This window comes from Rhizobium pisi, from assembly GCF_003938655.1.
GTDB lineage: Bacteria > Pseudomonadota > Alphaproteobacteria > Rhizobiales > Rhizobiaceae > Rhizobium > Rhizobium pisi.
Genome location: NZ_RJJT01000020.1, coordinates 57,672 through 113,605 on the forward strand (window position 1 = coordinate 57,672; position 55,934 = coordinate 113,605).

Here is a 55,934-nt window from a genome sequence, read left to right on the forward strand (position 1 = left end):
TCCGGCGATGATCCCGATTGCAGCCCCATTTCCATCAGCCGCGGAACAGCTTCCAGCGTGTCGGCTTGAAAGCGACCCGGTTGCGGTCCAGCCTGTCCGCCTCGCTCGGCGGCAGTTCGATTTCGATATGCGGGCGGTCGTTGCCGATATCGAGTTCGATATGTCGGGTACCGGCCACACGGCGGCTGGAAACCGACTGGCCGGCGATGCAGTTTTCAGCTGATTCGCAGAGTCGCACGTCGTGGGGGCGGAAGTAGAGCTGGGCCGTGCCGTCCGGTTCGCCATCGGCATTGAGACCGAGCGAGCGGCCGTCGAAACGGATGTCGCCATCTGATATCTCGACCTGCAGGCAGTTCGACTGGCCGATGAAGCCGAAGACGAAGGGAGAATTCGGATTGTCGTAGACCTCGTCGGGCGTTCCGATCTGTTCGATCGCGCCCTGACTCATGACGACGACGCGGTCGGCAAGCTCCAGAGCCTCATCCTGGTCGTGGGTCACGAAGACGGTGGTGTGGCCGGTACGGTCGTGGATTTCGCGCAGCCATTTGCGCAGGTCCTTGCGCACCTGGGCATCGAGCGCGCCGAAGGGCTCGTCGAGCAGCAGCACGTTCGGTTCGACGGCCATGGCGCGGGCGAGCGCCACGCGCTGGCGCTGGCCGCCGGAAAGCTGCGCCGGGTAGCGTTTTTCGAGACCGGAAAGCTGAACGAGGTCGAGCAGTTCCAGGGCCCGCCTACGGATATCGGCCTTCGGTGGGCGCCGCGCGCCGTTTCTGACCTTCAGGCCGAACGAGACGTTTTCGAGCACCGTCATGTAACGGAAGAGGGCATAATGCTGGAAGACGAAGCCGATATTGCGCTGCTGCACTGATCTCTTCGAGGCATCCTCTTCGCCGAAGAAGATCTTCCCCTCGGTCGGACTTTCGAGGCCGGCGATGAGGCGCAGCAATGTCGTCTTGCCGGAACCCGACGGGCCGAGCAGTGCGATCAATTCGCCGGAGCGGATGTCGAGCGAGACATCGTGCAGCGCCGGAAAACGATCGAATTCCTTGCGGATGTTTTGAACGCGTACTTCCATTCCAAATCCTTCAGTGCCGCCGGCTGGCGGCGATCTCCGCGCTATAGCGCATTTCCAGCAGCGTCTTCAAAACAAGAGTCACGAGCGCGAGCAAGGCCAAAAGCGTGGCGACGGCAAATGCGCCGGTGAAATTATACTCGTTGTAGAGAATCTCCACCTGCAGCGGCATCGTGTTCGTCTGGCCGCGAATATGGCCTGACACCACCGAGACCGCGCCGAACTCGCCCATGGCTCGGGCGTTGCAGAGCAGCACGCCGTAGAGCAGGCCCCATTTGATGTTCGGCAGCGTCACGTACCAGAAGGTCTGCCAACCAGAAGCGCCGAGCGAAAGAGCTGCCTCTTCGTCTGCGGTTCCCTGTTCCTGCATCAGAGGGATCAGCTCGCGGGCGACGAAGGGAAAGGTGACGAACATGGTGGCGAGCACCAATCCCGGCACGGCGAACAGGATCTTGATGTCGTGAGCATTGAACCACTGGCCGAGCGATGCATTGGCGCCGAACAGCAGCACGAAGACCAGGCCCGATATGACGGGCGAAACCGAGAAGGGAAGGTCGATCAGTGTCGTCAGAAACGCCTTGCCCTTGAACTCGAACTTGGCGATCGCCCAGGCGGCGGCGACCCCGAATACGAGATTAAGGGGAACGCTGATGCCGGCGACGATCAGCGTCAGGCGGATCGCCGAGAAGGTCTCGGCATCCGCGAGTGCCTCTAGGAAGGGGCCGGCGCCCTTGCGGAAGGCTTCAACGAAGACGGCGGCGAGCGGCAGAAGCAGGATCAGCAGCAGGAAGACGAGCGAAAGGGCGATCAGGGTGAAGCGCGCGATCCTGTGTTCGGTGGTCACCGAACGCAGCTTCGCGGGTTGAACGGTCGCATCAAGCGCCATAGCCGTACCTCCGCCTGCTCCAGCTCTGAATGAGGTTGATGACGAGCAGCAAGGCGAACGAGATCACCAGCATGATCGCCGCGATGCCGGTTGCCGCCGCGTAATTATATTCTTCGAGTTTGATGATGATCAGCAGCGGTGCGATTTCCGATTTGAACGGCAGGTTGCCGGCGATGAAGATGACCGAGCCGTATTCGCCGACGCCGCGGGCAAAGGCAAGCGCGAAGCCGGTGAGGACGGCAGGCGCAAGTCCCGGCAGCAGCACGCGGAAAATCGTCTGGAGGCGGTTGGCGCCGAGCGTTGCAGCGGCCTCCTCCACTTCCTTGTCGATCTCCTCCATGACAGGCTGCACGGTGCGCACCACGAAGGGCAGGCCGACGAAGATCAGCGCCACGACGATGCCGGCTGGCGTAAAGGCGACCTTGATGCCGAGCGGTGTCAGGAACTGACCGACCCAGCCGTTCGGCGCGTAGAGCGCCGCCAATGCGATACCGGCAACGGCGGTCGGCAGCGCGAAGGGCAGATCGACCATGGCGTCGATGATACGCTTGCCGGGGAAACGGTAACGCACCAGGACCCAGGCGAGGATGATGCCGAAGACGGCGTTGACGATTGCTGCGATGAAGGCGCTGCCGAAGCTGATGCGCAGCGCGTTCAATACGCGCTGATCGAACGCGATCGACCAGAATTTCTCCCAGCCGAGGGCGCTCGAACGGACGGCAAGGCCCGAGAGCGGGATAAGGATCAGAAGGGTGAGCCAGGTCAAGGTAAGGCCGAGCGCCATTCCGAAACCCGGAATGACGCTCGGCCGTTTGAACCGCCACCGCGTGGGGCTATGTGCTTTCATGAAGTCTATTATTGGGCCGGCTTGTAGATTTGGTCAAATACGCCGCCGTCGCCGAAGAATTTCGGCTGTGCCGTCTTCCAGCCGCCGAAGTCGTCGATGGTTGCGAGCGTCAGCTTCGGGAAGCGGGCGACATCGGCCGGATCGGCGGCTTCCGGCTTGATCGGCCGGTAGAAGTGCTTGGCGGCGATCTTCTGGCCTTCGTCCGAATAGAGGTAGTTGAGGTAGGCTTCGGCGACCTTGCGCGTGCCCTTCTTGTCGACATTGCCGTCGACGATGGCGACCGGCGGGTCGGCGCGGATGGAGAAGGAGGGCGTCACGATCTCGAACTGGTCGGGACCGAGTTCTTCGAGCGAAAGATAGGCTTCGTTTTCCCAGGCGAGCAGAACGTCGCCGAGGCCTCGCTGGACGAAGGTGGTCGTTGCGCCGCGGGCGCCAGTGTCGAGAACCGGAACGTGCTGCAGCAGTTTCGTGACGTATTCCTGTGCCCTGGCGTCGTCGCCGCCATTCGCCTGCTTGGCCCATGCCCAGGCGGCGAGGAAGTTCCAGCGGGCGCCGCCCGACGTCTTCGGGTTCGGCGTGATGACCTGCACGTCGTCCTTGACCAGGTCGCCCCAATCCTTGATGCCCTTGGGGTTGCCCTTGCGCACGAGGAAGACGATCGTCGAGGTATAGGGCGTCGAATTGTTCGGGAACTTCGTCTTCCAGTCGGCCGGGATCTTGCCGGTCGCCTTGGCGATGGCGTCGATATCGCCTTCGAGGGCCAGCGTGACGACGTCGGCGTCGAGACCGTCGATGACGGAGCGAGCCTGGGCGCCGGAACCGCCATGCGAAGCCTTGATCGTCACGGCTTCGCCATTGTCCTTCTGCCACTTGGCAGCAAAGGCAGCATTGAAATCCTTGTACAATTCGCGGGTCGGATCGTAGGAAACGTTAAGCAGCGTCTGATCCGCGAATGCCGGAGCAATGCTTCCGATCGCGAAGCTGCCTGCCATGACCGCCGCCGCAAGGAGCCGGGTGAGCCGTTGTGTCTGCATGGGGAACCTCCTGTTTTTCTGCCGTAACTCTATCAAGTCAGTCGTATAATGAAACGAAGGTTCTTCCTGTTCCCTTGGTGCCGTTAGAATGTCATTCCATTTGGTGGCCCATTTTGAAATGGACGTGCCGAAGTTGGCCGCGGCCAATCGCCGGGCCGTCGCCATCCTGCCGCAGAGCCGTGTTTTTTCTGCCACAGTTTCTCCACAAGCGGCGTTGCGGATGCTGATTTTTGCCAAGATTTTGCCGCGATGACACTTGCGGATTCCTATATCGCGTCGGTGCGGCCGAATTCGCCGACCGCTACGTGGGGGCATCCTTGAAATGCGCCTCACATTCCAAACCTGTTAAGGGCCATTCAAAATGAATATCAGAACTATCCTTTTTGCTTCCGTTGCCGCCCTTGCCGCGGCATCCGGAGCCCGCGCAGCCGACGCCATCGTGGCGGCGGAACCCGAGCCCGTGGAATATGTTCGCGTTTGCGACGCCTACGGCACGGGGTATTTCTATATTCCGGGGACGGAAACATGCCTTTCGATCGGCGGTTATATCCGTACCGAAGTGCGCTTCGGTGACAATATCGCCGGCGATTCCGACGTCAATTTCTGGACTCGCGGCCAGGTGACCTTCCAGGCCAAGAACGACACCGAGTACGGCACGCTCACCGGCGTCATCACCCTGCGTTACAACGTCGACAATGCATCCGATCAGGAAGCTCTTCTGGACGAAGGCTATATCGACATCGCTGGTTTCCGCGTCGGTAAGCTGTACAGCTGGTGGGACGACGACATGAGCGGCGAGACCGATACGCTCGCCAGCAACGAAACGACCCATAACTCGATCCGTTATCAGTACGAGTCCGGCGCCTTCGCGGCCGGCATTTCGGTCGATGAATTGGAAGACGACTACGCCACCAAGCCGGGCGAAGGCCCGAACAATTTCGGTGTCGCGGGTCAGGTCTCCTACAAGGCCGGCGCCATCAGCGCTTACCTGCTTGCGGGCTATGACACCGACACCAGCGAAGTCGCGGTCCGCGGCATCGTCTATGCCGATATCGGCCCCGGTACGCTCGGCATCGCCGGCGTATGGGCAAGCGGCGCCAACTACTACTACGAAGAGTCCGAATGGACGATCGCAGCAGAATACGCCTTGAAGATCAACGACAAGTGGAAGATCACTCCCGGCTTCCAGTACTTCGAAAATATTGCTCTCGAGGCTGACGGCAATGGCTTCACCGGCGGTAGCGCCTATACCACGGGTGTAACGATCGACTACCAGATCGTCGAAGACCTGCGTACGAAGCTCAGCGTGCAATATCACGACGAGGACGAAGGCGACGACGAAGTGTTCGGCTTCCTGCGCTTCCAGCGCGATTTCTAAGATAGTCTCATTGCAGACGAACGGGCGCGGCCTTCAGGCCGCGCCCTTTTTTTATGCTGTCACACCCGGGAATCGGCAATGAAGTCGGAATAGAATTCGTCGACCGTTCTTGCCTTGCGCATGGCGGAAAGCACGCCGTCCGATTGCAGTCTGCGTGCGATGGCGGCGAGCACGTTCAGATATTCGCCGCGATTGTTTTCCCCGAAGAGCAGCACGACGGCGATGTCGGTCGGGATATCGTCGATCGCCTCGAAATCCAGCGGCTGGGCGAAGCGGACGAGAAGTCCGCGCGGGCTGGTCATGCCATCGATCGCCGCATGTGGAACGGCGATGCCGTTCCCGATCCCCGTGGAGCCGAGCTTCTCCCGCGCTTCGAGCGCCTTCAGGATGGTCTGGCCGTCGACGGAAAAAGCCTTGGCCGCCTTGTCGGCTATGGTCTGCAGCGCGCGCCATTTGGTCGGCGCCGACACGCCGATGAAGGTGTGTTCCGGCCGGATGATGTTGGGAAGGTTCATGTGATTCTCAATGCTGTTCGGCTCGATACTGTTCGGGCAGCGGAAGGGGCGGAAAGTCAATCCGGTTCCCTGAGCCGGTAGCCGACGCCGGTCTCGGTGGTAATATAGTGAGGCTGGTCCGGAATCTGTTCGACCTTTTGCCGCAGCTGCCGCACATAGACGCGCAGATACTGCACATCGGCCGCCGGCCCCCAAATCTGCTTCAAAAGAAATTGGTGCGTCAGCACCTTGCCGGCATGCTGGGCGAGCACGCGCAGGATGTCGTATTCCTTCGGCGACAGCTTGATCTCCCTGCCGTCGACCTTGACGATGCGCTTGACGAGATCGATCGACAGTCCGCCGGTCTGGAAGATCGCCTTTTCGCCCTGCTGCTGCAGGCGGTGGCGCAAGGCCACGCGGATGCGGGCGCCGAGCTCGTTGATGCCGAAGGGCTTGGTGATGTAGTCGTCGGCGCCGCTTTCGAGCGCCTTGACGATGCCGGCCTCGTCGGTGCGGCTGGAGAGGATGACGACAGGCATGGAGAGCCCTTCGTCGCGCCACTCCTGTAAGAGATCGTGGCCTGGTGTGTCGGGCAGGCCGAGGTCGAGCACGATGAGGTCGGGCATGTCGTCGGCGACCGACTGACGGGCGGCCGCGGCGTTTGCCGCTTCCTGCACCTCGTAGCCCTGCGCGGTCAGACCGACGCGGAGCAGCTTGCGGATGGGAGGCTCGTCGTCGACGACGAGCAGTTTGACGGCTGAACCGGTCATCTCAATTCATCCAGTTTCGGAATGTCGTTGGGTTTCGGCAGACGGATGGTGAAGACGGCGCCGGGGCGGCCCGTCCGGTTGCCGGCGACGATCGTGCCGCCCATCGCCTCGATGAAGCCGCGGCAGATGGAAAGGCCAAGCCCGGTGCCGGCGCGCACCTGATCCCCCTTGCGCACGCGGTAGAAGGTATCGAAGACGCGGGTGATGTCGGCCGGCGGAATGCCCGGTCCTCCGTCGGAGACCTGGACGACGACATTTTCGGCATCGGCCCAGCCCTCGATGTGGATCACCGATCCCTCGGGGGCATATTTGGCGGCATTGTCGAGCAGGTTGAAAATCACTTGCTCGAACAGGACAGGGTCGACACGCACCATCGGCAAGTCGGCGGGAACGCTCATCTCGGTCTTGTGTCGCTCGAGGATCTTTGCGGCGCGGCGCAGCGCGGTGCCGATGATATCGCCGGCAAAATGTAGCGCATAGTTCGGTTCCATCGCTCCGGATTCGATCTTCGTCATGTCGAGCAGGTTGGCGATGAAGCGGTTGAGGCGTTCCGATTCGTCGACGACGGTGGAGAGCAGGTCGCTTCGATCCTCCTCCGACATGGAGGCGAAATAGTCGCGCAGCGTGCCGGCGGCGCCGAGGATGGCGGCAAGCGGCGTCTTCAGGTCGTGCGAGATCGAGGTGAGCAGGGCAGAGCGCAGCCGGTCGGCTTCTGCCGCAAGCCGTGCCCGGTCGACATCGGCGACAAGCTGGACGCGTTCGATGGCGAGTGCCGCCTGGTCGGCCAGCGCATCGAGCAGGCGCTGTTGCTCCGGCGTCAACAGCGGCCCGTCGCGGCGGTCGCTGTCGAGGCCAATGACGCCGACGGCGGCGCGCCCCGTCCGGAGCGGCACGTAGAGGCGCTTGGCGCCGGGCAGGGTGTCGGCGCCGCGACCGGCAGCGTGATTGTGCTCCCAGGCCCAGCGGGCGGCGGCGATATCGGCATCGTCGAGCGTATCGTCAGGGGGATAACCGGCCTTGACGGCGATGGTACCTTCCTCGGGCAGCAGCAGCACGACGCGGACCTTCAGCATCGAGGCGAGCTGAAAGGCGGTTGCCCAGAGCACGTCGTCGAGCGTGCCGGTGCCGGCGAGCTTTTTCGAGAAGAGGTAAAGGTCTTCCGTGGTCCGCGCCCGCTGGCGGGCTGCGGCGGCCTGGCGCTGTACGGTCGCGGTCAGGTTGCTGGCGATGATCGCGACGCCCAGGAAGAAGAAGAACGCGAGCACGCTCTCCGGATCGCTGATCGTCAGCGTGTAGCGCGGCGGCAGGAAGAAGAAATTGAAGGACAGCGCGCTGAGGATGCAGCTGTAGAGCGCCGGCCGCAGCCCGTGGATGACGGCGGAGGTCAGCACCGCCATCAGGAAGACGAGGGCAAGGTTGCGCACGTCGAGCACCTGGTCGAGCACGATGCTGACGCCGAGCGCGATGGCGACATAGGCGGTTGCCAGCAGATAGGCCCAGAGATCCAGCGGTGGCGCCGTGGCGGCGGCTTTGACGCCGCGCGCCGTGGTGCCGTCCTTCTCGTTGCCCGAAATGACATGGACGCTGATTTCGCCGGTCTTGCGGATCAGCTCGTCGGTGATCGAACGGTTCCACCAGTCGCGCCATGTCGGCTTCTTCGGCGCGCCGATGACGATATGTGTGACGTTGTTGGCTGTGGCATGGCGAACGAGTTCCTCGGCCACCTCGCGGCCGGGAATGGTGATCGCCTCGCCACCCAGCTGCTCGGCAAGACGCAACGTGGCGGCAACGGTATCGCGCTCCGTTTCCGACAGATTGATCGAGCGGTTGGTCTCGATGTAGACGGCGGCCCAGGGCGCGCGCAGCCGCGAGGCCACGCGTGAGGCATAGCGCACCAGCGAGGCCGAGCGCGGGTGATGATCGACCGAAACGAGGACGCGCTCGCCGGCCGCCCAGGGGCCCGAGATGGCATGGGCCTGCATATGGGTGAGCAACTGATCGTCGACGCGCTGGGCGGTCTTGCGCAGCGCCAATTCCCTGAGTGCCGTCAGATTGCCTGGCGTGAAATAGTTGGTCAGCGCCCGCTCTGCGGTCCGCGCCATATAGACTTTACCGTCATGCAACCGCTTGATCAGATCATCCGGCGTCAGATCGATGATCTCGACGTCGTCGGCAAGGTCGATGATCGAGTCCGGCACAGTCTCGCGCACGCGGATGCGTGTGATCTGCGAGACGACGTCGTTCAGGCTCTCGACATGCTGGATGTTCAGCGTCGTGTAGACGTCGATGCCGCGGCCGAGCAATTCCTTGACATCGAGATAGCGCTTCGGATGGCGGCTGCCCTCGGCATTGGTATGGGCGAGTTCGTCGACCAGCACGAGATCGGGCCTGCGAGCGAGGATGCCGTCGAGATCCATTTCCTCGAGCTGCCGGCCCTTGTACTCGATCTTGACGCGGGGGATGATCTCGAAGCCGGCCAGCAGCGCCTCGGTCTCCTTGCGGCCGTGGGTCTCGACGACGCCGATGACGACATCGAGACCGTCGGCGATCTTGGCACGGCCGGAGATCAGCATCTCGTAGGTCTTGCCGACGCCGGGTGCAGCACCCAGAAAGATCTTCAGACGGCCGCGCGTTTCGGCCCGGGCTTTTTCGAGAAGCGCATCGGGCGAGGGCCTGCCGGCCTGGTCGCGATTGTCGTCTGCCATGCGAGTGATCTTTCTGCAATGGAGGACGGGTGCGCCCGGCCCGCCAACCTTACTCAGTCATAGAAGCATCAAGGCTCTGGTTCAACGCCAGAACATTGACGGTGGGTTCGCCGAGAATGCCGAGCTCCCGGGCCTGAACTGCACCGTCGACCAGTGCCTTGACCTTGGCTTCAGCAACGCCCCGCGCCTTGGCGACACGCGCCACCTGGAAATAGGCCGCATCGGGCGAAATATGAGGATCGAGGCCACTGCCCGAAGCGGTGACGAGGTCGGCGGGTACGTCGGCTGTCGGATTCGTTGCCTTCGCGGCCTCATAGTCGCCCTTGACGCGGTCGATCAGCTTCTGGCTGGTCGGGCCGAGGTTCGAGCCGCTGGAGGCGGCCGCATTGTAGCCGTCGCCGGCCGCCGAAGGACGGCCGTGGAAATACTTGTCGCTGGTGAAGGCCTGGCCGATCAGCGTCGAGCCGATCACCTGGCCGTTTTTCTCAACTAGGCTGCCGTTTGCCTGGGTTGGGAAGAGCGCCTGGGCGGCACCCGTCATGGCGAGCGGGTAGAGAAGGCCTGTTATGGCGGTGGTGGCGACGATCATGACGACTGCCGGGCGAAATTCTCTAAACATTGTTCTTACTCCTTGGAGTGTCTCAGGCGAGACCGAGGGCCGCGACGGCCATGTCGATTGCCTTGATGCCGATGAAGGGGACGATGATGCCGCCGAGACCGTAGATCAGCAGGTTGCGCGACAGAAGTGCGCCGGCGCCGATCGGACGATAGCGGACACCCTTCAGCGACAGCGGGATCAGCGCAATGATGATCAACGCGTTGAAGATGATCGCCGAGAGGATGGCGCTTTGCGGCGTCGAAAGCCCCATGACGTTGAGCACGCTGAGCTGCGGGTAGAAGGTCAGGAACATCGCCGGGATGATGGCGAAGTACTTGGCGATGTCGTTGGCGATCGAAAAGGTCGTCAGCGCGCCGCGTGTCATCAAGAGCTGCTTGCCGATCTCGACGATCTCGATGAGCTTCGTTGGGTCTGAGTCGAGGTCGACCATGTTGCCGGCCTCGCGGGCGGCGACCGTCCCGGTGTTCATGGCGACGCCGACATCGGCCTGGGCAAGCGCGGGCGCGTCGTTGGTGCCGTCGCCGCACATGGCGACGAGCTTGCCCTTGGATTGTTCCTCACGCATCAGCGCCAGCTTCATCTCAGGCGTTGCCTGAGCGAGGAAGTCATCGACGCCGGCTTCGGCGGCGATGGCGGCTGCCGTCAGCGGGTTGTCGCCTGTGATCATCACGGTGCGGATGCCCATGCGGCGCAGCTCGGTGAAGCGCTCGCGGATGCCGCCCTTGACGATGTCCTTCAGCTGGATGATGCCGAGCAGCTTGCCGTCGCGGGCAACGGCGAGCGGCGTGCCGCCCGATTTGGCGACCTCGTCTGATATCGACTGCAGTTCGCGCACGACCTCACCGCCGTTCTTGGAGGGCGCATCGCCGTTGACATAGGTCAGCACCGCATCGACCGCACCCTTGCGGATCGAGGCGCCTTCGAGATCGACGCCGCTCATGCGGCTTTGAGCGGTGAAGGGCACGAAGGTGGCCTTGAGGCTTGCCATGTCGCGGCCGCGGATCGCGTATTTCTCCTTGGCGAGCACGACGATGGAGCGGCCTTCCGGCGTTTCGTCGGCAAGCGAGGCGAGCTGGGCGGCATCGGCGAGATCCTGTTCGGAAACGCCGCGAACCGGGCGGAAGGTCGTCGCCTGGCGATTGCCAAGCGTGATCGTGCCCGTCTTGTCGAGGAGCAGCGTGTCGACGTCGCCGGCGGCTTCGACCGCGCGGCCGGACATGGCGAGCACGTTGAAGCGGACGAGGCGGTCCATGCCGGCGATACCGATTGCCGACAGCAGCGCGCCGATCGTCGTCGGGATCAGGGTGACGAAAAGGGCGACGAGGACGATGATCGGGATCGAGCCGCCGGCATAGATGGCAAAGCTCGGGATCGTCGCGGTGGCGAGCACGAAGATCAGCGTCATGCCGGCGAGCAGGATGTTGAGCGCGATCTCGTTCGGCGTCTTCTGGCGTTCCGCGCCCTCGACGAGTGCGATCATACGGTCGAGGAAAGTCGAGCCGGCGGCTGCGGTGATGCGGACGCGGATCCAGTCGGACAGCACCTGGGTGCCGCCTGTTACCGCCGAGCGGTCGCCGCCGGATTCGCGGATGACCGGGGCGGATTCGCCGGTGATCGCCGCTTCGTTGACGGAGGCCACGCCTTCGATCACTTCGCCGTCCGACGGGATGATGTCGCCGGCTTCGACGAGCACGAGGTCGCCGACCTTGAGGCTGGTGCCCGGCACCATGCGGTAGTCGCTGCCATTGCCGGCGGTGAGCAGCTTTGCCTGGGTTTCGGTGCGCGCCTTGCGCAGCGAATCCGCCTGCGCCTTGCCGCGGCCTTCGGCGACCGCTTCGGCGAAATTCGCAAAGAGCACGGTGAACCAGAGCCAGATATTGATCTGGAACGAGAAGCCGAGATTGCCGTTGCCTGCGATGAGGTCGCGCAGGAAGAGGACGGTGGTGAGCACCGAAACCGTGGCCACGACGAACATGACAGGGTTTCTGGCGAGCGCGCGTGGGTCGAGCTTCTTGAAAGCGGCGCCCACGGCCGGAATGAGGATGCGACTATCCATGATACTCGCGGATTTTGCCTGGCTCATAAGAGACTCCAGCTTTGAAACGAGGATGGCGAACCGGAAGCCGGTCAGCCCTGTAAGATTTTGACGATGGCGGCGATGACGAGGAGGCCTGCCATCATCACCAGGATGATGTCGGAGGCTTGGGGTCTCGGGCCATTCCCACGTCCCGGCGCACCGGGACGTGGATGAGAAGCTTGGCGAAGCCTGTGGCGGAGGATCATGGCATCACCTCAGAAGGTCTGGCCTGCGATCATGACCAGATGCTCGACGACGGGACCGAGGGCCAGCGCCGGGAAGAAGGTCAGGCCGCCGACGATCAGGATCGTGCCGACAAGCAGGCCGACGAAGAGCGGGCCGTCCGTCGGGAAGGTGCCTGCCGAGGCCGGAACCGATTTCTTGGCGATCAGCGAACCGGCGATGGCAAGCGCCGGGATGATGACCAGGAAGCGGCCCATCAGCATGCCGAGGCCGAGGCTGATGTTGTACCAGGGCGTATTGCCTGTGAGCCCACCGAAAGCCGAGCCGTTGTTGGCCGCAGCCGACGTATAGGCATAGAGGATTTCGGAGAAGCCGTGCGGGCCTGAAGTGCCGACGGAGGCGACGGCGCTTGGCAGCACCGAGGCGATTGCGGTGAAGACAAGCATGGCGAGCGGCAGGCAGAGGATGGCGAGAACGGCCATCTTCATTTCCTTCGCTTCGATCTTCTTGCCGAGATATTCCGGCGTGCGGCCGACCATCAGACCAGCGACGAAGACGGCGACGATGATGAAAAGCAGGATGCCGTAGAAGCCCGCGCCGACGCCGCCGACAATGACTTCGCCGAGTTGCATGTTAATCAGCGGAACGAGGCCACCGAGCGCGGTGAAGCTGCCATGCATGGCGTTGACCGCGCCGCAGGAGGCCGCAGTGGTGATAACCGCAAAGAGCGAGGACAGGGCGACGCCGAAGCGGACTTCCTTGCCTTCCATGTTGCCGCCGCCAAGACCGAAGGCATGCATCAGCGGGTTGCCGGCGGCTTCCGCGCAATAGGTGATGCCGACGCCTGCGACGAACAGGATGCCCATCGTGGCGAGGATCGCCCAGCCCTGGCGCTGGTTGCCGACCATGCGGCCGAAGACGTTGGTGAGAGCCGCGCCGATCGCGAAGATCGACACCATCTGGATGAGGTTGGAGATGGCGTCGGGGTTTTCGAACGGATGGGCGGAGTTGGCGTTGAAGAAGCCGCCGCCATTGGTGCCGAGCATCTTGATGGCAAGCTGCGAGGCGACGGGGCCGACGGCGATCGTCTGCTGCGCGCCTTCGAGCGTCGTCGCATTGACGTAGGGGCCGAGCGTCTGCGGCACGCCGAGATAGACGAAAACAAGCGTCAGCACGATGCAGATCGGCAGCAGCACATAGAAGGTCGCCCTAGTCATATCGACCCAGAAATTGCCGACGGCCTTGCCCGAAGCGCGCGAGAAGGCGCGGATGAACGCAAGCGCTATGGCAATGCCCGTGGCCGCCGAGACGAAATTCTGGACGGTGAAGCCGGCCATCTGCGTCAGATACGACATGGTGCTTTCGCCGCCGTAATTCTGCCAGTTGGTGTTGCTGACGAAGCTGACGGCGGTGTTGAAGGAAAGCTCCGGCGGGACGGCAGCCATGCCGGCCGGATTATAGGGAAGCCCGGCCTGAAGACGCTGCAACAGGTAAAGCACGATGACGCCGAGCAGGCTGAAGAGCAGCATGGCGAAGGCATAGGAGGTCCAGTGCTGTTCTTCGCGTTCGCTGGTGCCGGCAATGCGGTAAAGCCCCCGTTCGATCGGAACGAGGACCGGTGACAGGAAAGTGCGCTCGCCGTTGAAGACACGCGTCATGTAACCGCCGAGCGGTTTGACGAGCACGAGGATGATCCCGCAGTAAAGCAGGATCTGAAGCCATCCGTTGAGGGTCATGGAGGTAAACTTTCAATACCCGGCTGCTTCTCGGCCGCGCATCGCGACCTCAGAAGCGCCAGTTTTCTTCAAAAGCGTTCTGGGCGAAGGAGAGCGTAGGTGAGGTAGACGGTGAGAAATACGGTCACCGCACCGCTCAAGACATAATCGAGGGTCATTGCGGTTCTCCGGTTAGAGACTGTCGCAGGCTCTGGTGTAGGCAAAGCAGAGCACGAAGAATATGATCGTCGTGCCAAGTAAAATGATATCCATCATGATCGTGACTCCTGTCGTTCTGTTTGGAGTCAGACAAGACAAAGGGCCGGCATCTCGATGGAGGCCGCCTTTCATGCTTTCTGGCGTGGAGATGATCGCTTTGATCTCTCGGGCATCAATATGGAGCCGGAGGGCATAAAGGATCGAGACGGGCAGGCGGCCATCAATATAAAAATCTTATAAATGCTTTTACGGGCCGAAGCGGCGGTTGCGGCGCTAAGGATCGACCCGGAACTGATACTGGCCTTCGGCGCTGCGGCCATCCATCGAGAGGACGCGCCAGTCGACGGTATAGAGGCCCGGCGCCATCGACGGGTCGAGCGGGATCTTGAATATGGATCCTTCTGGGCCTGAGAGAAACGGCTTGCCTGTCGGAAGCGGTGTGCCCTGGGCATCCAGCAGGATGGCCGTCGAGCGGGCAAGATCGACAGGGCCGGTGAAAGTGAGTTCGAGATTGGCCGGCACCAGCTTTTCTTCCTGCTGCTGTGGTGGAAGCGATGCTTCCTCGATTGCGGCAGACGCTCCATTCGCGGCAAGGAGAAGGGATGCGAACAGGCAAAATGACACGATCGACTTCATGATGGTCTTCCTTCTTGCCGATCCGCATGGTGCCGGGAGCCGTCATGTCTCCGCGACGCCATGCCGGCGCCTGCTATTAACGCTTTATGGGGCGATTTCGATCCATTGGCTTGACAATAACGCGCACCGGCTTCGGCGAGCGGTCTTCTTCGAACGCGCCGATGCAGTTGTCTACGAGCCGGCGCCAGAGGTCCCGGAATTGCTTTGATATCGTCGCGCCGCGAGAGATATTCCTGACGATATTATCGTTATCGTGCTTCATCTCTTTATCTTTCTTCATTGATGGCGATTTAGACTTGAGAATATACTCCACAATGGTCTTGGCTGGAATCATCCAGAGGTCTTGGGACGTTAATCTTTCGGGTTATGGAAAATGGGCATTTCATCACATCTTGAGCAAAAGCTTGAGAGGATTGAATTGTCGCCCCTTACGGTCTTATAGTCTGTTCAACGGTGCTCCATGAATCGCAGGAGGCCATAGGGAAGGAAACCGATCATGACCAAAGTCCGTGCGCTGGTGCTGGAGCGCCAGCATGAGCTCGCGCTTCGCGATATCGATCTGCCGCTGGAAACGGGACCGGGGCAGGTGAAGATCAAGATTCATACCGTGGGCGTCTGCGGTTCGGACGTACATTATTATACCCATGGCAAGATCGGTCCGTTCGTCGTCAACGCGCCGATGGTGCTCGGCCACGAGGCGGCGGGCACGGTGGTCGATGTCGGGCCGGGTGTCACGCACCTGAAAGTTGGCGACCGCGTCTGCATGGAACCCGGCATTCCCGATCCGAATTCGAAGGCAAGCCGGCTCGGCATGTACAATATCGATCCCGATGTCACCTTCTGGGCAACGCCGCCGATCCATGGCGTGCTGACGCCTGAGGTCGTGCACCCCGCAAATTATACCTTCAAGCTGCCCGACAATGTCAGCTTCGCCGAAGGCGCCATGGTCGAGCCCTTCGCCGTCGGCATGCAGGCGGCTCATAAAGCAAAGATTGCGCCTGGCGATACCGCCGTCGTTCTCGGTGCCGGGCCGATCGGCACGATGGTGGCGATCGCTGCCCTTGCCGGCGGCTGCGCACGCGCGATCGTCGCCGATCTCGCCCAGCCGAAGCTCGATATATCAGCGCGGTATCAGGGCGTGATCCCGGTCAATATCCGCGAGAAGAGCCTGATCGAGGAAGTCGGCCGGCTGACCGACGATTGGGGCGCCGATGTCGTCTTCGAATGCTCCGGCTCGCCAAAAGCCTGGGAGACGGTCATGGCGCTGCCGCGCCCGGGGGGCGTCATCGTCGCCGTCGGGTTGCCGGTCAACCCTGTCGGTTTCGACGTCTCGACGGCGTCCACCAAGGAAATCCGCATCGAGACGGTGTTCCGTTATGCGCACCAGTATGAGCGCTCGATCGCGCTGCTGGCGTCGGGTCGCGTCGATCTCAAGCCGCTGATCTCAGAGACGTTCAAGTTCGAGGATTCGATCAAGGCGTTCGATCGCGCCGTCGAAGCACGGCCGAGCGACGTCAAGCTGCAGATCGTAATGGAGTAGGTAGCCGCGCCTCTTTTATGAATGCCCGGCTCTCGGCTTCATCCTGCGAAAGGCAAGAGCCGCGCCCGCCACGAGGGCCGCGGCTCCGACTGCAATGAGCAGGTGGTGCTGAAGGGGAAGGTGCCCCATTGTCTTCTGAATGCCATGTCCGAACAGGTAGCCGAGCGCCGTGAAAAGCTGTCCCCAGACCAGCGCGGCTACGGCATTCAGGACGACGAATTTACCGGTTGGTATGCGCGTCGTTCCGATGACGATCGGGCTGATCGTCCGCAAGCCTATCAGGAAACGAAACGCCAGGATGAAGCCGGTCGGATAGTTTTCCAGAAGCCGGGTCACGCGTGCCAGCGCCGGCCTTTCCATCAGCCGGCGGACGAAGCCCCATTGCCCGGCGTAGCGGCCGGCAAAAAACCACATCTGATCGGCGGCGAAGGAGCCTGCCGTGGCCACAAACGAGGCCGACCAATAGGTGAGCAGCTCGCGGTGGGAAATCACGCCGCCGAGGAAAGCCGCCGTTTCGCCCTCGAAGGCGGCGCCCAGAAATATTGCCAGCAGACCGTAATGCTCGATCAGCAGTTCAATAGACACGCGGGTCCGCCTCCGGCCGCATTCACAGCTGAACCGGCTTCAAATCCGCAAGCAGCGTCGGGATCAGCTCCGACACCGTCGGGTGGATCGGCACCGACCATTGCAGCGTCGGATAGGTCGTTCCCGCGTTCATCGCATCGATGATGCCGTGGATCACCTCGTCGCCCTCGATGCCCAATATCGCCGCCCCGAGGATTTCCTTGGTTTCGGTGTCGGCAATCACCTTCATGAAGCCCTTGGTTTCGCCGCGCTCGTTGGCGCGGCCAACGCGGCTCATCGGCCGGGTCGAGACCATGATCCTGCGTCCCGAGGCGCGCGCCTGCTTTTCCGTCATGCCGACGCGGCCGAGCGGCGGGTCGATATAGAGCGCGTAGGCCAGGATGCGGCTCGAAAGCTTGCGGTCGTCGCCATCGAGCAGGTTGGCGGCGGCGATCTCGAAGTCGTTGTAGGAGGTATGGGTAAAGGCGCCGTGACCGTTGCAGTCGCCGAGTGCCCAGATGCCCTCGACATTGGTGGCGAGCTTGTCGTCGACGGTGATATAACCGCGTTTATCGGTGACGACGCCGGCGGCATCGAGCCCGAGATCGTCGGTGTTCGGTTTGCGGCCGGTGGCGATCAGCACATGGCTCGCGTCAATCTTCGCCGAGCCGGCGGTGACGTTCACGCCGCTGCCGTTTCGCGCAAAGGCAATGCTGCCGGCATCGGTGTGGACGCTGATGCCTTCCGAGCGCAGGATGTCGGCGATCGCGTCCGATATGTCCTCGTCCTCGCGCGATGCGAGCTTCGGGCCGTGCTCGATGACGCTGACCTCGGCGCCGAAGCGGCGATACATCTGCGCAAATTCCAGCCCGATATAACTGCCGCCGATCACGGCGAGATGCCGGGGCAGGGTGTCGAGATGGATGATCGAGGTGCTGGTGAGATAATCGATCTCGTCGATGCCTGGTAGCTCGGGGACGACAGGCCGAGCGCCGACATTGAGGAAGATGCGCGGCGCGGTCAGCGTCTCGCCGTTGACGCTGACGGTCTTCGGGCTCTCGAAACGGGCATGGCCGTAGATCACGCTCATGCCGTCCATGCCGTTAAACCAGCCGATCAGGCCGTTGCGGGCGTTCATGGTCACGGCCTCGGCGCGGGCTCTCACCACCTTCATGTCGATACCGACCTCGCCCGGGATCTTCACGCCGTAGATAGCGCCGCTTCTTGCGACATGGGCGGCGCGGGCGCTGGCGACCAGCGTCTTCGTCGGCATGCAGCCGGCATTAACGCAGGTGCCGCCGAGGAATTTGCGCTCGATGAGCGCCACCTTCATGCCCTTTTCGGCCATGCGGGCTGCGAGGAACGGGCCGGCCTGGCCGGCGCCGATCACGATGGCGTCGAAGTTTTTCATGAGACGGCCCCCACGATCAGCGCCGCGCCGATGACGGCGACGGCATCTTCGATGAGGGCGGCCGGCAGGTCCTTGCCGAATGAGGTTGCGAGCCTGCCGCGAACGGCAGCGCCGCCATATGTGCCGATGACTGCGCCGATCACGCCGGCGATCAGCCCGCCGAAGAGCAGGCCGCTGGCCGCCCCGATCGTTGCACCCGATAGCGCTCCCGTGACGATCCGGGCGCCGAACTGCACCGGCACCTTGCGCGACGGCGTGGTGGGCAGCTGGTCGGTGATCAGTTCGACGACGGCGAAAAGCGTCAGGATCCATGGTGTCCACTGGTACCCCATGAAGGCAAGCGGCGTCTGCGAGACGTCGAACCAGCCAAGCGCCGCGCCCCAGGCGACGGCGGCCGGCGCGGTCATGGCGCGAAGGCCAGCAATGACACCGATCAGCAATGCAAGAAGCAGAAACATGCGCGATCCCCCTCTTTGCCGGCTTTTGGGCCGTCGCTAGGGAAGGTTGCACATTGTCAGGCGCGTGGCAATTCGCCCTGTCGCGTCAACAGGCTAAAGCGCGTCGCGTCGGAGTTCCGAAACGGCTGCATACTTTAGGCAACATGCATTGGTTATGAGAGCGCATCAGGCCTGCTTTAGGCCTATTGAATCACTTGCCTGCTTACTTCCGCCCCACGAACAGCAAGCTTTCGTTTAATAGTCGTGGCGACTTCAGCCATTACCTTTTTCGCACCGAGCCCTGACAGGTGAGTGTCGTCGGAATACAGAGGTCCGTCGCTCATAACCGTGCACTCTTTTCGGGCGCAAAGGGCATCAAATGGGTCTACGAATGTCACTGCAGGCGATAAATTTTCCGCCAGCAGTTCATTGATCTCAGCTCTTTTCGAAATAGCCGGGTTGGAAATTGGTTGCTTCAGGCATCCCGGGTCAACCCGGTAAAGATTGCCGAAGCAACCGAGCGGCGAGCCGATGCCGCCAGATGTCGGAACGCTGCCGAGAACAACCATCTGACGATTCCCGAAGGACTTCCGGAGCCGCGACACTTCTGCACCCACGAACTGATAGTAGGCTTCCGGCGTCGTGACCGCCCAAGGAGCCCTGCCAGCCTCCGATAACATTCGCACAGGATACCAATACTCGCCCAGCACGATCAAAGCGTCGGGGGCTTTGCGAATACCCTCGAATGCCTGTTTCCGCGCTTCACGGCATTGGCTGTCATAGAGCACCGGATCGGCATATCCGGTGTAGTCTCGCGTGTATTCCAGGGAAAAGAACTGGCAACTTGGGAAGGCGTAGAAGTCCACTTTGAGCCCAGCCAACGCTTCCTTTGCGCCACGATAATACTGGCGGGAATGTGAGTCTCCGATGAATATGACGTCGGGCTTCCGGCTTTCTGTCGACGTGCTGCACGGTGTGCTGCAACCGCTGCCCCCATATTGCGCGTCCGCTCTCCGGTCTCCTCCACGAACGAACTCTCCGATAAACTCCCCACGCTCACCGAGGCGCCATAGCCAACCGTGGGATACCAAGACCTGGAGGCCGATCGCCGATACGGCAAGTGCCGCTACAACAGCACCGCGCATGTAGACCCGCGGCAAAATCAAATAGCCCGCGGCGTTTCTTTCACGGAATGGCCGTTCGACGAAGACGTACATGGCCCAGGCGATTGCAAATGTCAGGATCAGAAGAGCAACGCCCTCATTGCGAGCCAGCGGCTCCGCACTTCCATATCGCCAGAACACCAGCAACGGCCAATGCGCCAGGTATAACGAATAGCTGATCAATCCGACCGATGCCGCTGCCCTGTTGCGCAGAAGCAGCCCAGACCACCGTGCCTGTCCGCCCCAGATAGCCAGGGCCGCTCCGACTGTGGGCACCAGCGCCGGATAGGACGGAAACAGAGTGGCTTCCGTGAAATCCCGATAGGAATAGGCGATCATCACCAAGCCGGAGAGCAGCGCTCCCTCCATTGCGGCATTCGATCGCGCAGTGGGCATGAGTACCAATCCTGCTCCTATCGCAAACTCGAAGAACCGGAATGGTGAGAGATAGAATAGCGTCGACCGATAAGGCTCCATCACCAGGTTCGCGCCGAGGCTTGCGACAAAGACCAGAGCCAACGCAGCCATTACGGCCTTCCGTCCGAACCGCAAAAGCAACACCAGCGCGAACGGCCAGACCAGATAGAATTGCTCCTCGACGCCCAAGGACCACGTATGCAACAGAGGCTTTAGATGCGAATTGACATCGAAATAGCCATGCTCCGACCAGAACGTGATGTTCGAGACAGAGAATACCGATGCCGCCAATGATGCGCCGAAGCCTGTCATCTGCTCCGGTGGGAAGATCAGCGCCGCGGCGACGAGAGAGCACAACAGCATGAAGAGCAATGCCGGGAAAAGCCGACGCATGCGTCTCACATAGAACCGCTTGAACGAAAACCGCCCCTGTTCCACCTCCTCGACGATCAGCCTGGTGATCAGATACCCGCTGATGACAAAGAAGATGTCGACGCCCACAAATCCGCCGGGGAATGGTCCTATAGAAAAGTGGAACAGAAGAACGCCCAACACGGCTATGGCGCGGAGTCCATCCAAATCGGGGCGGTAGTTCATTTTCACATGCGCATCCATTTCGCGCAGCCATATAGCAGAATCAGGCTACGCCCAAGGCCTGAAGCGCCCGAGAACCGCATACGCAGCGTTCACAGTCTCCGTTGTCGCAAAAATTTGGCGCCGGTATTTTGTCAACAGGACCGAGCGCGCAGCGCGTCCTTTCGGAGCCGCAAAAGACTCTATAACGCTTTGAATCTACAGCGCTTTCCGAAAATCGATTTCGATGTTCGGGCCAATGCTCTAGTTCGCAAAGGCGGCAATGCCTGTTATCGCCCGTCCGATGATCAGCGCATGGATATCGTGCGTGCCCTCATAGGTGTTGACCACTTCGAGATTGACAAGGTGGCGGGCGATGCCGAACTCGTCGGAGATGCCGTTGCCGCCGAGCATGTCGCGGGCCGCGCGCGCAATCTCCAGCGCCTTGCCGCAGCTGTTGCGCTTGAGGATCGAGGTGAGCTCCACTGGGGGATGGCCTTCCTCCTTCATGCGGCCGAGCCGCAGGCAGCCCTGCAGGCCGAGCGAAATTTCCGCCGCCATGTCAGCGAGCTTCTTCTGGATCAGCTGGTTGGCGGCGAGCGGCCGGCCGAACTGCTTGCGCTCCAGCGTATATTGCCGCGCCCTTGCATAACAATCCTCGGCGGCGCCAAGCGCGCCCCAGGCGATGCCGAAACGGGCGGAGTTAAGGCAGGTGAACGGTCCCTTGAGGCCGGTTACACCTGGCAGCAGGTTTTCCTCGGGCACGAAGACGCCGTCCATGACCACTTCACCTGTGATCGAGGCGCGCAAGCCCACCTTGCCGTGGATGGCGGGCGCCGAAAGTCCCTTCCAGCCTTTTTCGAGGATGAAGCCGCGAATGAGGCCATCCTCGGTCTTTGCCCAGACCACGAAGATATCGGCGATCGGCGCATTGGAGATCCAGGTCTTCGAGCCGGTCAGGCTGTAGCCGCCGTCGACCTTCTTGGCGCGCGTCGCCATCGAGCCCGGGTCGGAGCCATGATCGGGTTCGGTTAGGCCGAAGCAGCCGATCCATTCGCCGGCGCCAAGTTTCGGCAGGTATTTCAGCTTCTGCTCTTCGGAGCCGAAAGTCTCGATCGGCACCATGACGAGCGAGGACTGGACGCTCATCATCGAGCGGTAGCCGCTGTCGACCCGCTCGACCTCGCGGGCGATCAGGCCGTAGGCGACGTAACCAAGGCCGGCGCCGCCGTATTCAGGCGAGATCGTCGGGCCGAGCAGGCCGAGTTCACCCATTTCCCGGAAGATATCAGGATCGGTCCTTTCGTGGCGGAAGGCATCGAGAACGCGCGGAGCGAGCTTTTCCTGCGCATAGGCATGGGCGGTGTCCAGTACCATGCGCTCTTCATCGGTCAGTTGCTCCACCAGCCGGAACGGATCGGCCCAATCGAAAACCTCGCGCGTATGCTGCATGGCGGCGTCTCCTCATCCCCGGTTCAAGCTGCTTGTCTCCCGGTCGGGATAGACCCACCAGCCGACCGCGTCAACCAAGGGCGATCCGGCGAAAAGACGAGACGCGTGATCTTTTCAAAGGCGGCCGCATGATCCACTTTGCCCGCGATCGAGTCTGCAACGAGGAGGCGGAAATGTCATCAAGCGATCTGTTCGTATCGGCTGAAGGCGCCGAATGGGTCAATCCGGAGCCCGGCGTCGTCAGGCGCATCATGACCTATCTGCCCGAGATGATGATGGTGGAAGTGGCCTTTGAGAGCGGGGCCGTAGGTGCAGCGCATTCGCATCCGCATATCCAGGCAAGTTATGTCGCGGAAGGCAGCTTCGAAGTGACGATCGATGGCCGGACCGAAGTGCTGCGGCAGGGCGGCAGCTTCATCGTGCCCCCCAATCTCGTCCACGGCGTCAAGGCGCTGGAAAAGGGCCGGCTGATCGATACGTTTACGCCGCACCGGGCCGAATTCCTGAAGTAACTAGGCTTCCGGCTTTCCTCTGCGTACTGGGCCGGCGGCGGTGACATAGGGCGGGACGAAGCGTGCATCCTCGCCGCGCACCGCCTCGCGCAGGAAATCGATGACGGCGCGCACGCGCGGCGCCTGTTTCAGGTCGCGGTGGCAGGTGATCCAGTAATGGCGCTTGAGGTCGATTTCCTCGGGCAAGACGCGCACGAGTTCGGGGTAACGGCTGGCGAAGAAATAGGGCAGGATGCAGAGGCCGAGGCCGTTTCGGGTGGCAGTCAGCTGCGCGAAGATACTGGAGCTCTGGAACTGCGGCTTGATGCGCGGGTGCACGTCGCCGAGATAGTCCAGGCCCGGCGCGAAAATCATCTCCTCGATATAGCTGACGAAGGGATGGTTGAGCAGGTCTTCCCGGCGGGTGATGTCAGGCGCCTTTGCCAGATATTCGCGCGAGCCGTAGATCTGCAGATGGTAGTCCGTTAGTTTCTCGGCGAAATAAGGCCCGCCCTTCGGCTCGTCGAGCACGACGGAAAGATCGGCCTCCTTGCGCGACAGCGACATGATCTGCTGGATCGTGACCAGCTCGAGCGAGAGATGAGGGTGCTGGGCGGCAAAGCGCGGCAGCACGGTTGCAAAGAAGAAATTGGCAAAACCCTCCGGCGCACTGAGACGCACCAGGCCGCGCTGCGCCATCGAACCGTCGGCGAGGTCGGCGCGCAGCCGCTCGGTCTCCTGCTCCATCCTCTCGGCCGTCTCGATGAAACGCGTGCCCATGGCAGTCAGCACATAGCCGCGCGGATTGCGCTCGAAGAGCTTGACCTTGAGGGTGAATTCCAGCCGGTCGATGCGGCGCGAAACGGTGGCATGGCTGGAGCGCAGCTGCCGGGCTGCCGTCGACAGCTGTCCTGTGCGGGCGACGGCTAGAAAAAACTGAAGATCGTCCCAAGTAAACTGCGGTGGATTGCTCATCGCGGTCCCCATCTGTTCAAAAACGAACAGATACTGTTTGGAATTAATTGTAAACCACCGGTTGCTTCAAGGCGGAATTTCCTTGATCGTAGGCTAAGGGTCGGTCGCTCTGAGGAGTGCGGCTGGCCAAATCTGAACAGATCCGTAATCTGGCTAATCTCTGGGAGGAGAGAGCATGCGAAAGAATCTCGTTGCATCCGTTGCATTTCTGCTTGCAAGCAGCACTGCGGTGTTCGCGCAGAGCGCGACTGACGGTAAGGTCAAGATCGGCATTCTGAACGACCAGTCGGGCGTTTATGCCGATTTCGGCGGCAAGTCTTCCGTCGAAGCCGCCAAGATGGCGGTCGAGGATTTCGGCGGCAAGGTGCTGGGCGTTCCTGTCGAGATCGTCGATGCCGACCACCAGAACAAGGCGGATATCGCCTCCAACATCGCCCGCCAGTGGTACGACACCGAGCAGGTGGATGCGATCATGGAACTGACGACCTCCTCCGTGGCGCTTGCCGTGCAGGCGATCGCCAAGGAGAAGAAGAAGATCGACATCGTCACCGGTGCTGCGACGACGGATCTGACCGGCAAGGCCTGCTCGCCTTACGGCTTCCATTGGGCCTACGACACGCACGCTCTGGCCGTCGGCACCGGCGGCGCGCTCGTCAAGCAGGGCGGCGACAGCTGGTTCTTCCTGACCGCCGACTATGCGTTCGGTTATTCCCTGGAGCAGCAGACCACCGATTACGTCAAGGCGAGCGGCGGCACGGTCGTCGGCTCGGTTCGCCACCCGCTGTCGACCCAGGATTTCTCGTCCTTCTTGTTGCAGGCGCAATCATCAGGCGCCAAGGTGATCGGCCTTGCCAATGCCGGCCTCGACACCTCGAACGCCATCAAGCAGGCGGCCGAATTCGGCATCACCCAGGGCGGTCAGCATCTGGCGGCATTGCTCTTTACCCTCGCCGAAGTCCACGGTCTCGGCCTCGAAGCGGCTCAAGGCCTGACGCTGACGGAAGGTTTTTACTGGAACCGCGACGACGAAAGCCGCGCCTTCGCCAAGAAGTTCTTCGCCCGCACCGGCAAGATGCCGAACATGATCCACACCGGCACCTATTCGGCAGTGACGCAATATTTGAAGGCGGTGCAGAAGGCCGGCACGGACGATACTGATGCCGTCGCCAAGCTGCTGCATGAAATGCCGGTTGATGACGTCTTCGGACGTGGCGGCACGGTCGGCGCCAACGGCCGGATGATCCACGATATGTACCTGCTGCAGGTCAAGAAGCCCGCGGAAAGTAAGGAACCGTGGGATTATTTCAACGTTCTCGCCACCATCCCCGGCAAGGAAGCCTATATCGATCCCGCCAAGAGCGGCTGCGATCTGGTGAAGTAATCACCATGGCGGTTTCCGCGATTGAAACTCAGGCGAAGCCGCGGGTGGTACTGTCCGCCCGCGGCCTGCGCCGCGACTTCGGCGGCTTCACCGCCGTCAGGAACGTCGATCTCGACGTGCATGATGCCAGCGTGCATGCGCTGATCGGTCCGAACGGCGCCGGCAAGACGACGGTATTCAACCTGCTGACGAAGTTCCTGCAGCCGACATCAGGCACGATCACGCTGATGGGCACAGATATCACCGGGACGCCGCCCGACAGGGTGGCGCGCATGGGGTTGGTGCGCTCCTTCCAGATTTCGGCGGTCTTCCCGCATCTCTCAGTTCTCGACAATGTGCGCGTGGCGCTGCAGCGGCCGAACAACCTCTCCACGCAGTTCTGGCGGCCGCTCTCCGCACTCGACCGGCTGAACGAGCGCGCCGAGCAGCTGCTAGCAAGCGTCGGGCTCTCCAAGGAGCGCGATCATATCGCCGCTGATCTTTCCTACGGTCGCAAGCGCGTGCTGGAGATCGCCACCACGCTGGCGCTGGACCCGAAAGTGCTGCTTCTCGACGAGCCGATGGCCGGCATGGGGCATGAGGATGTCGGCGTCGTTTCGTCGATCATCCGAGAGGTCGCCCGCGACCGGGCGGTGCTGATGGTCGAGCACAATCTCTCCGTCGTTGCCAATATCTGTCAGCACGTCACCGTGCTGCAGCGCGGCGAGATCCTCGCCGAGGGCGATTATGCCACAGTCAGCCAGGACGAGCGCGTGCGCGTGGCCTACATGGGCACGGAGGAGCATTGATGGCTGCTCTCCTCGAAGTTCAGGGGCTCAACGCCTGGTACGGTGAAAGCCACATATTGCATGGCGTCGACATGCATATCGGCGAAGGCGAGACGATCACCATTCTCGGCCGCAACGGCGTCGGCAAAACGACGACGCTGCGCACCATCACAGGCATCGTGCGTGCCCGGAAGGGAAGGATCAGCTTTGCCGGCAGCGACATGATGCAGGTGCCGCTGCACCAGACAGCGCATCGGGGCATCGGCTTCGTGCCGGAGGAGCGCGGCATTTTCTCGACGCTCACCGTTTCGGAAAACCTGCTGCTGCCGCCTGTCGTGGCCGGCGGCGGCATGACGCTCGACGAAATCTACGAGCTCTTTCCCAATCTCTACGAGCGCCGCGGCAGCCCGGGCACCAAGCTTTCCGGCGGCGAGCAGCAGATGCTGGCGATCGCTCGGATTCTCCGCACCGGTGTCAGGCTGCTCATCCTCGACGAGCCGACCGAAGGGCTTGCGCCCGTCATCGTCCAGCGCATCGGTGAGGTACTGAAAAAACTCAAGGAGCGCGGCATGACGATCCTGCTCGTGGAGCAGAACTTCCGTTTCGCCAGCCGTATTGCCGATCGCTTCTATCTGATGGATCATGGGCAGATGGTGTCGGAATTCCCGGTCGGCGAACTGCCGCAGCGCATGGATACGCTGCACAAGGTTCTGGGAGTATGACCAGATGACGATGATCTTCGGCATTCCCATGCAGGCGCTGCTCGGCCAGCTGCTGATCGGGCTGATCAACGGCTCCTTCTATGCGCTGCTCAGCCTCGGCCTCGCCATCATCTTCGGCCTGCTCCGGGTGATCAACTTCGCGCACGGCGCGCAGTACATGCTCGGCGCCTTCGTGGCCTATCTGCTACTCACCTATGCCGGCATCGGCTACTGGCCGTCTCTGATCCTGGCGCCTGTCATCGTCGGCCTTGCCGGCGCAGTCATCGAGCGGCTGTTCTTACGCCGACTCTACGATCTCGATCCGCTTTACGGCCTGCTCTTCACCTTCGGCCTGGCGCTCGCGGTCGAGGGCACCTTCCGCTATCTCTACGGCTCCTCCGGCCAGCCCTATGCGACGCCATCAGCCCTTGCCGGCGGGGCAAACCTCGGCTTCATGTTCCTGCCGATCTATCGCGGCTGGGTGGTCGTGGTCTCGCTCGTCGTCTGCATCGGCACATGGCTGCTGATCGAGAAGACCAAGCTCGGCGCCTATCTCAGAGCCGCCACAGAAAACGCCGTGCTGGTGCAGGTCTTCGGCGTCAACGTGCCGGTGCTCCTGACGCTCACCTATGCGCTCGGCGCCGGCTTGGCGGCTTTTGCCGGGGTGCTCGCGGCGCCGATTTACCAGGTTTCGCCGCTGATGGGCTCGAACATGATCATCGTCGTCTTCGCCGTGGTCGTCGTCGGCGGCATGGGATCGATCATGGGCGCGATCATCACCGGTTATGTGCTCGGCATCGCCGAGGGCCTGACCAAGGTCTTCTATCCCGAGGCCTCCAACATCGTGATATTCGTCATCATGGCGATCGTGCTTCTCATCAGGCCCGCGGGCCTTTTCGGCCGGGATGCTTGACATGGCTGACATCACCGAAACCATCCAAACAGAAAAAAGCCGAACCGCCTTTTCGGTGCAGGCCGGTTTCCTGCTGGCGGGGCTGCTGCTCCTGCTCCTGGCGCCGTTCTTCTTCTATCCGATCTTCCTGATGAAGCTGCTCTGCTTCGCGCTTTTTGCCTGCGCCTTCAACCTGCTGCTCGGCTATACCGGCCTGCTGTCCTTCGGCCATGCCACCTTCTTCGGTGGTGCGGCCTATTTTACCGCCTATACGGTGAAATCATGGGGCCTGCCGCCGGAACTCGGCATCCTGATCGGGGTAGCGGGCGCGGCATTCCTCGGTCTCGTCATGGGCTTCTTCGCCATCCGCCGTCAGGGCATCTATTTCGCGATGATCACGCTGGCGCTGTCGCAGATGTTCTTCTTCTTCTGCCTGCAAGCGAAATTCACCGAAGGTGAGGACGGCATCCAGTCCGTGCCCCGCGGCCATCTCTTCGGCTTCATCGATCTCAACAGCTCGACCAACATGTATTATTTCGTGCTTGGTGTTTTCATCATCGGCGTGCTGATCATCTGGCGCTTCATCAATTCGCCCTTCGGCATGATCCTGAAATCGATCCGTGAGAACGAGCAGCGGGCGATCTCGCTCGGCTATTCCGTGGCGCGCTACAAGCTCGGCGCCTTCGTCATGTCGGCGGCGCTTGCGGGGCTCGCAGGCGCGGTGAAATCGATCGTCTTCCAGTTCGCGACCTTGACGGACGTCGCCTGGCAGATGTCGGGCGAGGTGATCCTGATGACGCTGCTCGGCGGCATCGGCACGCTGATCGGCCCGCTCTTTGGCGCCGGGCTGGTGGTGGCGCTGGAAAACTACCTCGCCACCTCGGAATTCCCGGTGACGATCATCACCGGCATCGTCTTCATGGTCTGCGTGCTGATCTTCCGCCGCGGCATCATCGGTGAATTCTACGCCTCGCGGCTGGGGCGGAAACTGGGCTTCGTCTATCGCCGCTGAATGGGCGGACCTCTCTCTTCTCGGGAAAGAATCACTTTCCCCCGGGAGGAGAGACGGCGGCGGCACTGCGACTCTCCCTCTCCCCGTCCCGCGGGGAGAGGGAAGCGGTAAGCATCTGGAGTTTTGCGCAGGACACATGGATCGTTACGACTACATCATCATCGGGGCGGGCAGCGCGGGCTGCGTGCTTGCCAACCGGTTGTCGGCGGATGGCCGGAGCCGCGTGCTGCTGCTCGAAGCCGGCGGCAGCGACAATTACCACTGGATCCATATTCCGGTCGGCTATCTCTATTGCATCAACAATCCGCGCACCGACTGGTGCTTCACCACGGCGCCGGAAGCGGGGCTCAACGGCCGGGCGCTAAGTTATCCCCGCGGCAAGGTCCTCGGCGGCTGTTCGTCGATCAACGGCATGATCTACATGCGCGGCCAGGCCCGCGATTACGACCTCTGGCGGCAGATGGGCTGCAGCGGCTGGGGATGGGACGATATTTTGCCCTTCTTTCGGAAGTCCGAGGATTTCTATCGCGGCGCGGACGACATGCATGGCGCCGGCGGCGAATGGCGCATCGAGAAGGCGCGCGTGCGCTGGGCCGTGCTCGACGCCTTCCAGCAAGCGGCAAAGGAAGCGGGCATTCCGGAGACTGCGGATTTCAACCGTGGCAGCAATGAAGGGTCCGGCTATTTCGACGTCAACCAGCGTTCCGGCATCCGCTGGAATACCTCGAAGGCCTTCCTGCGCCCGGCGATAACGCGCGCCAACCTGACCGTCCTGACCAAGGCGCAGGTCCGACGGCTCCTAGTGGAGGGGGACGCCGTCGCCGGTGTCGAGTTCCAGCATGACGGCGTGACCAAACACGCCTATGCGGCGAGAGAAACCGTCCTTTCAGCCGGTTCGATCGGCTCGCCGCATATTCTGGAACTGTCCGGCATCGGCAGGGGCGAAGTGCTGCGCCGGGCCGGCGTCGATGTCGTCGCCGAGGTGAAGGGCGTCGGCGAGAACCTGCAGGATCATCTGCAATTGCGCCTGGCCTACAAGGTGACGGGCGTTCCGACGCTGAACGAGAAAGCGACGAAGCTGATCGGCAAGGCGGCGATCGGGCTCGAATATCTCGTCCGCCGCTCCGGGCCGATGGCGATGGCGCCGAGCCAGCTCGGCATCTTCACCCGCTCCGGTCCGGATCGGGAAACGCCAGACCTGCAATATCACGTGCAGCCGGTATCGCTGGAAAAGTTCGGCGATCCCGTCCATCCTTTCCCGGCAATCACCGCAAGCGTCTGCAATCTCAGGCCGGAAAGCCGGGGTTCGGTGCATCTGTCAAGCCCGGATTTCGCCGCCCAGCCGACGATCAGCCCGAAATACCTCTCGACGCAGCGCGATCGTGACATAGCTGTCCGCTCCATACGGTTGACGCGCAGGATCGTGGCGCAGCCCTCGTTTGCTCGTTTCAGGCCTGAAGAATTCAAGCCGGGGCCGGCCTATCAGACGGAGGCCGATCTGGAGCGGGCGGCGGGCGATATCGGCACGACGATTTTCCATCCCGTCGGCACCTGCCGCATGGGCGCCGACAGGGACAGCGTCGTCGATCCCAGGCTGAAACTTCGGGCGCTCGGCAAGCTCAGGATCGCCGACGCCTCGGTGATGCCGTCGATCACGTCGGGCAACACCAATTCGCCGACGATCATGATCGCCGAAAAGGCGGCCGCGATGATCCTCGAAGACAATCGATAGGAGAAGACCATGGCAAGGATCGCATTCATCGGATTGGGCAACATGGGTGGCCCGATGGCCGCCAATCTGGTCAAGGCAGGCCACGAGGTGACGGGCTTCGATCTCGCGGCACCCGTGCTGAAGGCGGCCGAGGAGAACGGTGTAACGCCGGCGAGCCATATTAGCCAGGCGGTCAAGGATGCCGAAATCGTCGTCACCATGCTGCCGCAGGGCAGGCACGTGCTGACGGCGTGGACGGACATCCTGCAGTCCATCGCACAAGGCACGCTGGTCATCGATTGCTCCACCATCGATGTCGAGAGCAGCCGCAAGGCGCATGAGATGGCCAAGGCCGCAAGCTGCCTGTCGCTCGACGCGCCCGTCTCCGGCGGCACCGGCGGGGCGAGCGCGGGCACGCTGACCTTCATGGCCGGCGGCTCGCAAGAGGCGTTCGCCAAGGCGAAGCCGATCCTCGAGGGCATGGGAAAGAAGATCGTCCATTGCGGCGAGGCCGGTGCCGGCCAGGCGGCGAAGATCTGCAACAATATGATCCTCGGCATTTCGATGGTCGGCGTCTGCGAAGCCTTCGTGCTTGCCGAGAAACTCGGCCTGTCGCATCAGGCGCTGTTCGACGTCGCCTCCACCTCATCGGGGCAGTGCTGGTCGATCAATACCTATTGCCCGGTGCCGGGACCCGTGCCGACCTCGCCAGCGAACAATGGCTATAAACCAGGTTTTGCCGCCGCACTGATGCTGAAGGATCTCAGGCTCTCGCAGGAAGCCGCACTCGCAAGCGGCGCCTCCACGCCGCTCGGAGCGGAGGCCGCTCAGCTTTACGCGCTCTTCGAAAAGCTGGGCAATGGCGGCAGGGATTTTTCAGCCATCATCGAGATGTTCCGCGAGAAGGTGTAACCGACGGCTGTCGAGCCGCCATCAATCGACCTTGGACACCGAAAAACCGAGCCTGATGTCGCCGAAGAGAATGTCGATCTCACCGGGTCCGGTCAGTTCGACCGCGCCGCTCAACGTGCCTGTGGTGACGAGCGCGCCTGCCTTCAGCGATGCTTCGGGACGCGAGCCGTTATTGGCGTAGTCGACGAGCCAGGTGAGAACATCGCCCTTCGGATGCTGCGCCGGACCATCATAGATCGTGCGGCCGGCATGGGTAACCCTGAGGGGCGTGCCGCCGGCAGTATCGACGACGCTTTTGTCGACCTTGGGGCCGAGCACATAGCCGCTATTGCCGAGGCGGTCGGCGAGGAACAGCGGAAAGGAGATGCCGCCGCTTTCCCTGACGGCGCTGACCAGCAGTTCGGCGCCGAGATGGACAGCGGAGATCGCCTCGACCACTTCGGCGCGGCTGTATGGTCTCTCGGGGCGGATCGGCAGGTCCTTGCCGAGGCGCACGGCGATCTCGGTTTCGAATTTCAGGCCCGGATACCAGCGAATGCTGGCGCCCGAGACAGCTTCGACATAGGGGTGCAGCGGTCCGGCGACCCCCTGGCCCTGCGGCGAGGCCGTCACCTTCCAGGCATTGCTGGAAATGCCATCCGCGGCGGCGAGAAAATTCTGCGTCTCCATCGCTTGATGCAGGTCGGCCGGCAGCGTGAACGTGCTCGTTGTCTCCTGCCTGCCGGCTTGGCGCAGGCCGTGAAGCCTGGCCGCAAGGGCGCGCGGATCGAATGTGTCTGTCATGGCATCTCCTCGAGTGATTTTCGAGGTGCACACTAACCGCAAGGTCCGGCCGAACAAGATCGTTTTGGAAAGAATCCTACTCCATCGCCGCGTACCAGCGATGGCGATAAGCGGCCAGTCCCTGGATATCGGCCGGCGGAAACTGCGTCTCGCTGCCTGATACCGGCCGGATGCCGGTGAGAAGCGCTGCACCCTGGCTGGTGCCGGTTGTCCCGGGAAGGGCCAGGACCTCGCGGCCGACCAGCGCCGCAAGCAGCTTGAGATAGATCTCGTTCAGGGCAAAAGGCCCTTCGACGATCACTGGGCCTTTGGCGCCGATCAGCCCGAGGCAGGCGTCAGTCATCAACGCAAGATAAAGGCAGGCGCTAGCATGGCGTTCCTCGCGGCTTGCTTCCTCCGCGCCCTCCCAGCGGCCTGCCTTGTCAGGAAAAGGTCCGGAACCGGGAGCGATGTTCGGCAGCAGCATCATGCCCTTTGCGATCACAGCCCCGATCGCTGCCTGAGCATTCTTTTCGTCGACATTGCCGATCTCGGCTGAGAGGATCTCGAACTCCCGCCCACCCATGAAACGAGAGGAGGGAACAGCGCGGCCATAGGCATCGACATTGGCGAGCGCATCGCGTTTCGAATCGAGATGATCGAGATCGCCGCCGACGCCGAAACTGATGACCCAGGTGCCCGTGGAGACGACGGCGAAGGGCGCCTCGCGATGGACGAGGTGCGGCAGCAGCGACGCGTTGGAATCATGGATGCCGCAATAGACCGGCACCGGCGCTGCAAGGCCGAGTTCGGCGGCGATATCAGGCAGGACCGGGCCGAGCGCATCGAAGGCGGAACGGATCGGCGCCATCAGGTCGCGGATGCCAAGCCTGTCGACCAGCGAAGAATAGCTGCCGACCTTCGGATTCCAGAGGTCGGTGTGGCAACCGAGCGAGGTCAGCTCGTTGGCGGCGACGCCGGTCAGCCGTGCCGCCCAATACTGCGCGTAGGTGAGGATGGCCGCGACTCTGGCGAATTCTTCGGGAAAGGCGGTTTTCTGGTAATGCAGCTGCGCGCCGACATTGAGGCCCATCGAGAGGCGCGGCGAAAAGGTTTCGTCGAAGGAGGGACGCAGCCGTGTATAGGCATCGCGGATCTCCCGCGGATATTCGTGTTCGTAATCGATCACAGGCATGGCAAGCGTGCCGTCCTCGCCGATGAGCGCGGCGGCGGCGCCGTGGGTGGTGATCGAAATGGCGTCGAAGCCGGGTTCCCGCGCAAGGCTCTTCAGCGCGTCGAGCGTAAACGACCAGAGAGCCTCTATGTCGTAATGCGGGTAAGGGCCAGTTTTGATAGCTACGTTCGGCCGCTTCAGGACGGCGATCTCGGCGCCTGTCTCGCTGTCGAGCACGACGACCTTGGCATTGGTTTTGCCAATATCGAGGACGGCGATGCGGCGAAAGGAGGTGGCGTTCATGGCATGTGGAAGAGGGTGACGAGGTCGCTTTGAACAGGCGAATTGTCTGGATTGGTCGCCATGATATCGGCCATGTGAGCCCACCATTTCTTCATGACCGGATGTTCCGGCAGGCTCGCCATCGTGTGCTCGGCCGGCCGCGTCAACACGCCGAACAGCGTGTTGGTCTCGCGGTCGAGATGGATGGAATAGTCGCTGGCGCCTGACTTGTGTAGGAGATCGACCAGTTCTGGCCAAATCTCGTCATGCCGCTTCCTGTATTCTGCCTCCATGCCGGGATTGAGCTTCATCTTGAAGGCGTGTTTTTCCAGGGTCATTTGGCGCTCATGGCTTTGATGCGGCGGGCAATGATCGGGATGGCGATGGTAATGATGAGAAGCAGCCCGATGAAGATCGACATGACGATGCCGGGCACGTTCAAGAGGCCGAGGCCGAAGGTGACGAGGCCCATGACGAAGGCGGCGATGACGACGCCGCCGATCGTGCCGGAACCGCCGAGGATCGAGATGCCGCCGAGCACGACCATGGTGACGACTTCGAGCTCCCAGCCCTGCGCGATCGACGGCCGTGTCGAGCCGAGGCGCGAGGTCAGGCAGACGGCGGCAACACCACTCATGACGCCGGTCAGCAGGAAGAGGATGAATTTGACGCGTTCGACCGGAATGCCGGAGAAGCGGGCGGCGAAATCATTGTTGCCGATCGCATAGACCTGCCGGCCGAAATTCGTCGCATGCAGCAGGATCGCAAAGAGGATCGCCAGCACGATGAAGAGCACGAATTCGAAGGAGAAGACCCAGACGACATAACCCTGGCCGAAATAGGCGAAATCGGCCGGGTATTTGCCATAGGCCTGGTCGCCGAGCACGATGTAGGAAATGCCGCGGAACAGGCTCATCGTGCCGATGGTGACGACGATGGACGGTAATTTCAGCACCGAGACGAGGACGCCGTTGAAGATGCCGCAGGCAAGGCCGGTGCCGATGCCGATCAGCACCAGGCCCGGCGTGCCGATGCCGATCTGCGCCGCGGCGCCCATCGCTGTCGAGGCGAGCGCGATGATTGCGGCGACCGAGAGGTCGATCTCGCCTGATATCACGAGCAGCGCCATGGCGAAGGCGATCATCGCCTTTTCGGTGAAGTTGAAGGTGGCGTCCGAGAGGTTCCAGGCGTCGAGGAAATAGGGCGAGGCCAGCGAATTGAAGATGAAGATCAGTACGGCCACGGCAAAGAGCAGCACTTCCCAGCTCGCGAGGATGCGGCGGAAGGGCGTACCGAGGCGGTCAGGGATGATGCGCTTCTCGGATGTTTGCTTGCCTGGAGGGGCGGAAACCATGCTCATGCTGCGACCTCCGCTGCTGCGCGGTCACGCAGGATGATGCGGCCGCGATTGCGCTCGCGCCGGGCGTTGAAGACGACGGCGAGAATGATGACGGTTCCCGAGATCGCCATCTGCGTGAAGGGCGAAATGCCGATGACGGGCAGGGCGTTCTTGATGACGCCGAGGAAGAGCGCACCGAGCACCGTGCCGGCGACCGAGCCGACGCCGCCGGCAATCGAAATGCCGCCGATCACGCATGCCGCGACGCTGTCGAGTTCGAAGCCGTTGGCGATATCGACATAGGCGACGGCATAACGCGAGACCCAGAGATAGCTGGAAAGACCGGCAAGCGCGCCCGAGAGCACGAAGGCCAGGAACTTCGTCCGGCCCGTATCGATGCCGGCATAGACCGCAGCGGTCGGATTGCCGCCGGTCGCATAGGCCGAGCGACCGAACTGGCTGTAGCGCAGCAGCATATACATCAGCGCGACGATGATGATCGCAACCCAGCTTAGGACCGGCAGGCCGAGGATCGGCGTACGGGGGACGGAGAGGAAGATCGGCGTCATCTGATGGGCATTGACCCAGGCGCCGCCCGACAGCACGAAAGCCATGCCGCGGTAGATGGTGAGCGTGCCGAGGGTCACGACGATCGGGGGGATTTCAAGGCGCCAGACAAGGAAGCCGTTGATTGTGCCGAGGGCGGCGCCGATCACGATCGCAGCAAGGATGAGCACGATCAGCGGCAGGCCGGGAAACGCGGCGTTCATCATCGCAATGGCCATGCCGGTAAAGGCAAGATTGGCGGCAACCGAGAGGTCAATCGATTTCGTCAGGATGACTGTCATCTGGGCAAGCGCCAGGATGATGAGGATCGCCGTGTCGTTGAAGATGCCGGCGAGATTCTCAGGTGAGGCGAAATCGGCGGCGCGCGTCGAAAAGACAACGATCATCACCACGATGATGGCGAAGAGCAGGGTTTCGCGTTTTCTGATCAGTTTGGCCATGCCCATCACCTCATGCGTTTCCGGTCGCCGCGCGCACGAGCGCTTCCGGCGAAAGCTGATTGCGCTCGAAGAACCCGGCCGAGAGGCCTTCCTTCATGACCAGCACGCGATCCGACATGCCGATGATTTCGGGCAGTTCGGAAGAGATCATGATGATGGAGAGGCCTTCTGCGGCGAGCTCGCTGATGAAGCCGTGGACGGCGGCCTTCGAGCCGATGTCGATGCCCTTTGTGGGTTCATCGAGGATGATGACCTTGGGCATGGTGGCAAGCCATTTGCCGATGACGACCTTCTGCTGGTTGCCGCCGGACAGCGTCCCGACCGGTACGGAAAGGGCAGCGGCGCGCAGATCGAGCCGCTCGGCATATTTGCGGGCAAGCGCGAATTCTTGCGCTGCCTGCAGAAAGCCCTTGCGTGAGGTGCGCGTCAACGACGGCAGCGTCATGTTCTGATAGATCGGCATCGGCAGCGCCAGGCCATGGCGGCCGCGCTCTTCCGGCACGTAGACGATGCCGGCTCTGATGGCATCGTGCGGCGAGTTGATCGAAATTTCCCGGCCTTCGAGAACAAGCCTGCCGGAGAGCGGCCTGGTGATGCCGAAGAGCGATTGCGCGAGCTCCGAACGCCCGGCGCCGATCAAGCCGTAAATGCCGAGGATCTCGCCTTTGCGCAGCGTCAGCGAAATATCGCGGAATTCCGTGCGGTGGCAGTATTTTTCGACTTCGAGCACCGGGCCACCGATGGCGACCTCGGTCTTCGGAAATACGTTCTCGACGTCGCGGCCGACCATCATCCGGACGATTTCGTCCTGCGGCGTTTCCTTGAGCCGGCCCTGGCCGACGGCGCGGCCGTCGCGGAAGACGACGAAGTCGTCGGCAATCTCATAAACTTCGTCGAACTTGTGGCTGATGAACAGGATCGCCTTACCCTGTTCCTTCAGGCCCCGGACGATGCGGAAGAGATCGTCGATCTCCTTGCGGGAGAGGGCGGCCGTCGGCTCGTCCATGATGACGATGCGGGCCTCGATCGACAAAGCGCGCGCGATCGCCACCAGATGGCGCTGCGCGATCGAGAGGTCCTTCAGGCGGATCGTCGGGTCGATATTGCTTTCAAGGGCGGTCAGCAAAGCCCTGGAGCGGCTGTTCATCGCCTGCCAGTCGATGGTGCGCAACCGCGTGCGCGGCGCATGACCGAGGAAGATGTTTTCGGCAACCGTCAGCTCGTCGAAAAGCACGGTTTCCTGGTGGATGGCTGTGACGCCCGCATCGATCGCAGCCTGCGCGCTGGCAAAGGTCACCGGCCGGCCATCGACCAAGATCTCGCCTTCGTTCGGCCGGTAGATACCGGTCAGGATCTTGACGAGCGTCGATTTGCCGGCGCCGTTTTCACCGATCAGCGCCGTCACCGTGCCGGGATGAAGCGCGATGCTGACATTGTCGAGCGCCTTCACGCCAGGAAAGGTCTGGGAGATGCCGCGCATTTCCAGAATGGCAGTTGCTTCATCAGGTTTTGGGTCCGAGACGGGGTGTTGAAGGGCAGGGGTCATCAGCAAGCTTACCACCATCGAAAGAGAAGCCCGGCGACAGAGCCGCCGGGTGTCCGTTCATGATCTCAAAGATCAGAAGACCTTGGAGAACTGGTCGATATTCGAAGCATTATAGACGAAAGGATCGGCCATGGCGGCTTCGCCATTGTCGCCAATCTTGATCTTGCCCATGCGGCCGGCTTCGATTTCGCTGCCCGGCTTGCCATCGGCATCACCCTTTGCCAGGTGATAAGCGATCTGCGTTGCGGAGTAGCCGAGGTCGATCGGGTTCCAGATGGCGAATTCCTTGGTCGCGCCGGACTTGATCGCGCCAGCCATTTCAGAGGGCAGGCCGAGACCGGTGACGTAGACCTTGCCGACCAGACCCTTGTCTTCAACGACCTTCGAAGCAGCCAGAACGCCGACGGTCGTCGGAGCGACGATGACCTTGACGTTCGGGTTGGACTTCAGCAGGCCTTCGGCTTCACGATAGGACTTGTCCGAGAGGTCGTCGCCGTAAACCGTGGTGACGAGGTTGAGGCCTGGGAAATCCTTGAGCTGCTTCTTCATCTGGTCGATCCAGATGTTCTGGTTGGTCGAGGTGGTCGTTGCCGACAGGATGGCGAAGTCACCCTTGCCGCCGTCGAGATGGTCCTTGGCAAGCGTCAGGCACATCTTGCCGATCAGCTCGTTGGACGACGGGTTGAGCTGCAGGATGCGGCCTTCCGGCGCGACGCCCGAATCCCAGGAGATGACCTTGATGCCGCGCTGTGCAGCCTTCTTCAGGGCCGGAACAAGCGCGTCCGGATCGTTGGCCGAAACGGCGATGGCGTCAACGCCCTGGGCGATCAGCGAGTTGATGACTTCGATCTGGCCTTCAGCCGTCGTGGTCGTCGGACCGGTGTAGATTACTTCCACGCCGCCGAGTTCCTTGGCTGCTTCCTGGGCGCCCTTGTTGGCAGCGTCGAAGAAGCCGTTGCCGAGCGACTTCACGACGAGGCCGATCTTGATGTCCTTGGCGCTTGCAGTGCCGGCCATCATGGCGACGGCCAGCGCTACGCCGAGCGCAAGTGTCTTTGCGAGTTTCATGTCATTTTCCTCCCATTAAGATTAGACTTCCACACCTCGGCGGCGCCTTATGCAACCGACGAGGAATCCTCCTTCACAGCCTGAGCCACCGGGCTTGCGACGACGAGCCGGACGCCGGCATTCTCGATCATGCGAGCTGCCTCTTCCGAGATCCCGTCATCAGTGATGACCACAGAAACGCGGTCGAGCGCGCAGAGAATGAGGCTCGACCGGCGATTGAATTTGCTTGAATCGACCATGACGACGAGCTCGTCGGCCTGGTGCATCAGTTTCTGCTCGCTCTGAATGATGAGGGCGTCCGCCTCCATGATGCCGAGCGGGCCGACGCCCTGCGCGCCGATGAACATCCGCCGTGCATAAAAGTTGCGGATCGCGTCATTGTCGAAGGGCGACAGGATCAGACTTTGCTCGCGATAGATCGCGCCGCCCGGCACCGTCACCGTGTTTTTGGAATGTTTCACCAGATGTTCGGCAATGGCGAAAGAGTTGGTCATGACCTGCAGGCGGTGGCCGGCCATGTAGTGCACCATCTGGAAGGTCGTGGTGCCGCCATTGATGATGATGGCATCGCCCGCTTCGCAGAGATCGACGGCTGCGCGCGCAATTGCGCGTTTTTTATCGATGTTGACCGATTCTGAAACACGGAACGGCCGGCCGGCCAGATTGCCGAGTTGCGGCGGGTGTACCGCTTCGGCGCCGCCGCGGACACGACGGATCTTGCCCTGCACATGAAGAGCCGCAATGTCGCGCCGGATGGTGGCTTCAGAGGCTTCCGTCAGCTCGGAAATGTCCTGGATCGTAACCACGGACTTTTCCTGAACGGCGCTTAAGATGATGCGATGGCGTTCGCGTTCGTGCATTGGGCTCCTCCTCTTGTCATATTTATTGAGCATCCGTTAAAAGCTGTCAATCACAAACGATCATAAATTTTCATATTGCGCTGCACAATAATCGAATTTGATCGTTTTCGATTGACAAGTTTGGCTTTCATGAGCGATACCGTCAACGAAAAGGGGCGCGAACCTCGCGTCCCGATGATGATTTATATGGGAGGATGACATGGCGGCGAACGTCCGGCTTCTGGAAAACCGGTGGGATGATGGTTACGCGGCAGGTCTCGACGAGCCCGGCAAACTTCTCTATCGCTCCAATCTGCTCGGTGCCGACAAGCGCATCACCAATTATGGCGGCGGCAACACCTCGGCGAAGGTGATCGAAACCGATCCGCTTGATGGCGGCAAGGTCAAGGTGCTTTGGGTCAAGGGCTCCGGCGGCGATGTCGGCACCATCAAGCTCGATGGTTTTGCGACACTCTATCAGGACAAGCTGGAATCGCTGAAGGCCATCTACAAGGGCGTCGAGGACGAGGACCGCATGGTCGGCTTCTTGCCGCACTGCACCTTCAATTTGAATGCCCGCGCCGCCTCGATCGACACGCCGCTGCACGGTTTCGTGCCTTTCACCCATGTCGACCACATGCATCCAGACGCGATCATTGCCATCGCCGCGTCGAAGAATTCGAAGGAATTGACGCAGCAGATCTTCGGCGACGAGATCGGCTGGCTGCCGTGGCGCCGTCCGGGCTTCCAGCTCGGCCTCGACCTCGAAGCCTTCGTCAAGGCGAACCCGAACGCTAAGGGGGTCGTGCTCGAAAGCCATGGTCTCTTCACCTGGGCTGATGACGCCAAGGCCTGCTACGAGCTGACGCTCGATATCATCAACAAGGCGATCGTCTGGTTTGCCGAGAAGACCGAGGGAAAGACGATTTTCGGCGGCGCGGTCACGCAGAGCCTGCCCGTTGCCGAACGCCGCGCCATTGCCGCCCGGCTGATGCCGGAGATCCGCGGCCGCATCGGCAAGCAGGAGCGCAAGCTCGGTCATTTCGACGATCAGGACGCCGTGCTCGAATTCGTCAATTCCAGGGATCTGCGCCCGCTCGGCGCACTCGGCACCAGTTGCCCGGATCACTTTCTGCGCACCAAGATCCGTCCGCTGATCGTCGATTTCGACCCGACCAAGCCGGATATCGACGCGATTGTCGCTGGCCTCGACAAGGCGCTGGAGGATTACCGCGCCGATTACGCCCGCTATTACAACGACTGCAAGCATGACAATTCGCCCGCCATGCGCGACGCCAATCCCGTCATCTTCCTCGTTCCCGGCGTCGGCATGCTCTCCTTTGCCCGCGACAAGGCGACGGCCCGCATCGCCAGCGAATTCTATGTCAACGCCATCAACGTGATGCGCGGCGCCTCGACCGTATCGGAATATCAGGGCCTGCCGGAGCAGGAAGCCTTCGATATCGAATACTGGCTGCTCGAAGAGGCCAAGCTCCAGCGCATGCCGAAGCCGAAGAGCCTGGCCGGCCGGGTGGCCTTCGTCACCGGTGGCGCCGGTGGCATCGGTCGGGCGACGGCCGCGCGCCTCGTCGGCGAGGGCGCCTGCGTCGTGCTTGCCGATATCGACCAGGCGGCGCTCGAGAGCACCGAGGCCGATTTCATCAAGAAATATGGCGCTGACGCCGTGCGCAGCGTCCGGCTCGATGTGACCAAGGAAGATGCGGTGATCGCCGCCTTCGCGGAAGCCTGCGTTGAATTCGGCGGCATCGATATCCTCGTCTCGAATGCGGGCATTGCCTCCTCCGCGCCGATCGAAGCAACCGAGCTTTCGACCTGGAACCGCAATATCGATATTCTGGCGACCGGCTATTTCCTCGTCTCGCGCGAAGCGTTCCGCCTGTTCCGCCGTCAGGCACTCGGCGGCAATGTCGTCTTCGTCGCTTCGAAAAACGGTCTTGCCGCCTCACCGAATGCGTCTGCCTATTGCACGGCCAAGGCCGCCGAGATCCATCTCGCCCGTTGCCTGGCGCTCGAAGGCGCGGATGCCGGCATCCGCGTCAACACCGTCAATCCGGACGCTGTCCTGCGCGGCTCGAAGATCTGGAGCGGGGAATGGCGCGAACAGCGCGCCGCTTCGTCGAAGATCGAGGTTGATGATCTCGAGGAACATTACCGCAAGCGTTCAATGCTGAAACTCAACGTGTTTCCGGAGGATATCGCCGAGGCGATCTATTTCCTGGCGTCTGATCTATCGGCCAAGTCGACCGGCAACATCATCAACGTCGATGCCGGCAACGTACAGAGCTTTACGCGGTAATGACCGTGCCTTTGGAGTGATGCGGGGACGCTACTCTCCTCCCTCATTCCTGTGCTTGTCACAGGAATCCAGTGCGCCCAAGTCTTTGGGCGCGGGAGAACATCATCCTCGCTACGTGTGAGTCATTCACGGCGCGGACGCGCCGTGGCTGGATTCCTGTGACAAGCACAGGAATGAGGAGTGCAACAGCGGGCGTCCAAGGCCGCGATGTAGGTCGGGAGGAAGATATGGTTGATCTGAAGATCGCACAGGATCTGGTCGCAACGGATAACGACAAGCGGGCAGCCGCGCTGAAAGCCGATTACGAGGCGCTGGGTGCGAACCTTGCGCGTCGCGGCGTCGATATCGAGGCGGTCACCCGCAAGGTGGCAGAGTTCTTCGTTGCTGTTCCTTCCTGGGGTGTGGGCACCGGCGGCACGCGCTTTGCCCGCTTTCCCGGCACCGGCGAGCCGCGCGGCATCTTCGACAAGCTCGACGATTGCGCCGTCATCAACCAGCTGACGCAGGCGACGCCGAATGTTTCGCTGCATATCCCCTGGGACAAGGCGGATGCACGGGAATTGAAGGCCAAGGGCGATGCGCTCGGCCTCGGCTTCGACGCGATGAATTCGAACACCTTTTCCGATGCTCTCGGCCAGGCCCATTCCTACAAATACGGCTCGCTCAGCCACACCGATGCGGCGACACGCGCCCAGGCGGTCGAACACAATCTCGAATGCATTGAGATCGGCAGGGCGATCGGCTCCAAGGCGCTGACGGTCTGGATCGGTGATGGCTCGAATTTCCCCGGTCAGAGCCATTTCACCAAGGCTTTCGAGCGCTACCTCGCCTCGATGGCGGACATTTACAAGGCGCTGCCCGACGATTGGAAACTGTTCTCCGAACACAAGATGTACGAGCCGGCCTTCTATTCCACGATCGTGCAGGATTGGGGCACCAACTACCTGATTGCCCAGACGCTCGGCCCCAAGGCCTATTGCCTGGTCGATCTCGGCCACCATGCGCCGAACACCAATATCGAAATGATCGTCGCCCGGCTGATCCAGTTCGGCAAGCTCGGCGGCTTCCACTTCAATGATTCGAAATATGGCGACGACGATCTCGATGCCGGCGCAATCGATCCCTATCGGCTGTTCCTCGTCTTCAACGAACTGGTCGATGCCGAACAGCGTGGCGTCAATGATTTCAACCCCGCTCATATGATCGACCAGTCGCACAATGTCACCGACCCGATCGAAAGCCTGATCAACAGCGCCAACGAAATCCGTCGCGCCTATGCGCAGGCACTGATCGTCGACCGCAAGGCGCTCGACGGCTACCAGCAGGACAATGACGCGCTGATGGCGTCTGAAACGCTGAAGCGTGCCTATCGCGCCGATGTCGAGCCGATCCTCGCCGAAGCCCGCCGCAGGGCCGGCGGCGCGATCGACCCGATCGCCGCCTACCGCGCCAGCGGTTACCGCAAGAAGGTAGCGGCCGAGCGCCCGGCTTCGGTTGCCGGCGGCGGCGGCATCATCTGAGAAATGTGCTTGCCGGCAGCGCGGGGTGAAACGCTGCCGGCAATCGCCGCTCACGGTTTCCAGGCGCCGGCGATCTGGCGGGTGGCGATGTTCAGCCGGTTCCAGACGTTGATATTGGCGATCGCGATGACGAGTGCGGCAAGGCTCTTGCCGTCATAGTGCCGGGTCGCCTCGTCCCAGATCTCGTCCGGCACCGGGTCGGCGCGGTCGCTGACGCGGGTCACCGCTTCGGTCAAAGCAAGGGCCGCCCGTTCGGCGTCGCTGAAATAGGGCGTGTCGCGCCATGCGCTGACGGCGAAAAGTCTTTCATCCGTCTCGCCGAGCTTCTTTGCGATGCGGGGATGGCCGTCGATGCAGACGCTGCAGCCGTTGATCTGGCTGGCGCGCAGATTGACGAGTTCGAGCAGCTTTGGCGAAAGGCCTGTCTCGGCCGGCACCTGGCTGAGCGCATTGAGCGCCTGCATGGCGGCGGGAAGGACGAGGGCGGGATTTCCCATTCTCTCCTGCATGATATGTCTCCTTGATACGTTTATCGTCTGACGATCCGCCGGCTTCGTCACATCGGCCGGGTTTCATTCGTCATGGCTTTGACGGAACGCAGCGGAGGAATGTGACAAATGGACGAGAAAAAATGGCTGGCCGATGAGTTCGAGGCGAACAGGGCGCATCTGAGGGCTGCCGCCTATCGCATGCTCGGCTCGCGCAGCGAGGCTGATGATGCCGTTCAGGAGGCCTGGCTGCGGCTGAGCCGCACCGATACGACCGATGTCGGCAACCTCGGCGGCTGGCTGACGACCGTGGTGGCGCGCATCTGCCTCGACATGCTGCGGGCGCGCAAGACCCGGCGGGAGGAGCCGCTGGAATTGCCCACTCATGCCGGGATCGCCGATCCGGCCAGGGATCCGGAGCGCGAGGCGGCCTTTGCCGATTCGGTCGGGCTGGCGCTGCTCGTCGTGCTGCAGACGCTGGCGCCTGTCGAACGTGTCGCCTTCGTATTGCATGACATGTTCGATCTGCCTTTCGACGAGATCGCGCCGATCATCGGCCGTTCGTCCGCTGCCACCCGTCAGCTCGCAAGCCGCGCCCGCCGCCGGGTGCGGGGCTTGGACGAAGCGCCTGATGTCGATTTCGGGCGCAAGCGGACGATCGCCGAGGCCTTTCTGACGGCGTCGCGCAACGGCGATCTGGAAGGCCTGATCGCGGTGCTTGCTCCTGACGTCATCTTCCGGCCGGATGCGACGGCGGCCCGCTTCGGCACCATTGGTGAAATGCGCGGCGCAGCCCAGGTGGCCGAAGCCTTCAAGGGCCGGGCGCAGGCGGCCGAAATCGCCGTCGTCGACGGCGGGCTCGGATTCGTCGTACAGATCGCGGGCCAGCTTCGCGTCGTGGTGGCGCTGACGATCGCCGAGGGCAGGATCGCCGCGATCGATGCCATTGCCGATCCGGATCACCTGGAACAGCTTGACTATTCAATCCTTCGGGATTGAAAATAAAGGCGAATTTACCCGATCTTCGAAACAGGCGCGCTTCGGAAGGAGCGCGCCGCTTACATTTTCCCACGGCGATGGGCTGCGTCATTTTCCTTGACAGCGTCGCCCTCCGCTTTATTCTATTATAAAGATTTATATAGCATAACTATGGAATTGCAGTGATGCGGTTCCCTGAGGCGCCATATCTAACTTCACCCTTCCATAACGACCCGCACACGGATGACGAGGAGTGATCCCGTCCGAGACTTCGAAAGGAATGCATGCCATGTCCGGCGATCAGGCGAAGAAGCCGCTTCTCCTCACCAATGTCAAACCGATGGCTTTCGGCGCGGACACATCCGAGGGGGTAATCGACATTCTCGTCAATGCCGACGGCAGGATCGCCCAGATCGGTCCGTCGCTTGCCGTCTCGCAGGATGTGACCCGCATCGACGGCAAGGGCGCCTTCATTTCGCCCGGCTGGGTCGACCTGCACGTGCATATCTGGCACGGCGGCACTGACATTTCCATTCGTCCGTCCGAATGCGGCGTCGAGCGCGGCGTCACCACGCTGGTCGATGCTGGTTCGGCTGGTGAGGCGAATTTCCACGGTTTCCGCGAATATATCATCGAGCGCTCACGCGAGCGTATCAAGGCCTTCCTGAACCTCGGCTCGATCGGTCTCGTCGCCTGCAACCGTGTTGCAGAACTCAAGGACATAAGGGATATCGATCTCGACCGCATCCTCGAAGTCTATGCCGAAAACAGCGAGCACATCGTCGGCATCAAGGTGCGCGCCAGCCATGTCATCACCGGGTCCTGGGGCGTCACGCCGGTAAAGCTCGGCAAGAAGATCGCCAAGATCCTGAAAGTGCCGATGATGGTGCATGTCGGCGAGCCGCCGGCGCTTTATGACGAAGTGCTGGAGATCCTCGGCCCCGGCGACGTCGTCACCCATTGTTTCAACGGCAAGGCCGGTTCGAGCATCATGGAGGACGAGGACCTCTTCTATCTCGCCGAGCGTTGCGCCTCCGAGGGTATCCGTCTCGACATCGGCCACGGCGGCGCCTCCTTCTCCTTCAAGGTCGCCGAGGCGGCGATTGCGCGCGGGCTTTTGCCGTTCTCGATCTCAACCGACCTGCACGGCCATTCGATGAATTTTCCGGTCTGGGATCTGGCGACGACGATGTCGAAGCTGCTCAGCGTCGGCATGCCCTTCGACAAAGTGGTGGAGGCCGTCACCCATGCGCCGGCATCCGTCATCAAGCTGTCAATGGAGGACCGGCTTTCGGTCGGCTCGCAAGCGGAATTCACTATTTTCGACCTTGTCGATTCCGAGCTCGAGGCCACGGATTCCAACGGCGACGTCTCGGTTCTCAACAAGCTGTTCGAGCCGCGCTACGCGGTTATCGGCGCCGATGCCTTCGCCGCCAGCCGCTATGTGCCACGGGCACGCAAGCTCGTGCGCCATAGCCACGGCTATTCCTACCGGTAGGATCCGCCGGGAGGGGTAGGGTTCAGCGGTTGCGCCAGCCCATCAGCTTTTCGATCCGTTCCGCCGAACTGCGCACATGCGCGGTATAGTGGTTTTCGTCGGAAAAGGCCTTCTGCTCCGGCAGGACGATGGAGATGGTGGCGACGCACTGGCCGTCGCGATCGCAAATCGGCGAAGCGATGCAGGCGACCGCATAATCCGATTCCCCCGCCTGGATCGACAGGCGCGACTCAAAAGCCTTGCCGGCGGCTTCCGACAGGGTGCCCGGGTCGATCTCGGCACGGCCGGTCGGCGACGAGCGGGCGCAGCGCTTGAAGAGCTCGATGCGCTCATCCTCGGGCAGGTGGCCGACGAGCAGACGGCCCGAGGCCGTCCAGTTCAGCGGCACACGCGTGCCGACGCGGGAGGCCACCTGAAAGTGGCTCGGGCCGTCGGCCATGGCAAGCACCAGCATATAGTCGCCGTCGCGGCCACAGACCTGCACGGTTTCGCCGGCTTGGCGGCAGAGATCGTGCATTTCGTGGGTAGCGATGCTCATGAAATCCAGCGATCGGGCATAGGCGAGGCCGTAATGATAGAGCCGTGCGCCGAGCCAGATCGAGCCGTCCGCCTGGCGCGTCAGCATGTTCTTTTCGACGAGATCGTCGACGATGACGTAGACCGTCGACAGCGGCGCCTTCACCGCCTTGGCAATGGCATATACGCCGGCCGGCGACCCCGTCTCGTAAAGATGATCGATCACCTGAAGCGCGCGGTCGATGCCGCTGACGCGCGCACGCCGCGCGCCCTTGCCACCGCTTTCATCGGCAACGCCCTCATCTTCGGAGTAAGCTTCGGGTGATGTCTTTCCGTCCAATTCCACGCACCTCATGAAAATCGCGGTCATGTTACATTACTATGGCATAGAGGTCGCTGTGGCAAATCGCAACATCTTGTAGGTTGATCGCCTGGGCGGATGAGGCACCGGTGGAATCCTGGAGAGTTCGGCCTATGACAACCGATGACGAGGCTGCAGGCCTTTGCCGGCCCCTTATCCCGGATCATCCGTCTGGGCGAATGGTGCGCCCGGTGCCGAGGGCAGTACATTGTTCCCTCGTATCGAGACGTAGCCCTCAAACGACAAAGGCCGCCGCTTCATACGGCGGCAGCCCTTGACGGGGGCAGGGAGAGATCCCCAAACTGTTCAGACGGCGTTGTCAGCCGAAGCAGGGCATCGCCGGCAGATTGGCGCGGCTAGCAAGCGCGCCGATCATGTTGCCCACTGACGTCGGGCGCGGTTCGCGTTTACCGGCAGCCGTCTCCAGGAGTTGCTTGAAGTCTTCAAGCTTCACGCCGTCGGCGCGCAACACCATGGCGATCAGGGGGTCGCGGAGGGCTTCGGATATCGTCAGGTCGTCTCTGGTCTTTCTCATGGCTTGTCCTCCTTTCGTGGGCGGTCGCCCGTGTTCCACTCCCGCCGCCACGCCCTCGGCGTTGACTTTCGCGATCTGTGGTGTTACCGGTAAGTAACAATGCAGTTGTTACCGATCGGTCACATTGATGTCAAGGACTTCGTCCACAAAAAAATCAGAAACCTCGAATGAAATCTCCGCAGCCGTTTCAGAAGATCGCATCCCGCCGCGGGAGCGTATCGTCTCGACCGCCCTGGAGCTTTTCCGCGAGCATGGCATTCGCGGCATTGGTGTCGATGCCATCGCCGACGCGGCTCTCACCAACAAGATGACGCTCTACCGGCATTTCGGCTCAAAGGACGAACTCGTCTGCGAGACGCTACGACGGGCTTCCGATAAGGCGGGCGCCATCTGGCGCGAGCTGGAGGCGGAGTATCCCGGCAATCCGCGCGCCCAGTTGGATGCCTGGGTGGACATGCGGGCGCAATGTCTGAACGGCGAGCCCGCCGGTTGCGATCTCGCCAACGCCGCCATCGAACTCAAGGGTGAGGGGCATCCCGCCCATGAGATGATCGAGCGGCACAAGGCCGAGCAGCGTGATCGCCTGGTCGCGCTCTGTTCGGCGGCCGGTGCGCGCGAACCCCAACTGCTTGCCGATACTCTGACGCTGCTCCTCGAAGGTGCGCGCGTCAGCCGCCAGGCCATGGGCGCCGATGGATGCTGCGGGCATTTCGCCAAGGCCTGCAGGGCGGCGATCGCCTCTTTCGCCTGAACCGTTTCGGGAACCTTACCGTTTCGGCGTCGTTCTCCCGTGAGGGAGTGACATGGAGGCAGAGAGATGAATTATGTCTATCTCAAGCACCTGTATGCCAAACGCGCGGAGCTCGAAGCCAAGCTGGAGCTTCACGATGCGCGCTATTGCTTCAGCGACGAGGAGGTTGATGACGGCACCGACAGCGATCTGCGCCAGCGGTTGAGCGAGATTTCCGAGGAAATTGCCGCGTTGGAGAGCCGGCCGGGCCGCTAATGCAATGTAAAGGCGTGCGCGGTTTTGCGCCCGGATTGCGCAAGACCTTAATCGCCGGCGCTGAGGATCTCCATCGTCCGCTCGTCGAATTCTCCCTGATAGAAACGCTCGATCGCCCGGTGAAAGGGCGAGCCGTGATCGCTGATCGCGGCAAACAAGGTCATCGACGAGCGTAATTTGAGGTCGTCGGGCGAGCCGAGGATCTCATGCGCGGATCGGCCGCGAACGGACAGAATTGCTTCGACGCAGCGCAGCAGCCGGCTCGAGAGAATGGGATCGGCGAGATAGGCGGCCGCTTCCTCGGCCGAACGGATCGCGTATTTCTCGGCCATCGGCGAGGTGCCGAGACCGGCGAGCTGCGGGAAGATGAACCACATCCAGTGGGAGGTCTTTCGTCCGGCCTTCAGCTCCGAGAGCGCCCGCTCATAGACGCCGTTCTGGGCGTCGATGAAGCGGTGAAGATTGTAGTCGACATCACCGGCCATGGTCCTTTTCCCTTTCCTGCTGTCGATGCAGCCTGGGCCAAGGTTTCCATGCCCGGCGGTACTTCTTGCGGTCAGCAGACCCTTTCGGCGTACGGGCTGCTGTCACGGCAATGGCCGTAGGTCTGATGATGCGGCGTGTTGTCGCCCGATGTGGCCGCAATGGCCGATGTCGTCATCGGATCCGTATTGCCGGATGAATATGCGGCAAACCCGGCAAAGCTCAAGACAAGCAGCGCTCCGACCACGACAATGCGCTCGAAGCCCGAAAGTTTCTGGGCGCTGACATGTTCCACATAGTCGCGCTCGCCCAAGCCGGAGGTCTCGTCCTCTTTCACATGGAGGGTCACCATATCCTGGCGACGGGTCAAATTTTCACGATCTGTCATTTCAAATACTCCTGCAACGCATGCGGAGCCGGATCCTAAGAGCAAACCTCTTACCCTCATGCCGAGCCCACTCCTCATGCGAGCAGCATGTGTGTCTTCGATCGTGGCAATTGAAGAGGCGATCTGCAAACTCAGTGTTCAAAAAATCGTCCTAATAAATGCAAAATATCGTGAAGCTCTGGCTCGTTGGAACGATCCGGGGTAGGTCAGGAGATCACCTTCCATCTGGATCGTCCCATGAGCAAATCCTACGGCGCGATGTCGGTCGCGCAGCTTTCCACTCTGATTCAAGGCGGTGCGGCCGATCCGGTCGACGTGGCCGAGGCGGTCTTCGATTCCATCGCGCATTATGCCGACAAGGCCGTGTTCACCATGCTCACTGAAGGCCGGGCTATGGAGGAAGCGAGCGCCTCCTCGAAACGCCTGCGGGAAGGGCGCTCGCTCGGATTGCTGGACGGCATTCCGATCGCCTGGAAGGATCTTTTCGATATCGAAGGTCTGGCGACGACAGCCGGTTCCGTCGTCCTGGCTGGGGATGCACCGGCCAAGCACGATGCGACCGTGGTCGCTTTGCTCAGGCAGGCGGGCATGGTCGCCGTCGGCCGCACTAATATGAGCGAATTCGCCTTTTCCGGCCTCGGCATCAATCCGCATTACGGCACGCCGATCAATCCGCGCAGCACCGATCTCCCGCGCATTCCGGGTGGTTCGTCCTCCGGCGCGGGCGTGGTCGTCGCGGCCGGGCTGGTGCCTGTCGCCATGGGTACGGATACCGGCGGCTCGGTGCGCATTCCCGCCGCCTTGAACGGTATCGTCGGCTACAAGGCGACACGCGGCCGGTATGCGATGGAAGGCGTCTATCCGCTGGCAAAAAGCCTGGATTCACTGGGGCCGCTCTGCCGTACCGTCAGGGACGCCGTCTGGATCGACGCGGCGATGCGCGGCGTCACCGCGCCCAGTGTCGTCGAGCGTCCCTTGCAGGGTATGGAACTCGTCGTGCCTGAAAATATCGTCTTCGACGGGGCCGAACCTGGCGTCGTCGCCGCGTTCGAGGCAGCATTGGAACGTCTTCAAAAGGCGGGCGCCAATGTTGCCCGCATCGTCATCCCGGCCTTCAACGAGATTTTCGATCTGATGACGCGATACGGTCCGCTGGTGACGGCGGAGGCTTTCGCGCTTCACCATGAGCGCTTGGCAGGACCGGACGCCGACCGCATGGACCGCCGCGTCGTCATGCGCACTCGGCTTGGAAGCAAAACGACGCTGCCCGATTACCTCAGAATTCTCGAAGCGCGCAGCCGCCTCATCGCCGATGTCGAGCGTCTCGTCGGCGACCGCCTGATCGCCTTTCCCTCCGTTGCCCATGTCGCTCCTCCGATTGAACCGCTGGAGCAGGACGATGAGCTGTTCTTCGCGACGAATAACAAGACGCTGCGCAACACCGCGCTCGGTAATTTCCTCGACTGGTGCGGCGTCTCCATTCCCTGCGGCACCGGTGAGGCCGGGATGCCGGTCGGCCTGCTGCTTTCGGCGACTGCCCGTCGCGATGAAGCGCTGCTCGGCACGGCGCTTGCCGCCGAGGCGATCATCCGCGACGATTTTGCCTGAATTTGCAATTGACCGACGGGATTTAGTTGCCATTGATGGCATGAGGAGATCTCGGAGGGCAGCACGTGCAGGTTTTGCAAAACGGACGTTTCGCGGTTTCGACATGGTCGCTGCATCGACTGCTTGGCGCCGTTTATGCCTATAGTCCCGATCCCGGCAAAAGTGCCGCGCCGAAAGAGCCCTATGGTCCCGGTGCGGCTGCGCTGATCGATGTGCCGGCGGCGCTGGCGGCCCGCGGCATCAACCGGCTGGAGGTCTGTTCCTTCCATCTGCCGAGCCTCGATGCCGCTTATCTCTCCGAACTGCGCGGTGCGATGGCGTCGTCGAACGTGCTCTTCCAGACGCTGCTCGTCGAGGACGGCGATCCGAGCCATCCCGAGACGGCCGAACGCGACGTCAAATGGATGGCGGAATGGATCGATATTGCTGCTGCTCTTGGAGCGCAGAGGATGCGCGTCATTGCGGGCAAGCAGAAGCCGACGGAGGCAAATCTCGCCCGCGCCGCCCATCACCTGAACTGGCTGGCCGACAAGGCCGAAGGCAGCGGTGTGCGCGTCGTCGTCGAGAACTGGTTCGACTTGCTGCCGTCGCCCGTCGAAATGAACTGGCTGCTGGACCGGCTGGACGGCAAGGTCGGGCTCAACGGCGACCTCGGCAACTGGGCGGCGCCTGCGAAATATCAAGGCCTCGCCGATATCATGCGCCGGGCGGAAATCTGTCACGCCAAGGCTGATTACGGTACTGCCGGCCTCGATGCCGAGGATTACCGCAAGTGCCTGGAGATGTGCGAAAAGGCCGGCTACGCCGGCCCCTTCACGCTGATCTACGACTCGCCCTTTTTCCCCGATGAATGGGACGGCATCCTGCTGCAAAAGCAGTTCATTGAGGATTTCCTGCGAGAGGCGCCGGCAGTCAGGACGGCTTAGAAGACTACTCCTGACGCGGGAACCTTTGGCTTTCCTCGAGCACGTTCAGGTCCATGTGGTTGCGCATATAGCGTTCCGAGGCTTTCTGCAGCGGCTGATAATCCCACGGATAATAGGCGCCGTTGCGAAGCGCCGCGTAGACCACCCAGCGGCGCGCCTGGCTTTCGCGCACGGCTGCGTCGAAATCGGCAAGGTTCCAGCGCCGGCTTGCCTGTTCGGTGAGCCGCGCCAAGGTGTCGGCATGCGAGGGATCGGTCGCCAGATTGTCGCGTTCTTCGGGATCGGCATCGAGGTCGAACAGCATCGGCGGGTCCTTCTCGCAGAGCGAGAGCTTGTATCGCCCGTCCCTGATGCAGACGAGCGGCGCTTCGGAGCCTTCTGCGGCATATTCCATCGGCACGGGACCGCGGCTGCCGATGCCTTCGGCGAGTGCTGCGAGATCCCAGCCCTCGGTCCATGGTTTCAACGAGGCGATATCGATCCCGGCGAGGCCGGCGAGCGTCGGCGTTACATCGAGCGTGGAGACCGGCCGATCGATGCGTCTGGGCTTCCAGCCGGGAACTGAGATCATCAGCGGAACGCGGGCCGATCCTTCGAAGAAGTTCATCTTGAACCAGAGCCCGCGATCGCCGAGCATGTCGCCATGGTCGGACGCGAAGAGGATGATCGTGTTTTCGGCCATGCGGGTCCGCTCCAGGACGGCGAGGATTTCACCGATCTTCTCGTCGACATAGGAGATATTGGCGAAATAGCCTCGTCTTGCCCGCCTGATCTGCTCCCGGCTAATGTCGAAAGCATCGTGGTCGCAGGCTTTCATCAGCCGCTGCGAGTGCGGATCCTGCTCGTCGAAGGCGATCGGCGCAACCGCCGGATCGAGCGCCGAGCAGTCCTCATAGAGATCCCAGAATTTGCGGCGCGCGACATAAGGGTCGTGCGGATGGGTGAAGCTGACGGTCAGGCACCAGGGGCGTTCGTCGTGGCCGCGCGAGAGATCGAAGAGCTTGCGCGTAGCGTGATAGGCGACCTCGTCGTCATACTCCATCTGGTTGGTGATCTCTGCAATGCCGGCGCCGGTGACCGAGCCCAGATTGTGATACCACCAGTCGATGCGCTCGCCGGGCTTGGTATAATCGGGCGTCCAGCCGAAATCAGCCGGGTAGATATCCGTCGTCAGGCGTTCCTCGAAACCATGAAGCTGGTCCGGGCCGACGAAATGCATCTTGCCTGATAGTGCTGTCTGGTATCCGGCGGCGCGCAGGTGATGCGCATAGGTCGGGATGTCGGAGGCGAATTCCGCAGCATTGTCATAGACGCGTGTCCGGCTCGGCAATTGTCCGGACATGAAGGACGCCCGCGCAGGCGCGCAGAGCGGGCTTGCCGTATAGGCGTTCGTGAAACGCACGGAGCGGTCCGCCAATGATTTTAGATGCGGCGCATGAAGAAAATCCGCGGGACCATCCGGGAAGAAGGTCCCATTCAGCTGGTCCACCATCAGGATGAGGATATTGGGACGCGTCATGGAATTCCTCTTTTGCTATTTGAGGAATTTATTGAAGCGCCTATCATTGTAGCTGTAAAGACAGCTTTTTTTGATGGGTGACCAAAGGAATTTTTATGCCAGACCATCAGCCTGAGCTTGGATGGATGCGCATCTTCGTCGAGGTCGCGACACTCGGGAGCTTTTCGTCTGCGGCAGCACGTCTCGGGCTCACGCAACCTGCCGTCAGCTACCAGATCCGCCGGCTGGAAGAGCAGTTCGGCGTCAGCCTGCTGCGCCGCCAGCATCGCGGTGTCGAGCTGACCGAGGAAGGCGAGCGGCTTTTCGATGTGGTCGCCAAAGCGGTTAACGGTATCGATGCGCTGGCCCGCAGTTTTCGTCTCGAAGCCCAGAAGCCGGTCATCAGGCTCAGAACCGACTATGCCTTTTCCGCACTTTGGCTGATCCCGCGCATGCACAGCTTCCGCCTTCTGCATCCGGAAACGGATATACAGATCGTCGCAACCCAGAGGTTCGAAGCCGGCTTTCGCGACGATGCCGACGTCGTGGTCGCTTTCGGCACAGGGGCGCAATTCGGCGCCATCGGCACGCTGCTCCTGAGGGAAAAGGTCGTGCCTGTCTGCACGCAGGGATTTCTCGATCGTAACGGCCCGTTCGATAGTCCGAAACAGCTTGCCGAGGCGATCCTTATCCATCTCGACACGCCGATGCCATCTCCCTGGTTCGACTGGCAAAGCTATTTTACCGAATTCTCCGTCATCCGCGACGCCCATGCCGACCGCGGCGATATCAGCTTCAATACCTACTCGTTGGTCGTCCAGGCCGCTTTGAGCGAGCAGGGCGTGGCGATCGGCTGGATGGGACTGGTCGATACGCTTCTCCAGGCGCGGATGCTGGTGGAAGCCAGCCCGCCGCTGGAGGCGGCCGACCGCGGTTACTGGCTGGTACCGCCGCGATCGGCAAACGCCCACAGCGAGAAGCTCAGCACCTGGCTGATGAACGAGGCGGGGAAGGTCGGCTAGCTCAAGCCGCGCCGCATGGCGGAAAGGCTCTGACGGCGGTTATCCCGGATAACCGTCGCCACATCCGCATGCTCACCGGACGCCTCGCAAGATATGGATATAGTTGAAGCCTTTTCGAGTCCGACTCTTAGCCGATTTTTCTCGTCACAAAGAAACTCATCGCAACTTTTTCGTCACCATTTGGCATTGACGTGAACGGCGCTCGAAATTCCTTCCGTCCTAGTCCGTCCGTACGGATGTACTGGAGTTCCGCAAGGATTTCGAAGCCGCTCTCCTGCATCAGATTGATGTGATGGCTGCGCCACTTCCGATTTATCAGGTAGGGTCGTCGTCCACGCATCATCGTCCACGTGGGCGCGCTCAAAACCCAGTGCCCATTCCAGTCGCTTGACAGACCGTGAGATTGGAAGTCGATCAGGTGCGTCGCAAACCCTCCTGGCTTCAGCCACCGGGCAATAGCGATATAGGTATCAACGAGGTTGTCCACGTGCTCCATGACTGAATGCGTCATCAGCCAATCAGCCACACCCGCCTGCAGTACGTTGAAATCGGTCCATGGTGCGACGAACTTTAATCGTTCGCTGCCATTCACGAGGTCCGCCTTCAGCGCGTCGATTGCCTCCGCACTGAGGCGCTGTTGCACGATCCCATCTATCCGATCCCAGGCGAAGTTTGTCGGTGACGGCGGAAAAAAGATGTCGCCCGATACGGTGTTATCCCAAAATGCGGCCCGCTCGCCGAAGAGTTCAATCAAACCGTTCAAGACTTCAAGATCGTGCTCGATGCTCCGGTGGTCTTGCAAATCCAGCCCGATGTACGTGTCGACGCCCGCAAGCAGTGCAGCAAGCCCAACACCAAGCGAACTTCCGGGGCCGACCTCGACCAATACTTCAGGTCTTTTGCCGTTCAGCCAAGGCGCTAGGTGACCGTAGTGGCGAAAGAAAAGGTCATAACAGTGGCGCGCAGAAGCAGTGCCCCCTTCAACGTGCGTATTTCGCAGTTGCGGAAGGACAAAGGAACCCAGTCCCTTGGCTAGGGAGCGAAGTGCAATATGGGTCATGGCGCCACCTTTTTCATCGAAACTCCAGCACGGCAATGTCCGGCGTGCTCTACCCAGCAGAATTCGCGTACAACATCATCAAAGACCAAAGAAAAGCCAAGCAATATGGTTCGGCCTTGGACTCGTTAGTTGGGATTGTACGCGGCTCATAGTGATTGATATTTTCACGAATCTAAAGTCATTCCTTGGGCGTACAGCAATAATCACTATGACCGTGGCTGGGTTGCTGAAGCGCATGAGAGGCTGCCTCAAAAAGAATTGAGTGATTTCAGCGAGTTGTGATTCCTTCGGATTTGCGAGATTCGATGGAGTTATTCCTCCCGTCCTGGATCGTGGCTTGCTAGCGATCTATGCAACATGAGTAATAGAGAGGGCATTCGGTGAGTGGGCGGGTGTATCTCGTTCTCCTGGTCTATATCGGGATTTCAAAAGCGCCACATGGATGCCCGCCGATCTGGGTGGCTAGCAGCAGCCTTGCGGCTCACCACGCCTCAACGCCGACGTTTGTGCCCAGGAGAAGCCTTGTCATGAACGACGCCGGTCGCCATTGTGGGATCGAATCGATAGGGAAGGCGGCTGAAGCATGTGGCGAACGATCGGATATGTTCTCGGAGTGCTTATGATCATCTTCGGACTGATCTGGATCGGCCAGGGAAGTGGCTATTTTCCCTATCCGTCG

55 protein-coding genes (1 of these 55 only partly in view) are annotated in these 55,934 nt (G+C 61.6%); 21 read left to right on the forward strand and 34 right to left on the reverse strand.

Annotation, left to right across the window (positions count from 1 at the left end; genetic code table 11):
- Positions 1 to 34: 34 nt before the first annotated feature.
- The 4 genes from EFD55_RS24735 to EFD55_RS24750 are packed head-to-tail and all read right to left on the reverse strand — an operon-like array spanning position 35 to position 3,839.
- Positions 35 to 1,075: a sulfate/molybdate ABC transporter ATP-binding protein gene (locus tag EFD55_RS24735; protein ID WP_125848377.1), complete on the reverse strand. Its 1,041-nt coding sequence runs from the start codon at positions 1,073 to 1,075 to the stop codon at positions 35 to 37.
- Between the two features lie 10 nt (positions 1,076 to 1,085).
- Positions 1,086 to 1,958 carry a sulfate ABC transporter permease subunit CysW gene (cysW, locus tag EFD55_RS24740; protein ID WP_125848379.1) on the reverse strand — a complete coding sequence of 291 codons (873 nt, stop codon included), beginning with the start codon at positions 1,956 to 1,958 and terminating at the stop codon, positions 1,086 to 1,088.
- Entirely contained in the window at positions 1,948 to 2,805 is an 858-nt protein-coding gene (gene cysT / locus EFD55_RS24745; protein WP_125848381.1) for a sulfate ABC transporter permease subunit CysT, read from the reverse strand. Before cysT ends, cysW begins: the two co-directional genes overlap by 11 nt.
- Before the next feature lie 8 nt (positions 2,806 to 2,813).
- Positions 2,814 to 3,839 (reverse strand): sulfate ABC transporter substrate-binding protein, encoded by a 1,026-nt coding sequence (locus EFD55_RS24750; RefSeq protein WP_125848384.1) that lies wholly within the window; start codon positions 3,837 to 3,839, stop codon positions 2,814 to 2,816.
- Between the two features lie 88 nt (positions 3,840 to 3,927).
- Here EFD55_RS24750 and EFD55_RS33290 point away from each other — a divergent pair, with 88 nt between their 5' ends.
- Complete coding sequence (locus EFD55_RS33290; RefSeq protein WP_165504864.1) at positions 3,928 to 4,092, forward strand: hypothetical protein; 165 nt, start codon at positions 3,928 to 3,930, stop codon at positions 4,090 to 4,092.
- Between the two features lie 108 nt (positions 4,093 to 4,200).
- Positions 4,201 to 5,217, forward strand: coding sequence for a porin (locus EFD55_RS24755; RefSeq protein ID WP_125848386.1), 1,017 nt, complete (start codon positions 4,201 to 4,203; stop codon positions 5,215 to 5,217).
- Positions 5,218 to 5,276: 59 nt separating this feature from the next.
- Here the strand turns inward: EFD55_RS24755 and EFD55_RS24760 are convergent, their stop codons facing one another.
- The 9 genes from EFD55_RS24760 to EFD55_RS24805 all read right to left on the reverse strand — a co-directional run bounded on the left by EFD55_RS24760 (position 5,277) and on the right by EFD55_RS24805 (position 14,969).
- Entirely contained in the window at positions 5,277 to 5,732 is a 456-nt protein-coding gene (locus EFD55_RS24760) for a PTS sugar transporter subunit IIA (protein ID WP_125848388.1), read from the reverse strand.
- Between the two features lie 56 nt (positions 5,733 to 5,788).
- Positions 5,789 to 6,481: a response regulator gene (locus EFD55_RS24765; protein WP_125848390.1), complete on the reverse strand. Its 693-nt coding sequence runs from the start codon at positions 6,479 to 6,481 to the stop codon at positions 5,789 to 5,791.
- Positions 6,478 to 9,186 carry a DUF4118 domain-containing protein gene (locus EFD55_RS24770; protein WP_125848392.1) on the reverse strand — a complete coding sequence of 903 codons (2,709 nt, stop codon included), beginning with the start codon at positions 9,184 to 9,186 and terminating at the stop codon, positions 6,478 to 6,480. Before EFD55_RS24770 ends, EFD55_RS24765 begins: the two co-directional genes overlap by 4 nt.
- 49 nt (positions 9,187 to 9,235) lie before the next feature.
- Positions 9,236 to 9,805 (reverse strand): potassium-transporting ATPase subunit KdpC, encoded by a 570-nt coding sequence (kdpC, locus tag EFD55_RS24775; protein ID WP_125848394.1) that lies wholly within the window; start codon positions 9,803 to 9,805, stop codon positions 9,236 to 9,238.
- 22 nt (positions 9,806 to 9,827) lie between these two features.
- Positions 9,828 to 11,888, reverse strand: a complete 2,061-nt coding sequence (gene kdpB / locus EFD55_RS24780) for a potassium-transporting ATPase subunit KdpB (protein WP_125848396.1) — start codon at positions 11,886 to 11,888, stop codon at positions 9,828 to 9,830.
- A gap of 209 nt (positions 11,889 to 12,097) precedes the next feature.
- Positions 12,098 to 13,801, reverse strand: coding sequence for a potassium-transporting ATPase subunit KdpA (gene kdpA, locus EFD55_RS24785; protein ID WP_125848398.1), 1,704 nt, complete (start codon positions 13,799 to 13,801; stop codon positions 12,098 to 12,100).
- A 68-nt stretch (positions 13,802 to 13,869) separates the two neighbouring features.
- A complete protein-coding gene (locus tag EFD55_RS24790) occupies positions 13,870 to 13,959 on the reverse strand; it encodes a K(+)-transporting ATPase subunit F (protein WP_003547774.1) in 90 nt (29 codons plus the stop codon).
- 313 nt (positions 13,960 to 14,272) lie between these two features.
- Positions 14,273 to 14,635 carry a copper resistance CopC family protein gene (locus EFD55_RS24800; RefSeq protein WP_125848400.1) on the reverse strand — a complete coding sequence of 121 codons (363 nt, stop codon included), beginning with the start codon at positions 14,633 to 14,635 and terminating at the stop codon, positions 14,273 to 14,275.
- 76 nt (positions 14,636 to 14,711) lie between these two features.
- On the reverse strand, positions 14,712 to 14,969 hold the full coding sequence (locus EFD55_RS24805) for a hypothetical protein (protein WP_125848402.1): 258 nt from the start codon (positions 14,967 to 14,969) through the stop codon (positions 14,712 to 14,714).
- A gap of 162 nt (positions 14,970 to 15,131) precedes the next feature.
- Between EFD55_RS24805 and EFD55_RS24810 the strand changes: the two genes are divergently transcribed.
- Positions 15,132 to 16,175, forward strand: a complete 1,044-nt coding sequence (locus EFD55_RS24810; protein ID WP_125848404.1) for an NAD(P)-dependent alcohol dehydrogenase — start codon at positions 15,132 to 15,134, stop codon at positions 16,173 to 16,175.
- 15 nt (positions 16,176 to 16,190) lie between these two features.
- On the opposite strand, the gene EFD55_RS24815 is transcribed toward EFD55_RS24810, so the two are convergent.
- From EFD55_RS24815 to EFD55_RS24835, 5 genes are all read right to left on the reverse strand, one after another.
- Positions 16,191 to 16,760, reverse strand: a complete 570-nt coding sequence (locus EFD55_RS24815; RefSeq protein WP_125848406.1) for a DedA family protein — start codon at positions 16,758 to 16,760, stop codon at positions 16,191 to 16,193.
- 22 nt (positions 16,761 to 16,782) lie between these two features.
- Complete coding sequence (locus EFD55_RS24820) at positions 16,783 to 18,150, reverse strand: FAD-containing oxidoreductase (RefSeq protein WP_125848408.1); 1,368 nt, start codon at positions 18,148 to 18,150, stop codon at positions 16,783 to 16,785.
- On the reverse strand, positions 18,147 to 18,608 hold the full coding sequence (locus EFD55_RS24825; protein ID WP_125848410.1) for a DUF4126 domain-containing protein: 462 nt from the start codon (positions 18,606 to 18,608) through the stop codon (positions 18,147 to 18,149). Before EFD55_RS24825 ends, EFD55_RS24820 begins: the two co-directional genes overlap by 4 nt.
- 182 nt (positions 18,609 to 18,790) lie before the next feature.
- Complete coding sequence (locus tag EFD55_RS24830; RefSeq protein ID WP_245438543.1) at positions 18,791 to 20,764, reverse strand: acyltransferase family protein; 1,974 nt, start codon at positions 20,762 to 20,764, stop codon at positions 18,791 to 18,793.
- Between the two features lie 240 nt (positions 20,765 to 21,004).
- A complete protein-coding gene (locus tag EFD55_RS24835; protein ID WP_125848414.1) occupies positions 21,005 to 22,192 on the reverse strand; it encodes an acyl-CoA dehydrogenase in 1,188 nt (395 codons plus the stop codon).
- A gap of 173 nt (positions 22,193 to 22,365) precedes the next feature.
- Here EFD55_RS24835 and EFD55_RS24840 point away from each other — a divergent pair, with 173 nt between their 5' ends.
- Entirely contained in the window at positions 22,366 to 22,704 is a 339-nt protein-coding gene (locus tag EFD55_RS24840; RefSeq protein ID WP_125848416.1) for a cupin domain-containing protein, read from the forward strand.
- On the opposite strand, the gene EFD55_RS24845 is transcribed toward EFD55_RS24840, so the two are convergent.
- Positions 22,705 to 23,658 carry a LysR family transcriptional regulator gene (locus EFD55_RS24845; protein ID WP_125848418.1) on the reverse strand — a complete coding sequence of 318 codons (954 nt, stop codon included), beginning with the start codon at positions 23,656 to 23,658 and terminating at the stop codon, positions 22,705 to 22,707. It abuts the gene before it with no gap.
- Positions 23,659 to 23,833: 175 nt separating this feature from the next.
- On the opposite strand from EFD55_RS24845, the gene EFD55_RS24850 reads away from it, so the two are divergent.
- The 7 genes from EFD55_RS24850 (at position 23,834) to mmsB (ending at position 31,034) form a co-directional block, all read left to right on the forward strand.
- Positions 23,834 to 25,039 carry an ABC transporter substrate-binding protein gene (locus EFD55_RS24850; protein ID WP_125848420.1) on the forward strand — a complete coding sequence of 402 codons (1,206 nt, stop codon included), beginning with the start codon at positions 23,834 to 23,836 and terminating at the stop codon, positions 25,037 to 25,039.
- 5 nt (positions 25,040 to 25,044) lie between these two features.
- On the forward strand, positions 25,045 to 25,827 hold the full coding sequence (locus tag EFD55_RS24855) for an ABC transporter ATP-binding protein (RefSeq protein WP_125848422.1): 783 nt from the start codon (positions 25,045 to 25,047) through the stop codon (positions 25,825 to 25,827).
- Positions 25,827 to 26,528, forward strand: a complete 702-nt coding sequence (locus tag EFD55_RS24860) for an ABC transporter ATP-binding protein (protein WP_125848424.1) — start codon at positions 25,827 to 25,829, stop codon at positions 26,526 to 26,528. The genes EFD55_RS24855 and EFD55_RS24860 overlap by 1 nt, the downstream gene beginning before the upstream one ends.
- A gap of 4 nt (positions 26,529 to 26,532) precedes the next feature.
- A complete protein-coding gene (locus EFD55_RS24865; RefSeq protein WP_125848426.1) occupies positions 26,533 to 27,420 on the forward strand; it encodes a branched-chain amino acid ABC transporter permease in 888 nt (295 codons plus the stop codon).
- Between the two features lies 1 nt (position 27,421).
- Positions 27,422 to 28,411 (forward strand): branched-chain amino acid ABC transporter permease, encoded by a 990-nt coding sequence (locus EFD55_RS24870; protein ID WP_125848428.1) that lies wholly within the window; start codon positions 27,422 to 27,424, stop codon positions 28,409 to 28,411.
- 136 nt (positions 28,412 to 28,547) lie between these two features.
- Positions 28,548 to 30,143: a GMC family oxidoreductase gene (locus EFD55_RS24875; RefSeq protein WP_125848430.1), complete on the forward strand. Its 1,596-nt coding sequence runs from the start codon at positions 28,548 to 28,550 to the stop codon at positions 30,141 to 30,143.
- Between the two features lie 9 nt (positions 30,144 to 30,152).
- Positions 30,153 to 31,034, forward strand: a complete 882-nt coding sequence (gene mmsB / locus EFD55_RS24880; protein ID WP_125848432.1) for a 3-hydroxyisobutyrate dehydrogenase — start codon at positions 30,153 to 30,155, stop codon at positions 31,032 to 31,034.
- Positions 31,035 to 31,055: 21 nt separating this feature from the next.
- On the opposite strand, the gene EFD55_RS24885 is transcribed toward mmsB, so the two are convergent.
- The 8 genes from EFD55_RS24885 to EFD55_RS24920 all read right to left on the reverse strand — a co-directional run bounded on the left by EFD55_RS24885 (position 31,056) and on the right by EFD55_RS24920 (position 39,072).
- The gene (locus tag EFD55_RS24885) at positions 31,056 to 31,817 is read right to left on the reverse strand and encodes a fumarylacetoacetate hydrolase family protein (protein ID WP_125848434.1); all 762 of its coding nucleotides are present in this window, start codon (positions 31,815 to 31,817) and stop codon (positions 31,056 to 31,058) included.
- Between the two features lie 76 nt (positions 31,818 to 31,893).
- Positions 31,894 to 33,273: an FGGY-family carbohydrate kinase gene (locus EFD55_RS24890; protein WP_125848436.1), complete on the reverse strand. Its 1,380-nt coding sequence runs from the start codon at positions 33,271 to 33,273 to the stop codon at positions 31,894 to 31,896.
- Positions 33,270 to 33,590: an L-rhamnose mutarotase gene (rhaM, locus tag EFD55_RS24895; RefSeq protein WP_125848438.1), complete on the reverse strand. Its 321-nt coding sequence runs from the start codon at positions 33,588 to 33,590 to the stop codon at positions 33,270 to 33,272. The genes EFD55_RS24890 and rhaM overlap by 4 nt, the downstream gene beginning before the upstream one ends.
- On the reverse strand, positions 33,587 to 34,612 hold the full coding sequence (locus EFD55_RS24900; protein WP_125848440.1) for an ABC transporter permease: 1,026 nt from the start codon (positions 34,610 to 34,612) through the stop codon (positions 33,587 to 33,589). The genes rhaM and EFD55_RS24900 overlap by 4 nt, the downstream gene beginning before the upstream one ends.
- Positions 34,609 to 35,598, reverse strand: a complete 990-nt coding sequence (locus EFD55_RS24905) for an ABC transporter permease (RefSeq protein WP_125848442.1) — start codon at positions 35,596 to 35,598, stop codon at positions 34,609 to 34,611. Before EFD55_RS24905 ends, EFD55_RS24900 begins: the two co-directional genes overlap by 4 nt.
- A 10-nt stretch (positions 35,599 to 35,608) precedes the next feature.
- Entirely contained in the window at positions 35,609 to 37,144 is a 1,536-nt protein-coding gene (locus EFD55_RS24910) for a sugar ABC transporter ATP-binding protein (RefSeq protein ID WP_125848443.1), read from the reverse strand.
- A 72-nt stretch (positions 37,145 to 37,216) separates the two neighbouring features.
- Positions 37,217 to 38,212, reverse strand: a complete 996-nt coding sequence (rhaS, locus tag EFD55_RS24915) for a rhamnose ABC transporter substrate-binding protein (RefSeq protein ID WP_125848445.1) — start codon at positions 38,210 to 38,212, stop codon at positions 37,217 to 37,219.
- Positions 38,213 to 38,259: 47 nt separating this feature from the next.
- Positions 38,260 to 39,072 carry a DeoR/GlpR family DNA-binding transcription regulator gene (locus EFD55_RS24920; protein WP_125848447.1) on the reverse strand — a complete coding sequence of 271 codons (813 nt, stop codon included), beginning with the start codon at positions 39,070 to 39,072 and terminating at the stop codon, positions 38,260 to 38,262.
- A 199-nt stretch (positions 39,073 to 39,271) separates the two neighbouring features.
- Between EFD55_RS24920 and EFD55_RS24925 the strand changes: the two genes are divergently transcribed.
- Positions 39,272 to 41,368 carry a bifunctional rhamnulose-1-phosphate aldolase/short-chain dehydrogenase gene (locus tag EFD55_RS24925; protein ID WP_125848449.1) on the forward strand — a complete coding sequence of 699 codons (2,097 nt, stop codon included), beginning with the start codon at positions 39,272 to 39,274 and terminating at the stop codon, positions 41,366 to 41,368.
- Between the two features lie 227 nt (positions 41,369 to 41,595).
- Positions 41,596 to 42,888 carry an L-rhamnose catabolism isomerase gene (rhaI, locus tag EFD55_RS24930; protein ID WP_125848451.1) on the forward strand — a complete coding sequence of 431 codons (1,293 nt, stop codon included), beginning with the start codon at positions 41,596 to 41,598 and terminating at the stop codon, positions 42,886 to 42,888.
- A 50-nt stretch (positions 42,889 to 42,938) separates the two neighbouring features.
- On the opposite strand, the gene EFD55_RS24935 is transcribed toward rhaI, so the two are convergent.
- Positions 42,939 to 43,397, reverse strand: coding sequence for a carboxymuconolactone decarboxylase family protein (locus EFD55_RS24935; protein ID WP_125848453.1), 459 nt, complete (start codon positions 43,395 to 43,397; stop codon positions 42,939 to 42,941).
- A 108-nt stretch (positions 43,398 to 43,505) separates the two neighbouring features.
- Here EFD55_RS24935 and EFD55_RS24940 point away from each other — a divergent pair, with 108 nt between their 5' ends.
- Complete coding sequence (locus tag EFD55_RS24940) at positions 43,506 to 44,375, forward strand: sigma-70 family RNA polymerase sigma factor (RefSeq protein ID WP_125848455.1); 870 nt, start codon at positions 43,506 to 43,508, stop codon at positions 44,373 to 44,375.
- Positions 44,376 to 44,634: 259 nt separating this feature from the next.
- Positions 44,635 to 45,852 (forward strand): amidohydrolase/deacetylase family metallohydrolase, encoded by a 1,218-nt coding sequence (locus tag EFD55_RS24945; RefSeq protein WP_376774108.1) that lies wholly within the window; start codon positions 44,635 to 44,637, stop codon positions 45,850 to 45,852.
- A 22-nt stretch (positions 45,853 to 45,874) separates the two neighbouring features.
- Here EFD55_RS24945 and EFD55_RS24950 read toward each other — a convergent pair whose 3' ends face one another.
- Both EFD55_RS24950 and EFD55_RS24955 read right to left on the reverse strand, forming a co-directional pair.
- Positions 45,875 to 46,723 (reverse strand): IclR family transcriptional regulator, encoded by an 849-nt coding sequence (locus EFD55_RS24950; protein WP_125848507.1) that lies wholly within the window; start codon positions 46,721 to 46,723, stop codon positions 45,875 to 45,877.
- Positions 46,724 to 47,048: 325 nt separating this feature from the next.
- Positions 47,049 to 47,264 carry a hypothetical protein gene (locus EFD55_RS24955; RefSeq protein ID WP_097616360.1) on the reverse strand — a complete coding sequence of 72 codons (216 nt, stop codon included), beginning with the start codon at positions 47,262 to 47,264 and terminating at the stop codon, positions 47,049 to 47,051.
- A 127-nt stretch (positions 47,265 to 47,391) separates the two neighbouring features.
- Between EFD55_RS24955 and EFD55_RS24960 the strand changes: the two genes are divergently transcribed.
- Positions 47,392 to 48,015, forward strand: a complete 624-nt coding sequence (locus EFD55_RS24960) for a TetR/AcrR family transcriptional regulator (protein WP_125848459.1) — start codon at positions 47,392 to 47,394, stop codon at positions 48,013 to 48,015.
- Positions 48,016 to 48,081: 66 nt separating this feature from the next.
- Positions 48,082 to 48,270, forward strand: coding sequence for a hypothetical protein (locus EFD55_RS24965; protein WP_125848461.1), 189 nt, complete (start codon positions 48,082 to 48,084; stop codon positions 48,268 to 48,270).
- Between the two features lie 47 nt (positions 48,271 to 48,317).
- On the opposite strand, the gene EFD55_RS24970 is transcribed toward EFD55_RS24965, so the two are convergent.
- Positions 48,318 to 48,755: a DUF1810 domain-containing protein gene (locus EFD55_RS24970; RefSeq protein WP_125848463.1), complete on the reverse strand. Its 438-nt coding sequence runs from the start codon at positions 48,753 to 48,755 to the stop codon at positions 48,318 to 48,320.
- 71 nt (positions 48,756 to 48,826) lie between these two features.
- On the reverse strand, positions 48,827 to 49,105 hold the full coding sequence (locus EFD55_RS24975) for a hypothetical protein (RefSeq protein ID WP_125848509.1): 279 nt from the start codon (positions 49,103 to 49,105) through the stop codon (positions 48,827 to 48,829).
- 273 nt (positions 49,106 to 49,378) lie between these two features.
- Between EFD55_RS24975 and EFD55_RS24980 the strand changes: the two genes are divergently transcribed.
- Together EFD55_RS24980 and EFD55_RS24985 are read left to right on the forward strand one after the other, a co-directional pair.
- Positions 49,379 to 50,749 (forward strand): amidase, encoded by a 1,371-nt coding sequence (locus tag EFD55_RS24980; RefSeq protein ID WP_125848465.1) that lies wholly within the window; start codon positions 49,379 to 49,381, stop codon positions 50,747 to 50,749.
- 65 nt (positions 50,750 to 50,814) lie between these two features.
- Positions 50,815 to 51,675, forward strand: coding sequence for a sugar phosphate isomerase/epimerase family protein (locus EFD55_RS24985; protein WP_125848467.1), 861 nt, complete (start codon positions 50,815 to 50,817; stop codon positions 51,673 to 51,675).
- Between the two features lie 4 nt (positions 51,676 to 51,679).
- Here the strand turns inward: EFD55_RS24985 and betC are convergent, their stop codons facing one another.
- Positions 51,680 to 53,194 carry a choline-sulfatase gene (betC, locus tag EFD55_RS24990; protein ID WP_125848469.1) on the reverse strand — a complete coding sequence of 505 codons (1,515 nt, stop codon included), beginning with the start codon at positions 53,192 to 53,194 and terminating at the stop codon, positions 51,680 to 51,682.
- Positions 53,195 to 53,289: 95 nt separating this feature from the next.
- Here betC and EFD55_RS24995 point away from each other — a divergent pair, with 95 nt between their 5' ends.
- Complete coding sequence (locus EFD55_RS24995; protein ID WP_125848471.1) at positions 53,290 to 54,195, forward strand: choline sulfate utilization transcriptional regulator; 906 nt, start codon at positions 53,290 to 53,292, stop codon at positions 54,193 to 54,195.
- Between the two features lie 127 nt (positions 54,196 to 54,322).
- Here the strand turns inward: EFD55_RS24995 and EFD55_RS25000 are convergent, their stop codons facing one another.
- Positions 54,323 to 55,255, reverse strand: a complete 933-nt coding sequence (locus EFD55_RS25000; RefSeq protein ID WP_125848473.1) for a hypothetical protein — start codon at positions 55,253 to 55,255, stop codon at positions 54,323 to 54,325.
- 583 nt (positions 55,256 to 55,838) lie between these two features.
- On the opposite strand from EFD55_RS25000, the gene EFD55_RS25005 reads away from it, so the two are divergent.
- On the forward strand, positions 55,839 to 55,934 hold the 5' end (the start) of the coding sequence (locus EFD55_RS25005) for a hypothetical protein (RefSeq protein WP_125848475.1). 108 nt of this gene lie beyond the right edge of the window; only the first 96 of its 204 coding nucleotides appear in the window; it begins with the start codon at positions 55,839 to 55,841; the stop codon falls past the right edge of the window.

Coding starts and splice junctions, on each gene's coding strand:
- EFD55_RS24735 (WP_125848377.1), bottom strand. CDS start 1,075: ATGGAAGTACGCGTTCAAAACATCCGCAAGGAATTCGATCGTTTTCCG.
- cysW (WP_125848379.1), bottom strand. CDS start 1,958: ATGGCGCTTGATGCGACCGTTCAACCCGCGAAGCTGCGTTCGGTGACC.
- cysT (WP_125848381.1), bottom strand. CDS start 2,805: ATGAAAGCACATAGCCCCACGCGGTGGCGGTTCAAACGGCCGAGCGTC.
- EFD55_RS24750 (WP_125848384.1), bottom strand. CDS start 3,839: ATGCAGACACAACGGCTCACCCGGCTCCTTGCGGCGGCGGTCATGGCA.
- EFD55_RS33290 (WP_165504864.1), top strand. CDS start 3,928: ATGTCATTCCATTTGGTGGCCCATTTTGAAATGGACGTGCCGAAGTTG.
- EFD55_RS24755 (WP_125848386.1), top strand. CDS start 4,201: ATGAATATCAGAACTATCCTTTTTGCTTCCGTTGCCGCCCTTGCCGCG.
- EFD55_RS24760 (WP_125848388.1), bottom strand. CDS start 5,732: ATGAACCTTCCCAACATCATCCGGCCGGAACACACCTTCATCGGCGTG.
- EFD55_RS24765 (WP_125848390.1), bottom strand. CDS start 6,481: ATGACCGGTTCAGCCGTCAAACTGCTCGTCGTCGACGACGAGCCTCCC.
- EFD55_RS24770 (WP_125848392.1), bottom strand. CDS start 9,186: ATGGCAGACGACAATCGCGACCAGGCCGGCAGGCCCTCGCCCGATGCG.
- kdpC (WP_125848394.1), bottom strand. CDS start 9,805: ATGTTTAGAGAATTTCGCCCGGCAGTCGTCATGATCGTCGCCACCACC.
- kdpB (WP_125848396.1), bottom strand. CDS start 11,888: ATGAGCCAGGCAAAATCCGCGAGTATCATGGATAGTCGCATCCTCATT.
- kdpA (WP_125848398.1), bottom strand. CDS start 13,801: ATGACCCTCAACGGATGGCTTCAGATCCTGCTTTACTGCGGGATCATC.
- EFD55_RS24790 (WP_003547774.1), bottom strand. CDS start 13,959: ATGACCCTCGATTATGTCTTGAGCGGTGCGGTGACCGTATTTCTCACC.
- EFD55_RS24800 (WP_125848400.1), bottom strand. CDS start 14,635: ATGAAGTCGATCGTGTCATTTTGCCTGTTCGCATCCCTTCTCCTTGCC.
- EFD55_RS24805 (WP_125848402.1), bottom strand. CDS start 14,969: ATGATTCCAGCCAAGACCATTGTGGAGTATATTCTCAAGTCTAAATCG.
- EFD55_RS24810 (WP_125848404.1), top strand. CDS start 15,132: ATGACCAAAGTCCGTGCGCTGGTGCTGGAGCGCCAGCATGAGCTCGCG.
- EFD55_RS24820 (WP_125848408.1), bottom strand. CDS start 18,150: ATGAAAAACTTCGACGCCATCGTGATCGGCGCCGGCCAGGCCGGCCCG.
- EFD55_RS24825 (WP_125848410.1), bottom strand. CDS start 18,608: ATGTTTCTGCTTCTTGCATTGCTGATCGGTGTCATTGCTGGCCTTCGC.
- EFD55_RS24830 (WP_245438543.1), bottom strand. CDS start 20,764: ATGAACTACCGCCCCGATTTGGATGGACTCCGCGCCATAGCCGTGTTG.
- EFD55_RS24835 (WP_125848414.1), bottom strand. CDS start 22,192: ATGCAGCATACGCGCGAGGTTTTCGATTGGGCCGATCCGTTCCGGCTG.
- EFD55_RS24840 (WP_125848416.1), top strand. CDS start 22,366: ATGTCATCAAGCGATCTGTTCGTATCGGCTGAAGGCGCCGAATGGGTC.
- EFD55_RS24845 (WP_125848418.1), bottom strand. CDS start 23,658: ATGAGCAATCCACCGCAGTTTACTTGGGACGATCTTCAGTTTTTTCTA.
- EFD55_RS24850 (WP_125848420.1), top strand. CDS start 23,834: ATGCGAAAGAATCTCGTTGCATCCGTTGCATTTCTGCTTGCAAGCAGC.
- EFD55_RS24855 (WP_125848422.1), top strand. CDS start 25,045: ATGGCGGTTTCCGCGATTGAAACTCAGGCGAAGCCGCGGGTGGTACTG.
- EFD55_RS24860 (WP_125848424.1), top strand. CDS start 25,827: ATGGCTGCTCTCCTCGAAGTTCAGGGGCTCAACGCCTGGTACGGTGAA.
- EFD55_RS24865 (WP_125848426.1), top strand. CDS start 26,533: ATGACGATGATCTTCGGCATTCCCATGCAGGCGCTGCTCGGCCAGCTG.
- EFD55_RS24870 (WP_125848428.1), top strand. CDS start 27,422: ATGGCTGACATCACCGAAACCATCCAAACAGAAAAAAGCCGAACCGCC.
- EFD55_RS24875 (WP_125848430.1), top strand. CDS start 28,548: ATGGATCGTTACGACTACATCATCATCGGGGCGGGCAGCGCGGGCTGC.
- mmsB (WP_125848432.1), top strand. CDS start 30,153: ATGGCAAGGATCGCATTCATCGGATTGGGCAACATGGGTGGCCCGATG.
- EFD55_RS24885 (WP_125848434.1), bottom strand. CDS start 31,817: ATGACAGACACATTCGATCCGCGCGCCCTTGCGGCCAGGCTTCACGGC.
- EFD55_RS24890 (WP_125848436.1), bottom strand. CDS start 33,273: ATGAACGCCACCTCCTTTCGCCGCATCGCCGTCCTCGATATTGGCAAA.
- rhaM (WP_125848438.1), bottom strand. CDS start 33,590: ATGACCCTGGAAAAACACGCCTTCAAGATGAAGCTCAATCCCGGCATG.
- EFD55_RS24900 (WP_125848440.1), bottom strand. CDS start 34,612: ATGAGCATGGTTTCCGCCCCTCCAGGCAAGCAAACATCCGAGAAGCGC.
- EFD55_RS24905 (WP_125848442.1), bottom strand. CDS start 35,598: ATGGCCAAACTGATCAGAAAACGCGAAACCCTGCTCTTCGCCATCATC.
- EFD55_RS24910 (WP_125848443.1), bottom strand. CDS start 37,144: ATGACCCCTGCCCTTCAACACCCCGTCTCGGACCCAAAACCTGATGAA.
- rhaS (WP_125848445.1), bottom strand. CDS start 38,212: ATGAAACTCGCAAAGACACTTGCGCTCGGCGTAGCGCTGGCCGTCGCC.
- EFD55_RS24920 (WP_125848447.1), bottom strand. CDS start 39,072: ATGCACGAACGCGAACGCCATCGCATCATCTTAAGCGCCGTTCAGGAA.
- EFD55_RS24925 (WP_125848449.1), top strand. CDS start 39,272: ATGGCGGCGAACGTCCGGCTTCTGGAAAACCGGTGGGATGATGGTTAC.
- rhaI (WP_125848451.1), top strand. CDS start 41,596: ATGGTTGATCTGAAGATCGCACAGGATCTGGTCGCAACGGATAACGAC.
- EFD55_RS24935 (WP_125848453.1), bottom strand. CDS start 43,397: ATGCAGGAGAGAATGGGAAATCCCGCCCTCGTCCTTCCCGCCGCCATG.
- EFD55_RS24940 (WP_125848455.1), top strand. CDS start 43,506: ATGGACGAGAAAAAATGGCTGGCCGATGAGTTCGAGGCGAACAGGGCG.
- EFD55_RS24945 (WP_376774108.1), top strand. CDS start 44,635: ATGCATGCCATGTCCGGCGATCAGGCGAAGAAGCCGCTTCTCCTCACC.
- EFD55_RS24950 (WP_125848507.1), bottom strand. CDS start 46,723: ATGAGGTGCGTGGAATTGGACGGAAAGACATCACCCGAAGCTTACTCC.
- EFD55_RS24955 (WP_097616360.1), bottom strand. CDS start 47,264: ATGAGAAAGACCAGAGACGACCTGACGATATCCGAAGCCCTCCGCGAC.
- EFD55_RS24960 (WP_125848459.1), top strand. CDS start 47,392: ATGTCAAGGACTTCGTCCACAAAAAAATCAGAAACCTCGAATGAAATC.
- EFD55_RS24965 (WP_125848461.1), top strand. CDS start 48,082: ATGAATTATGTCTATCTCAAGCACCTGTATGCCAAACGCGCGGAGCTC.
- EFD55_RS24970 (WP_125848463.1), bottom strand. CDS start 48,755: ATGGCCGGTGATGTCGACTACAATCTTCACCGCTTCATCGACGCCCAG.
- EFD55_RS24975 (WP_125848509.1), bottom strand. CDS start 49,105: ATGGTGACCCTCCATGTGAAAGAGGACGAGACCTCCGGCTTGGGCGAG.
- EFD55_RS24980 (WP_125848465.1), top strand. CDS start 49,379: ATGAGCAAATCCTACGGCGCGATGTCGGTCGCGCAGCTTTCCACTCTG.
- betC (WP_125848469.1), bottom strand. CDS start 53,194: ATGACGCGTCCCAATATCCTCATCCTGATGGTGGACCAGCTGAATGGG.
- EFD55_RS24995 (WP_125848471.1), top strand. CDS start 53,290: ATGCCAGACCATCAGCCTGAGCTTGGATGGATGCGCATCTTCGTCGAG.
- EFD55_RS25000 (WP_125848473.1), bottom strand. CDS start 55,255: ATGACCCATATTGCACTTCGCTCCCTAGCCAAGGGACTGGGTTCCTTT.